Origin of the sequence: Xanthomonas sp. D-99 (genome assembly GCF_017746145.1) — a bacterium.
Lineage (GTDB): Bacteria > Pseudomonadota > Gammaproteobacteria > Xanthomonadales > Xanthomonadaceae > Xanthomonas > Xanthomonas cissicola.
Genome location: NZ_JAGHWU010000041.1, coordinates 57,672 through 115,342 on the forward strand (window position 1 = coordinate 57,672; position 57,671 = coordinate 115,342).

At 65.3% G+C, this 57,671-nt stretch carries 49 protein-coding genes, 2 other RNA genes and 1 pseudogene (1 of these 52 only partly in view); 27 read left to right on the forward strand and 25 right to left on the reverse strand.

Annotation, left to right across the window (positions count from 1 at the left end; translation table 11 throughout):
• A protein-coding gene (locus J7360_RS14405; protein WP_007967699.1) for an ion transporter crosses the window boundary here: on the reverse strand, positions 1-291 show its start. It extends 582 nt beyond the left edge of the window; 291 of the gene's 873 nt are visible here — the first part of the coding sequence; it begins with the start codon at positions 289-291; its stop codon lies beyond the left edge, outside the window.
• Positions 292-363: 72 nt separating this feature from the next.
• On the opposite strand from J7360_RS14405, the gene J7360_RS14410 reads away from it, so the two are divergent.
• A complete protein-coding gene (locus tag J7360_RS14410; protein WP_007974495.1) occupies positions 364-1,590 on the forward strand; it encodes an acetylornithine transaminase in 1,227 nt (408 codons plus the stop codon).
• Between the two features lie 257 nt (positions 1,591-1,847).
• Here J7360_RS14410 and J7360_RS14415 read toward each other — a convergent pair whose 3' ends face one another.
• Positions 1,848-2,465 carry an HAD-IA family hydrolase gene (locus tag J7360_RS14415; protein WP_057661087.1) on the reverse strand — a complete coding sequence of 206 codons (618 nt, stop codon included), beginning with the start codon at positions 2,463-2,465 and terminating at the stop codon, positions 1,848-1,850.
• A gap of 297 nt (positions 2,466-2,762) precedes the next feature.
• Here J7360_RS14415 and J7360_RS14420 point away from each other — a divergent pair, with 297 nt between their 5' ends.
• The 6 genes from J7360_RS14420 to azu all read left to right on the forward strand — a co-directional run bounded on the left by J7360_RS14420 (position 2,763) and on the right by azu (position 9,787).
• Positions 2,763-5,045 carry a TonB-dependent receptor gene (locus tag J7360_RS14420; RefSeq protein ID WP_181259500.1) on the forward strand — a complete coding sequence of 761 codons (2,283 nt, stop codon included), beginning with the start codon at positions 2,763-2,765 and terminating at the stop codon, positions 5,043-5,045.
• A gap of 69 nt (positions 5,046-5,114) precedes the next feature.
• Complete coding sequence (locus J7360_RS14425) at positions 5,115-6,722, forward strand: flavin monoamine oxidase family protein (RefSeq protein ID WP_057661083.1); 1,608 nt, start codon at positions 5,115-5,117, stop codon at positions 6,720-6,722.
• On the forward strand, positions 6,719-7,144 hold the full coding sequence (locus tag J7360_RS14430; protein ID WP_007967691.1) for a cytochrome c: 426 nt from the start codon (positions 6,719-6,721) through the stop codon (positions 7,142-7,144). Before J7360_RS14425 ends, J7360_RS14430 begins: the two co-directional genes overlap by 4 nt.
• 24 nt (positions 7,145-7,168) lie before the next feature.
• Complete coding sequence (locus J7360_RS14435) at positions 7,169-7,672, forward strand: RidA family protein (RefSeq protein ID WP_057661079.1); 504 nt, start codon at positions 7,169-7,171, stop codon at positions 7,670-7,672.
• Between the two features lie 30 nt (positions 7,673-7,702).
• Positions 7,703-8,905 (forward strand): pyridoxal phosphate-dependent aminotransferase, encoded by a 1,203-nt coding sequence (locus J7360_RS14440; RefSeq protein ID WP_057661077.1) that lies wholly within the window; start codon positions 7,703-7,705, stop codon positions 8,903-8,905.
• Between the two features lie 432 nt (positions 8,906-9,337).
• Positions 9,338-9,787: an azurin gene (gene azu / locus J7360_RS14445; protein WP_005921714.1), complete on the forward strand. Its 450-nt coding sequence runs from the start codon at positions 9,338-9,340 to the stop codon at positions 9,785-9,787.
• 83 nt (positions 9,788-9,870) lie between these two features.
• Here the strand turns inward: azu and J7360_RS14450 are convergent, their stop codons facing one another.
• Positions 9,871-12,642 (reverse strand): LuxR C-terminal-related transcriptional regulator, encoded by a 2,772-nt coding sequence (locus J7360_RS14450; RefSeq protein WP_057661595.1) that lies wholly within the window; start codon positions 12,640-12,642, stop codon positions 9,871-9,873.
• A gap of 406 nt (positions 12,643-13,048) precedes the next feature.
• The gene (gene hemL / locus J7360_RS14455; protein ID WP_057661596.1) at positions 13,049-14,338 is read right to left on the reverse strand and encodes a glutamate-1-semialdehyde 2,1-aminomutase; all 1,290 of its coding nucleotides are present in this window, start codon (positions 14,336-14,338) and stop codon (positions 13,049-13,051) included.
• Between the two features lie 301 nt (positions 14,339-14,639).
• Here hemL and J7360_RS14460 point away from each other — a divergent pair, with 301 nt between their 5' ends.
• Positions 14,640-17,819: a TonB-dependent receptor plug domain-containing protein gene (locus J7360_RS14460; RefSeq protein ID WP_007967681.1), complete on the forward strand. Its 3,180-nt coding sequence runs from the start codon at positions 14,640-14,642 to the stop codon at positions 17,817-17,819.
• Positions 17,820-18,025: 206 nt separating this feature from the next.
• Here the strand turns inward: J7360_RS14460 and J7360_RS14465 are convergent.
• Both J7360_RS14465 and thiE read right to left on the reverse strand, forming a co-directional pair.
• Positions 18,026-18,099: non-coding RNA, sX9 sRNA (locus J7360_RS14465), on the reverse strand.
• A 63-nt stretch (positions 18,100-18,162) separates the two neighbouring features.
• A complete protein-coding gene (gene thiE / locus J7360_RS14470; protein ID WP_042676135.1) occupies positions 18,163-18,780 on the reverse strand; it encodes a thiamine phosphate synthase in 618 nt (205 codons plus the stop codon).
• A gap of 23 nt (positions 18,781-18,803) precedes the next feature.
• Here thiE and J7360_RS14475 point away from each other — a divergent pair, with 23 nt between their 5' ends.
• Positions 18,804-19,043, forward strand: coding sequence for a rubredoxin (locus tag J7360_RS14475; RefSeq protein ID WP_008575804.1), 240 nt, complete (start codon positions 18,804-18,806; stop codon positions 19,041-19,043).
• Positions 19,044-19,188: 145 nt separating this feature from the next.
• On the opposite strand, the gene J7360_RS14480 is transcribed toward J7360_RS14475, so the two are convergent.
• The 8 genes from J7360_RS14480 to J7360_RS14515 form a co-directional block, all read right to left on the reverse strand.
• Positions 19,189-20,070, reverse strand: a complete 882-nt coding sequence (locus J7360_RS14480; RefSeq protein ID WP_014090972.1) for a SirB1 family protein — start codon at positions 20,068-20,070, stop codon at positions 19,189-19,191.
• Positions 20,071-20,240: 170 nt separating this feature from the next.
• On the reverse strand, positions 20,241-20,690 hold the full coding sequence (locus tag J7360_RS14485; protein WP_007967674.1) for a DUF192 domain-containing protein: 450 nt from the start codon (positions 20,688-20,690) through the stop codon (positions 20,241-20,243).
• 176 nt (positions 20,691-20,866) lie between these two features.
• On the reverse strand, positions 20,867-21,514 hold the full coding sequence (rpiA, locus tag J7360_RS14490) for a ribose-5-phosphate isomerase RpiA (RefSeq protein ID WP_007967672.1): 648 nt from the start codon (positions 21,512-21,514) through the stop codon (positions 20,867-20,869).
• A gap of 92 nt (positions 21,515-21,606) precedes the next feature.
• A complete protein-coding gene (locus J7360_RS14495) occupies positions 21,607-22,083 on the reverse strand; it encodes an EVE domain-containing protein (protein WP_022558552.1) in 477 nt (158 codons plus the stop codon).
• Positions 22,080-22,670 (reverse strand): 5-formyltetrahydrofolate cyclo-ligase, encoded by a 591-nt coding sequence (locus tag J7360_RS14500; protein ID WP_057661601.1) that lies wholly within the window; start codon positions 22,668-22,670, stop codon positions 22,080-22,082. Before J7360_RS14500 ends, J7360_RS14495 begins: the two co-directional genes overlap by 4 nt.
• 320 nt (positions 22,671-22,990) lie before the next feature.
• Positions 22,991-23,174: non-coding RNA, 6S RNA (ssrS, locus tag J7360_RS14505), on the reverse strand.
• A 95-nt stretch (positions 23,175-23,269) separates the two neighbouring features.
• Positions 23,270-23,569, reverse strand: coding sequence for a cell division protein ZapA (locus J7360_RS14510; protein WP_005911936.1), 300 nt, complete (start codon positions 23,567-23,569; stop codon positions 23,270-23,272).
• A complete protein-coding gene (locus J7360_RS14515; protein ID WP_209034143.1) occupies positions 23,566-23,787 on the reverse strand; it encodes a TIGR02449 family protein in 222 nt (73 codons plus the stop codon). The genes J7360_RS14510 and J7360_RS14515 overlap by 4 nt, the downstream gene beginning before the upstream one ends.
• A 235-nt stretch (positions 23,788-24,022) precedes the next feature.
• Between J7360_RS14515 and J7360_RS14520 the strand changes: the two genes are divergently transcribed.
• Both J7360_RS14520 and J7360_RS14525 read left to right on the forward strand, forming a co-directional pair.
• A complete protein-coding gene (locus tag J7360_RS14520; RefSeq protein ID WP_057661602.1) occupies positions 24,023-24,565 on the forward strand; it encodes a YecA family protein in 543 nt (180 codons plus the stop codon).
• 8 nt (positions 24,566-24,573) lie between these two features.
• Entirely contained in the window at positions 24,574-25,902 is a 1,329-nt protein-coding gene (locus tag J7360_RS14525) for an aminopeptidase P N-terminal domain-containing protein (protein ID WP_057661604.1), read from the forward strand.
• Between the two features lie 162 nt (positions 25,903-26,064).
• On the opposite strand, the gene J7360_RS14530 is transcribed toward J7360_RS14525, so the two are convergent.
• The 8 genes and pseudogenes from J7360_RS14530 to rph all read right to left on the reverse strand — a co-directional run bounded on the left by J7360_RS14530 (position 26,065) and on the right by rph (position 34,098).
• Positions 26,065-26,463: an XVIPCD domain-containing protein gene (locus tag J7360_RS14530; RefSeq protein WP_057661626.1), complete on the reverse strand. Its 399-nt coding sequence runs from the start codon at positions 26,461-26,463 to the stop codon at positions 26,065-26,067.
• 137 nt (positions 26,464-26,600) lie between these two features.
• Positions 26,601-27,926: a Xaa-Pro dipeptidase gene (gene pepQ, locus J7360_RS14535; protein ID WP_057661629.1), complete on the reverse strand. Its 1,326-nt coding sequence runs from the start codon at positions 27,924-27,926 to the stop codon at positions 26,601-26,603.
• Between the two features lie 206 nt (positions 27,927-28,132).
• Positions 28,133-28,480: a PilZ domain-containing protein gene (locus tag J7360_RS14540; protein WP_057661606.1), complete on the reverse strand. Its 348-nt coding sequence runs from the start codon at positions 28,478-28,480 to the stop codon at positions 28,133-28,135.
• Positions 28,477-30,906, reverse strand: a pseudogene (locus J7360_RS14545) (DUF1631 domain-containing protein). The gene J7360_RS14540 and the pseudogene J7360_RS14545 overlap by 4 nt, the downstream one beginning before the upstream one ends.
• 308 nt (positions 30,907-31,214) lie before the next feature.
• The gene (hemW, locus tag J7360_RS14550) at positions 31,215-32,372 is read right to left on the reverse strand and encodes a radical SAM family heme chaperone HemW (RefSeq protein ID WP_057661610.1); all 1,158 of its coding nucleotides are present in this window, start codon (positions 32,370-32,372) and stop codon (positions 31,215-31,217) included.
• Positions 32,373-32,387: 15 nt separating this feature from the next.
• A complete protein-coding gene (gene rdgB, locus J7360_RS14555) occupies positions 32,388-32,987 on the reverse strand; it encodes an RdgB/HAM1 family non-canonical purine NTP pyrophosphatase (RefSeq protein ID WP_007967651.1) in 600 nt (199 codons plus the stop codon).
• The gene (locus J7360_RS14560) at positions 32,984-33,376 is read right to left on the reverse strand and encodes a VOC family protein (RefSeq protein WP_007967650.1); all 393 of its coding nucleotides are present in this window, start codon (positions 33,374-33,376) and stop codon (positions 32,984-32,986) included. Before J7360_RS14560 ends, rdgB begins: the two co-directional genes overlap by 4 nt.
• Positions 33,373-34,098, reverse strand: coding sequence for a ribonuclease PH (gene rph / locus J7360_RS14565; RefSeq protein ID WP_209034130.1), 726 nt, complete (start codon positions 34,096-34,098; stop codon positions 33,373-33,375). The genes J7360_RS14560 and rph overlap by 4 nt, the downstream gene beginning before the upstream one ends.
• A 109-nt stretch (positions 34,099-34,207) precedes the next feature.
• On the opposite strand from rph, the gene J7360_RS14570 reads away from it, so the two are divergent.
• From J7360_RS14570 to J7360_RS14585, 4 genes are all read left to right on the forward strand, one after another.
• Positions 34,208-35,068, forward strand: coding sequence for a YicC/YloC family endoribonuclease (locus J7360_RS14570; RefSeq protein WP_007974457.1), 861 nt, complete (start codon positions 34,208-34,210; stop codon positions 35,066-35,068).
• Between the two features lie 152 nt (positions 35,069-35,220).
• Positions 35,221-35,832: a guanylate kinase gene (gene gmk / locus J7360_RS14575; RefSeq protein WP_005996765.1), complete on the forward strand. Its 612-nt coding sequence runs from the start codon at positions 35,221-35,223 to the stop codon at positions 35,830-35,832.
• A 263-nt stretch (positions 35,833-36,095) separates the two neighbouring features.
• Positions 36,096-36,395, forward strand: a complete 300-nt coding sequence (gene rpoZ / locus J7360_RS14580) for a DNA-directed RNA polymerase subunit omega (protein ID WP_002812428.1) — start codon at positions 36,096-36,098, stop codon at positions 36,393-36,395.
• Between the two features lie 128 nt (positions 36,396-36,523).
• On the forward strand, positions 36,524-38,695 hold the full coding sequence (locus tag J7360_RS14585; protein WP_003486157.1) for a bifunctional (p)ppGpp synthetase/guanosine-3',5'-bis(diphosphate) 3'-pyrophosphohydrolase: 2,172 nt from the start codon (positions 36,524-36,526) through the stop codon (positions 38,693-38,695).
• Between the two features lie 196 nt (positions 38,696-38,891).
• Here J7360_RS14585 and J7360_RS14590 read toward each other — a convergent pair whose 3' ends face one another.
• Positions 38,892-39,761, reverse strand: coding sequence for a LysR family transcriptional regulator (locus J7360_RS14590; RefSeq protein ID WP_007967643.1), 870 nt, complete (start codon positions 39,759-39,761; stop codon positions 38,892-38,894).
• 295 nt (positions 39,762-40,056) lie between these two features.
• Here J7360_RS14590 and kdgD point away from each other — a divergent pair, with 295 nt between their 5' ends.
• The 12 genes from kdgD to J7360_RS14645 all read left to right on the forward strand — a co-directional run bounded on the left by kdgD (position 40,057) and on the right by J7360_RS14645 (position 53,897).
• A complete protein-coding gene (gene kdgD / locus J7360_RS14595; RefSeq protein ID WP_057661612.1) occupies positions 40,057-40,974 on the forward strand; it encodes a 5-dehydro-4-deoxyglucarate dehydratase in 918 nt (305 codons plus the stop codon).
• Complete coding sequence (locus J7360_RS14600; protein WP_244667813.1) at positions 40,974-42,302, forward strand: aldehyde dehydrogenase (NADP(+)); 1,329 nt, start codon at positions 40,974-40,976, stop codon at positions 42,300-42,302. The genes kdgD and J7360_RS14600 overlap by 1 nt, the downstream gene beginning before the upstream one ends.
• A 42-nt stretch (positions 42,303-42,344) precedes the next feature.
• Complete coding sequence (locus J7360_RS21430; RefSeq protein ID WP_244667814.1) at positions 42,345-42,554, forward strand: hypothetical protein; 210 nt, start codon at positions 42,345-42,347, stop codon at positions 42,552-42,554.
• Between the two features lie 116 nt (positions 42,555-42,670).
• Positions 42,671-44,050: an MFS transporter gene (locus tag J7360_RS14605; RefSeq protein ID WP_057661613.1), complete on the forward strand. Its 1,380-nt coding sequence runs from the start codon at positions 42,671-42,673 to the stop codon at positions 44,048-44,050.
• 19 nt (positions 44,051-44,069) lie between these two features.
• Positions 44,070-45,425 carry a glucarate dehydratase gene (gudD, locus tag J7360_RS14610; RefSeq protein ID WP_057661616.1) on the forward strand — a complete coding sequence of 452 codons (1,356 nt, stop codon included), beginning with the start codon at positions 44,070-44,072 and terminating at the stop codon, positions 45,423-45,425.
• A gap of 76 nt (positions 45,426-45,501) precedes the next feature.
• Positions 45,502-46,773 (forward strand): OprD family porin, encoded by a 1,272-nt coding sequence (locus tag J7360_RS14615; RefSeq protein ID WP_057661631.1) that lies wholly within the window; start codon positions 45,502-45,504, stop codon positions 46,771-46,773.
• Positions 46,774-46,809: 36 nt separating this feature from the next.
• A complete protein-coding gene (garD, locus tag J7360_RS14620; protein WP_209034132.1) occupies positions 46,810-48,351 on the forward strand; it encodes a galactarate dehydratase in 1,542 nt (513 codons plus the stop codon).
• A gap of 90 nt (positions 48,352-48,441) precedes the next feature.
• Positions 48,442-48,822, forward strand: coding sequence for a RidA family protein (locus J7360_RS14625; RefSeq protein WP_057661620.1), 381 nt, complete (start codon positions 48,442-48,444; stop codon positions 48,820-48,822).
• A 34-nt stretch (positions 48,823-48,856) separates the two neighbouring features.
• Complete coding sequence (gene recG, locus J7360_RS14630) at positions 48,857-51,010, forward strand: ATP-dependent DNA helicase RecG (protein ID WP_057661622.1); 2,154 nt, start codon at positions 48,857-48,859, stop codon at positions 51,008-51,010.
• Positions 51,011-51,125: 115 nt separating this feature from the next.
• Complete coding sequence (locus J7360_RS14635) at positions 51,126-52,064, forward strand: nucleoside hydrolase (RefSeq protein ID WP_057661624.1); 939 nt, start codon at positions 51,126-51,128, stop codon at positions 52,062-52,064.
• A 71-nt stretch (positions 52,065-52,135) separates the two neighbouring features.
• Complete coding sequence (locus tag J7360_RS14640; RefSeq protein WP_005911911.1) at positions 52,136-52,378, forward strand: type B 50S ribosomal protein L31; 243 nt, start codon at positions 52,136-52,138, stop codon at positions 52,376-52,378.
• 229 nt (positions 52,379-52,607) lie between these two features.
• A complete protein-coding gene (locus J7360_RS14645; protein ID WP_003486167.1) occupies positions 52,608-53,897 on the forward strand; it encodes a citrate synthase in 1,290 nt (429 codons plus the stop codon).
• A gap of 268 nt (positions 53,898-54,165) precedes the next feature.
• Here the strand turns inward: J7360_RS14645 and J7360_RS14650 are convergent, their stop codons facing one another.
• Both J7360_RS14650 and J7360_RS14655 read right to left on the reverse strand, forming a co-directional pair.
• Positions 54,166-54,816 carry a hypothetical protein gene (locus J7360_RS14650; RefSeq protein WP_022558570.1) on the reverse strand — a complete coding sequence of 217 codons (651 nt, stop codon included), beginning with the start codon at positions 54,814-54,816 and terminating at the stop codon, positions 54,166-54,168.
• A gap of 300 nt (positions 54,817-55,116) precedes the next feature.
• Positions 55,117-57,543, reverse strand: a complete 2,427-nt coding sequence (locus J7360_RS14655; RefSeq protein ID WP_007967628.1) for a penicillin-binding protein 1A — start codon at positions 57,541-57,543, stop codon at positions 55,117-55,119.
• Positions 57,544-57,671 lie beyond the last annotated feature (128 nt).

A 57,671-nucleotide genomic window follows, 5' to 3' on the forward strand; every position in this document is an offset into this window, starting at 1 on the left:
GAGCGCGTAATGCAGCGGGCGCCGCACCACGGCCAGACGCAGCGCGTATTCGATGGTGAAGATCACCGTGAACGCCCATTCCAGCGGCACCAGCCAGTCCGCGGCATGCGAATGGATGCGCGGCACGCTGTCGATCATGATCACCACCACGCTCGCCAGGATCGCGACCACCAGCATCAGGTCGAAATTGCGCGAGGGGCGGGTGTCGTGGCGGTAGATGATGTCGAACCACTGCCGGCGCCAGCCATCGTCGGTGGCGGCAGTGAGTTGCGGATCGGAGAAGGGGCGCATGCGCGCATTGTGCCGCAGGCCGGCGAATGCGCGAGAATGCCGCTTCTCCCTCCGCTTCTGCGACCCATCCTCATGAGCACCGCCGCCGATTCGCCCCTGTCCCTCGCGCACTACTACCTGCCGGTGTATCGCCCGCGCCAGGTGGTGCTGGAGCGCGGCCAGGGCAGCCGCGTGTGGGATGATGCGGGGCGTGAGTATCTGGATCTGTCGTCGGGCATCGCGGTGAGCGGGCTCGGCCATAACGACCCCGATCTGGTGGCTGCGCTCACCGAGCAGGCCGGCAAGCTGTGGCACACCAGTAACGTGTTTTTCAGCGCGCCGCCGCTGAAACTGGCCGAAGAACTGGTGAGCGCCTCGCGCTTCGCGGACAAGGTGTTCCTGTGCAATTCCGGCACCGAGGCCAACGAGGCGGCGATCAAGCTGGTGCGCAAGTGGGCCAGCAGCCAGGGCCGTCCGGCCGATAAGCGCGTCATCGTCACCTTCCGCGGCAGTTTCCATGGCCGCACGCTGGCATCGGTCACCGCCACTGCGCAGCCCAAGTACCAGGAAGGCTACGAGCCGCTGCCGGGTGGATTTCGCTATGTGGATTTCAACGACGTCGCGGCGCTGGAAGCGGCGATGGCCAGCGGCGATGTGGCGGCGGTGATGGTCGAGCCGATCCAGGGCGAGGGTGGTGTGATGCCGGCCGCGCCGGGCTTTCTGAGCCGCGTGCGTGCGCTGTGCGACCAGCACGATGCGTTGCTGGTGCTGGACGAAATTCAATGCGGCATGGGCCGCACCGGCACGCTGTTCGCGCATTGGCAGGAACAGGTGACGCCGGACATCGTGACCCTGGCCAAGGCCTTGGGTGGCGGTTTCCCGATCGGTGCGATGCTGGCCGGGCCCAAGGTGGCGCAGACCATGCAGTTCGGCGCGCACGGCACCACCTTCGGCGGCAACCCGCTGGCCGCGGCAGTGGCGCGCGTGGCGCTGCGCAAGCTGGCCTCGCCGCAGATTGCCGACAACGTGGTGCGGCAATCTGCGGCATTGCGTGCAGGTCTGGAAGCGCTCAACGCCGAGTTCGGCCTGTTTGCGCAGATTCGTGGGCGTGGCTTGATGCTGGGCGCGGTGCTGGCCCCAGAACACGCCGGGCAGGCGGGGGCGATCCTGGATCTGGCGGCCAAGCATGGCCTGCTGCTGCTGCAGGCCGGCGCGGATGTGTTGCGCTTCGTACCGGCACTGAATCTGACCGATGCCGAACTGGCCGATGGTCTGGCGCGCTTGCGTCTGGCCATTGCCGAGTATGTCGCGCAGCCGTGATGTCGGGCGGTGCCTGCGCGCCCTCTGGCTGGCACTTTGCCGGCTAGAAGGGTGTTGGAGGATGCGTGGTATGGCATAGAACGCGCTGAGGCAGTGCGCGGTCTTTTGATTTGCTGGGTGGGATGGCTGTCCTCCGCCGTACCCTCACCCCAGCCCCGGTTGCACGCCCCGGCCCGCGCTTGCGACGCGGGCGCTCCAGGGCACGCGCGCCGGTGGCGTGCACCGTGCCTTCTCGCCCCCGGGAGAGCGGCTTTGTTTCATGCGAGCCCATAGCGCTTCAGCACTCGCCGCAACGCGCGGGCGTCGCGCACGGTGTCGGCGTGCAGGCCGGCCGCGCGTGCGCCACGCACGTTGACGAACAGGTCGTCGACAAACAACGTGCGTTCGGCGCGTTGCTCAAGCTGCGCAAGCGCGCGCTGATAGACCGGCACATCCGGTTTGCGGCCGCCCAGTGCACCGCTGCACAGCACGCGGCCCCGCAACAATGGAAATAGCGATGGCACGATCCGCTCGATCGCTTCTGCCATCAGCGGGCCGTTATTGGTGAGCACCGCCACCGCCGTGGTCGTCGATACCGCCAGCACCTGGGTCACCGCCGACGGGTCGGCGCGGCAGGCCGCCACGCGCGCATCGACCCAGGTAGCGCGATCGATCGGCTGCCCCAGCCCTTCGCTCAACTGCGCCAGATACGCCTGCGTGTCGATCGCACCAGCATCGTAGGCGCGCTCCAGACCCTGCGCGAACAACACCTCATGCACGCGCTGCGGTGGGCAATTCGCCGCTGCTGCAAGAGCGGCCATGCGCCGTGGCTGCGCGTAGTGCGCAAGCACGCCGTCGAAATCCAGCAACAGCAGCGATGGTGGTGCGGGCGACATGTGCGTGCTCGTGCGGTGGCTGCGCAGCGTTATCGATTCGGCGCGGCATGGCAAGCGCGCAAGACCTGCAATGCAGGACATTTGCGCAGGTAGGTGGCTGCGCTACCTATTCAGAGTTTTGAATTCGGCAGCGACCTACCCGCCTGCGCCGACCCCACCCGCCACACCGTGGTTGCGAAGCAATCGTGCTGGTTATGGTCACTGCACGCCGCATCCGCGGTATCAGCCGGTCTCGGGGGAGCGCCCGGTCACTCAGCACGCCACACGTCTCCAGGGGTTGATTGCATGCCAAAGTGCTTGAACACCGATCAATTGGCGGCCTCGGTCGCCGACATCCTCGCCACCACCCGCTCGCGCCACGCGCTGGCGTCGATGACCTTGCTGCTGGCCGGCGCGCAGGGCTTGCCTGCGCTGGCGCAAGACGCACGCACGCTGGATGCGGTCAGCGTGGTGGGCACCGGCTCCACGCGCACCACGGCGTCCATCTCGGTGGACGAGATCCAGGCGCAGGTGCCCGGGGTAGCGCCACAGCAGCTGTTGGCCAGCCTGCCCGGCGTGAACGTGCAGACCACCGATCCGTTCGGGCTGTATGAGTTCGGTGATTCGATGACGATCCGCGGGTTTTCCGCCAACCAGATCGGCGTGACGTTGGACGGCATTCCGATCGAAACCTTCGACACCCGCGAAGGCGGGCCGATCACCCGTTACGTGTCCAGCGAGAATCTGCTCGATGTCACGGTGTCGGCTGGTTCGGGTGACGTCACCCAGCCGTCGTATCACGCATTAGGCGGTGCGATCCGTTACACCAGCCTGCCACCGAAGGGCGGCGACAGCTGGAGCGGCAATCTCACCCAGACCATTGGGTCGGACGACCTGGTACGCAGCTTCGTGCGCCTGGACACCCCGGACTGGTGGGAGGGCGGCCCCAGCGCGTATCTGTCCGCCTCGCGCACGCAAGGCGGGGTGTGGGACATGGAGCCGGCCACGCAAAAGAGCGACCACTTCGAAGCCAAGATTCGCCAGGCCTGGGATGCAGGCAGCCTGACATTGGGCTGGATCTACAACAACCGCAAGGACTACGACGTGCAGTCGTACAACTCCGACGGTTCGGTGTCCTGGGATCTGCACGAGCGCATCACCGGCAACCCGGAAGTAGATGCCGAGCATTACAGCGAATGGCAGAACGGGCGACGCGATTCCTTGCTCAGCCTGCACGGCGATTTTCTGTTCAACGATGCGATCGGCTTCACCTTCACCGGCTATTACGAAAACAAGCATGGGTATGGCGTCGGCGGCACCCCGCCGAGCACGGCGACGGGCTTGTACAACGATGCCATCGCCGGCACACCGGGGCGCACCGATATCGCGATCAACGATCCGCAGATCGTCGATGCCAACGGCAATGTCACCCACGTCGGTGCGATGACGCGGCGCGAGGAAATCATGGGCGGCGATCGCTATGGCGTCACCACGTCGGTGTCGTGGGAGACCGAGCACAACAAACTCGAAGTCGGCGCGTGGTACGAAAACTACGATTTCGATCAGGTGCGCCCGCTGTACAACCTGGACCCGGCCACCGGCGCATTGCTCAAAAGCGCGCTGCCGATCGTGATCTACTACGACAACCACTTCTCCACCGAAGTGAAGCAGCTCTACATCAAGGACACGCTACGCCTGCTCGACGACCGGCTCACGATGGAATTCGGCGCCAAGGGGCTGGATGTCAAACGCGACTACAACGGCATCGCCAATCTCGACGACTTCAATGTCGGCATACGCCGCGATGTCACCATCAAGAACAGCGATTGGTTCCAACCGCAGGTCGGCGCCAGCTTCCAGCTTGCCGAGGGTGTGCAGGTGTTCGCCAACTACGCGGAAAACTTCAGCTCGGCGCCGCGGCTGGCGCTGACCTCCGGTGCGTTCAACCCGGATATCGCACCGGAAGAATCCACCAACATCGATATCGGCATTCGTGCCGAATCCACGCAGTGGAGCGGCTATATCGCCGCCTACAAGATCGATTACGAAAACCGCATCATCGCGCTCACAGACCCGGACCCCCTGGTGGTTGCGCCCACCGTCTACGCCAACGTCGGCGACGTGCAGACCTACGGCGCGGAAGTCTCCGGCATGTGGAAGCCGGCCCCGGGCTGGCGGTTGGGCGCATCGCTGACCTGGAACAAGTCCGAATTCCAGGACAACTATTTCGGCCCGGTCAGCGGCAACCTGGTGCAGGTGGAAGGTAACGAAGTGCCGGATGCGCCGAAGGTCATGTTCAGCGTCAACGGCGGTTGGGAAGGCGCGCATTTCTTCGCCAACCTCGATACCAAATACACCGGCAAGCGCTATGGCGACACACTCAATACCGATCAGGTGGATGCCACCTTCATCGTCAACGGCAGCGTCGGGTATCAGGGCGAGGACAGCGGGTTTCTTGCCGGCGGCCGGTTGCAGCTGTCGGTCTACAACCTGTTCGACAAGGACGATGCGATCGGTGCGGTGTTTCCCAACGAAAGCTCCGGTTCGTATCAGTTGATCGCACCGCGCCAGCTGTTCGCCAGTCTGGCGTACACGTTCTGAGGTGCAGCCGCGGCCGGCAAGGTTGCCGGCCGCGTGCGTTAGTCCATGACATGCAGGGGACGTGCGTTGATGCAAGGCAATCACACGGGAGCGATGACGCGGCGGCAATTGCTGGCGCGCATCGGCATGACCGCTGGCGGCGCAATGATGTATCAGGCGATGAGCAGCCTGGGCATGGCGGCCGAGTCCACCTTCAACGGGCCGCTGCAACTGGATGGCGACCCCAAGGGGACGTCGGTCTTGATCCTCGGCGCCGGGCTGGCCGGCATGAGCGCGGCCTTCGAATTACGCAAGGCCGGTTACCGCGTGCAGTTGCTCGAATACAACGACCGCCCGGGCGGACGGAACTGGACCCTGCGCGGCGGTGACCGCTATACCGAGTTGGGCGGTGCCACGCAGCATTGCCAGTTCGACGACGGGCTGTACCTCAATCCAGGGCCATGGCGTATTCCGCATCACCACAAGGCGGTGTTGAGTTACTGCAAGCAGTTTGGCGTGGCGCTGGAAGCGTTCAATCAGGTCAATTACAACGCGCTGCTGCACAGCCAGAAAGGCTTCGGCGGCAAACCGCAGCGCTTTCGCGCCATCGACGCCGACTACAAGGGCCACGTGTCCGAGTTGCTGGCCAAGTGCACGCAGCAGCACGCCCTGGACGCGGCCGTCAGCCGCGAGGATCAGGAGCTGCTGCTGGAATCGCTGCGCACCTGGGGGGCGCTCGACCAGAAGTTCGGGTATGTCAAAGGCAAGGACAGCAGCGAGCGGCGCGGGTTTGCGCGCTATCCCGGTGGCGGCTTGTCGGGCAGGCCGGAATTCTCCGATCCTTTCAGCGTGCAGGACGTGCTGCGCTCACGCCTGTGGACCACACTGGCGGCTGGCAACAACTACGAAATGCAGACCACCATGTTCCAGCCCGTGGGAGGCATGGACCAGATCGGCAAGGCATTCGCGCGTCGCCTGGGCGATGCCATCACCTATAACGCCAAGGTCACCAAGATCGATCAGGACGGCAGCGGCGTGCGTGTGTCCTGGCAGGATGCGACGCGTGGCGGCGAAGAACGTCTCGCCAGTGCGGATTGGTGCATCTGCACCATTCCGTTTTCGGTGCTCAGCCGCATGCCGGTCACTGCCAGCGATGCGATGACCACGGCGATCGGCAAGGTGCCGTACGCGGCATCGGTGAAAGTGGGCCTGCAATTCAAGCGCCGTTTCTGGGAAGAAGACGAAGCGATCTACGGCGGCATCAGTTACACCGATCTGCCGATCACCTTGATCAGTTATCCCAGCACCAACTACCACAGCCCGGGCAAAGGCGTGCTGCTCGGTGCCTATGTATGGGGGTTGGACGCCTACCAGTTCACCGCGATGCCCCCGGAGCAGCGCGTGCGTAAAGCGGTGGAGTACGGCACCCAGCTGCATCGGCAGTATCCGCGCGAATTCGAGAACGGCATTGCGGTCGGCTGGCACCGCGTGCCGTTCACGCATGGCTGCTTCGGCATGTGGAGCGAGCAGGCGCGCGCCGAGCATTACGAACCGCTGTGCCAGATCGACGGCCGCCTTGCGCTGGCCGGCGAGCACGTGTCGTACATCCCGGCCTGGCAGGAGGGTGCCATCCTGTCGGCACACGATGTCGTTGGCCGTCTGCATCGCAAGGTCATTGCCCAGGGAGCGCGCGTATGAGTCTGCTGCCAAGAGCGTGCGGCGCCACGGTTGCGCTCGCCATTCTCGCCTTGTTGCTGCCGCCCAACGTGCGCGATGCGCAGGCGCAGAGTTCCGATGCCACGCAGTTGTTTCCGCAGCAAGGCTTCGCCAAGGCCTCCGGTCAGGACGTTTACCAGGCCATCTGCCAGGGCTGCCATATGCCGGCCGGCGGTGGCGCGCAAGGTGCCGGCGACTATCCTGCGCTTTCCGGCAACCCCAAGCTGGCTGCCGGCCCGTACGTCACCATGATGGTGCTCGACGGCCACGCGGGGATGCCGGGTTTCGCCGACATGCTCGACGACCGCCAGGTGGCCGAAGTGGTGAGCTATGTGCGCACGCACTTCGGTAACGACTATGCCGAGCGCGTGACCATCGACGACGTCAAATCGCTCCGCCGCTGATCTTCTCTTCTACAAGGAATTGCCATGCCACGTTCCATCACGACCGTTCTTAGCGCCGCAGTAATGTGGGCTGCCAGTCTCGGTGCCGCGCACGCCGCCGAGGTGATCCGCCACAAGATTCCCAACAGCGATTTCCCAATTGCTGCTGCGGTGGAAATTCCCGCCGGCAAGGCCACGGTGTATGTCAGCGGCAAGGTGCCGGCGGTGATCGATACCAACGCGCCGAAGGATTCCGCTGCTGCCTATGGCGACACCAAGGCGCAAACGGTGAGCGTGTTGAACCAGATCAAGCAGCAGCTAACCACGCTGGGGTTGGGCATGGGCGATGTGGTGAAGATGCAGGTGTTTCTGGTCGGCGATCCGGCGATGGGCGGCAAGATGGATTTCAACGGCTTCATGGAAGGGTATCGCCAGTTCTTCGGCACCAAGGAGCAACCCAATCTGCCAGCGCGCTCGGCATTTCAGATCGCGGCATTGGGGAACCCGCTGTACCGGGTCGAGATCGAAGTGGTTGCCGTGCGTCCCTGAGTTCGCGTCTTCATCCTGCTGGAGTTTGTCATGAACACTGCTCTTTCGCGCCGCACGTTTCTACGCGACTCCGCGCTGTTCGCCGGCGCCGCCGGTGCCGGCAGCTTGCCGCTGCTGGCCAGCGCCATCGAACGCTCCACTGCCATTGCGCCCACACCGGCAACGGCGCTGACACCGGTAATGATCGATTCCAATGAATTTCCGGATGGACCGTCGGCTGCCGCAGTAAAGGCCATCGCGCAGATCGCACCGCAAGGCGGGAGGTATCTGCGCCAGGTACAGATGGAATTGATGACCACCCTGGCCGCCGAGCTCAAGCTGCCGGTGGATCATCTGATGGCGTACGCCGGGTCCACCGAGCCGCTCGACTACACGATGCTGGCATTCACTTCGCCCAGCGCCGCGTTGGTCACTGCCGATCCCACCTACGAATCCGGCTGGCGTGCGGCAACCCGCAATGGCGCGCGCTTGATCAAGGTGCCGCTGCGCAAGGATTTTTCGCACGATGTACAGGCCATGTGCGCGGCCGATGCCAACGCGGGAGTCATCTACATCTGCAACCCCAACAATCCCACCGGCTCGGTCACCGCACGCAAGGACCTGGACTACGCATTGGCGCACAAGCCCAAAGGCAGCGTGTTGGTGGTGGATGAGGCGTATATCCACTTCGCGCAAAGCACGCGCAGCATGGTCGACATGGTTGCCGCAGGCGAAGACGTGGTGGTGTTGCGCACGTTTTCCAAACTCTATGGCATGGCCGGCATCCGCCTGGGCTATGCGGCCGCGCGCCCGGACCTGCTGGCCAAGCTGAAGTTCTACAGCGTCAACAGCTTGCCGGTCACCGCCGCCGCTGCCGGGCTGGCCAGCCTGCGCGATCCTGCACTGGTGCCGCAACGGCGCGCACGTACCGCCGCTACCCGCATCGATGTGATGGACTTTCTCGCGCGGCAGGGCTATGCATGCACTGCCTCGGAGAGCAATTGCTTTATGGTCGATGTGAAGCGCCCGGCGGCTGGCTTCAAGGACGACATGGCCACCCACGGCGTGTTCATCGGCCGCAGCTGGCCGGTGTGGCCAACCTGGTCGCGCATTACCGTGGGTACCGACACGGAAATGGCGCGCTTCAAACACGCGTTCGTGCAGGTGATTGCCGGTAACCGCGGCCCGCTGCCGGCGCCGGGCGTGGCCACTGCAGCGGCCGATCCGATGGATGCATTTTTCCGTTACGCCTAGAGCGTGTTATGCACGTTGAGATGAGATGCGTTGGCCGTCAGCGGTGCGGAGCGGGTGCTGCGTGGTGCCGGGTTGGCCGGCGCCAAGGCAAGCCGCACGGCGCGCGCTCCGTGCCGCTGGCGGCCAACCCTCCGGGAAGCGCCCTGTGACGCGCCGAGACAAGGCGCACGCCTTGTCTCGGCGCGTCACAGGACGCTTCGCACTCACCTCGAAGTCAGAACACGCTCTGAGCCGGCGTGCGACGGAACGCTCGGTCGCCGACGGCCGAGCGTTCCACAGTCTTGGTCGATGCGCCCGCTGCGCAGCCGATGCGGGCATGATGCGCTGCTGATTGTGCATCGGCTACTCTGGCACTGTCGGCCTATCGCCATCACCGCCGCATCCGTGCACCGCATCCGCTGTGCTGCAACTTCCCAACGCAGGAGTGTTCTCTTGAAGCTGTTTTCCACGATTGCTATGTGTGCGCTGGCGCTGATGGCGCCGACGGCATGGGCACGGACGTGCGCGGTGACCATCACTGGCAACGATCAAATGAAGTTCGACCAGAGCACCATCAAGCTAGCCCCCGAGTGCACGCAGGTGGAGCTCACGCTCAAGCATTCCGGCAAGATGGCTGCCACCGTGATGGGGCACAACTGGGTGTTGACCAAGTCTGCCGATTTCCAGGCGGTGGCCAATGCCGGCGTACGTTCGACCATCGCCGACAGCTATCTGCCCAAGGCCGACGCGCGCGTGATTGCGCACACCAAGGTCATTGGCGGCGGCGACAGCACCACGGTGAGTTTTCCCACCAGCAAGCTGAGCAAGGGCGCAGACTACACGTTCTTCTGCTCGTTCCCCGGCCACTGGGCGATGATGAAGGGCACGCTGACGTTCGGGTGATGCGTGCGGGGCGGCCAACGCTGTCAAGCCTGGCCGCCACACGTGCAAACCTGCGTTGAACGCTGGATGCATGCGGATCTGGGTCAGTCAGGTTGCAGTGGCTGATCTGCATGCGAGTCGCTTGCACGCAACAACCCGCGTTGTAATGCTTGCGCAAGCGCGCCTTCGCGGCTGCGCGCATCGAGCTTGCGGTACAGGTTTTTCAGATGGAATTTGACCGTGTTTTCCGACAGGTGCAGGCAGCGTGCGATCTGTTTGTTGGAATAGCCGCGCGCCAGTTGCGCCAGCACTTCCAGTTCACGCTCGCTGAAGATGTCGCCGGCCGGATCGTCGTCGCCGCTGAGGCGTTCGAGCAACGCCTGGATGGTCAACGCACGCGTGGTGCCGCCCACGGTCTGCGGGTCGTGCTGGCGGAGCGAGCGCAGCATCGCCTTGGCCGGCAGGCCCAGTTCCACGATGGCCTGCCAGCTTTGCGTGAGCGCGACATGGTCCAGCGCGCTGTACAGATACGGCAGGGCGGCGACCAGTTCGCCGCGTTGCTGCAGTACCAGCGCGATGCGTGCACGGGTGCGCGCCAGATGGCAGACATTGTCGTTGGCCAGGCAGGCCCGCTCGATCTGCCCGAGGATGCTCAGCGCTGCGCTGCTGCGCCCGGCCAGGCGATGCCAGCGGGCCAGTGCGAAGCCCATCGCCGCGCGATCATGCCAGCGGTGTGGCGAGCGCAAGGTGTGCGCCAGGCCGGATTCGCCGCCGGTACGTGCGATCAGCACATCGATGGCAGCGTTGCCTGGATGTTCCAGCAACAGCATCAGCCGCCATGCTGCAGCCAGTTCCGACAAGCGCGCCAGCTTGCGTCCGTGAGCAATCTGTTCGATGTGCTCCAGCAACAGCAGCGCACTGCGTCCGCTGTGATCGCGCACGCGTTCCAACCCTAGCGCGGTGCCGTATCCGGCAGCCAGCACGTCCATGCCCCCATCGTGTTGCTCCAGCAATTCCAGCGCCGGGTGCAGCAGGTCGGCTGCGTCGTCGTGGTGGCCGCGTTCGTAGTGCAACTGCGCAAGCAGGCACTGAGCGGCGGCCTCCAGCACCCGATCCAGTTGCGGGGTACGTGCGCACCAGCTCAGTGCTTGTTGATAGCAGGCTTCCGCATCGCTGAGCCGGCCGCGATAGAACAGGCTCTGCCCCAGCGACAACATTGCCTGGCTGGCACCGACGTCGCTGCCGCCGCGCTGCATGGTGTCGCGCGCGTTGCGCGCGTAGCGCTCGGCAACCGCGAACGCGCCTTGCGCAATCGCGGTGGTGGCGCAGATGCAGAGCAACATGCCGCGGCCGAGATGGTCGTCTTCATCCAGTGCGCCGGCCTGGGCGGCAATCTGGGTCAGGCCATGCGGGTTGCCGCAGATTTCATCCAGACGGTCGCGCAGCAGCGCCACAACCACCGTGTAATCGCGCTGGAGCGGCTCGCGTAGCGCAGCCGGAAAATCGCGGAAGCGCTCCAGCAACAGGCGTGCGTGGCTGAACTCGCCCAGCCTGATGTGCAGATGCGCCTGGGTGAGATTGAGCGCGGGCGTGTCGCGAATGGTGCGGTGGTCGAAATGGCGCAGTAGTGCGCGCACTTCATGCGTGCCGTGAGTCAACAGCAGCTGCCAGGTGCCGGCGCGTGCGATGTAGCTGGCGGCAAGATCGCCGCAGTTGCCGCGCCACGCATGCCGCACCGCTTCGGCAAGATGCTGATGATCACCGAACCAGCGCGCTGCGCGTTGATGCAGCTGCACGCTCTGCCCTGGATATTCGCGGTCGAGCAGTTGCTGCAAGAAATCGGCAAACAGTGGGTGATAGCGGAACCATTCGCGCTCGCCATCCAGCGGCACCAGCAGGTCATGAAAATGCTCCAGCCGCGCCAGCAAGCGGCCGCTGTCCTCGCGCTGGCGCACTGCATCGGCGAGCGCGGCGTTGAAGCGTTCCAGCGGGCTGGTGCGTAGCAGGAGCTCGCGGGTGTCCGGGTCCAGATCGTTGACCACCTGTTCGGCCAGATACGCGGCAATCTGCGCGCTGCGCCCCGAAAAACGTGCGGCGACTTCCTGCTGACGTTGGGTATCGCCTTGCAGCCACAGCCGCGCCAGTTGCAGCGCCACTGGCCAGCCTTCTGTGTAGTTGCGTAGTTCGTCCACCACCGGTGTTGGCACGTGCGGGCCTAGCAACGCCTGCGCTTCGGTGTTGTCGAGCGCCAGTTGCGTGTTGCCGATGCGGCTGAGTTGTGCGTGCAGATCCAGCCGCGCCAGCGGCAGATTGGGCACGCGGCGGGTCGCAAGCACGAGATGCAGACGCCCACCACTGTGTTCGATCAGGCGTAGCACCAGTTCATCGACAGGGCTGCTGCCGAGTCGGTCGTAGTCGTCGAGAATCACGCTGATGCGGCGGGGCGCCGCGCGCAGCGCGCGAATCAGCAATGCCGTCGCCTCGCGCGGGTTGTGATCGCGGTTGTGCAGCACGGTGGCGCACAGCGCGTGGTCGGCGCCTGCGTTCTGCAGCGCCAGCGCAAGATGGCCGAGAAAACGGGTAGCGTCGGCATCTTCCTCGTCCAGCGACAGCCATGCCACCGGGCCCTGCTCGCGCATACTCAGGTGCGCATGCCACTGCGCCAGCAGCGTGGTCTTGCCGAATCCGGGTGGGGCGAGCAATAGCGTCAGCGGGCGTGCCTGCGCCTGATCCAGCGCAGCCAGTAGCGCGCCGCGTACCACCGCGGCGGGGCGCGGCAACGCAGGCTCCAGCTTGCCGGCAAGCAGCCAATCGGGAATCGCGGGGTCGCGCGAGGGTGACGGGCGCGGGGTGAGCAGCGCAACAGGCTTGAGCATGAGGCGAGAGCGGCCGTATCAAGCGTCGACAGCGTGCCGGCTCGGCACGCTGCAGATCGGGGTGAAACAGCGGCAATGCAGCGTAATCGCCTGATTCGGCGACGACGGTGCAGCGGCTGCGTCGAGGGTCCCCACCCATGCCCGTCCCTGAGCACCTTTCAGAAACATATGACAGCGACAGGACAAAAGCAAAGTGTGCTGCGCCGAGTCGAGGACTTCACCGCGGCAGATGCGCCTGCTTGTGCGCAGGTGAAGGAACGCTAGAGGTCGCCTGGTACCGGTGGCGCGCGTTCGGAGGCACCGCCACACAGCCTTGCGGGCACGCGGTCACGCGCACCGCAAACCCTCAACGCCCCGCGCTAATTGCGCACCGATTCCCAACTCCCCATTTCCGATTCCCAGCCGATCAGCGCGCCACGTCCGCAAACGCCTCGCGCGCTGCCGCCAGCGTGGCTTCGATCACCGCCTCGTCGTGCGCACTGGACATGAAGCCGGCTTCGTACGCCGAGGGCGCCAGGTAGACGCCCCGCTGCAGCATCGCGTGGAAGAATCGGTTGAAGCTGGTGATGTCGCACGCCGTGGCCTGTGCGTAGCTCTCCACGACGTCGTCGGTGAAGAACAGCCCGAACATGCCGCCAACCTGGTTGGTGGTCACGGCAATGCCGGCTGCGCGCGCGGCATCTTCCAGGCCTTCGCACAGCATGCTGGTGGCCTCGCTCAAGCGCGTGTGGAAGCCCGGCTCCTGCACCAGCTCCAGCATCGCCAGGCCTGCGGCCATGGCCACCGGGTTGCCCGACAAGGTGCCGGCCTGGTAGATCGGCCCGGCCGGAGCAACCTGCTCCATCAAGTCGCGGCGGCCGCCGTAGGCGCCCACCGGCATGCCGCCGCCGATGATCTTGCCGAAGGTGGTCAGGTCCGGGGTCACGCCGTAATGCGCCTGCGCACCACCGAGCGCGACGCGGAAGCCGGTCATCACTTCGTCGAAGATCAGCAACGCGCCGTGCCTAGTGCACAGCGTGCGCAGATGCTGCAGATAGCCGGCCTGCGGCGGAATGCAGTTGGCGTTGCCGACCACCGGCTCGATGATCACCGCCGCCACCTCCGCACCGATCTCGTCGAACAGCGCGGTGGCGCCCTCGAAGTCGTTGAAGCTCAGCGTGGCGGTCAGTTCGCTCAGCCCTGCGGGTACGCCGGGCGAGGTCGGTACGCCCAGGGTCAGCATGCCGCTGCCGGCCTTGACCAGGAACGAATCGCCATGGCCGTGATAACAGCCTTCGAACTTGATGATGCGATTGCGCCCGGTGGCGCCACGCGCCAGGCGTACCGCCGACAGCGTAGCTTCGGTGCCGGAGTTGACCATGCGCACCATCTCGCAGGAGGGCACCAGCCGGGTGATGGTCTGCGCCATCGTCACTTCGGCTGCGCACGGTGCACCGAACGAGAGCCCGTTGCGGATCGACTGCTCGACCGCTTCGCGCACGGCCGGGTGGTTGTGCCCGGCAATCATCGGCCCCCACGAGCCCACATAGTCGATGTAGCGGTTGTCGTCGACATCGAACAGATAGGGGCCATCGGCGCGCGCCACGAAGAACGGCTCGCCGCCGACCGACTTGAACGCCCGTACCGGCGAGTTGACGCCGCCCGGTAGCAAGGTCTGCGCCTGGGCGAACAGGGCGTGGGAGCGGGAATGGTTCATGCGCAGATCCTTGAGGAGTACCGATTGGGGGCATCGACGCCCGGCAGCGGGCATCGCGTCCGCCATTGTCAGGCCTGCGGCCGCGCGCGCCTACCCGTCGGACGCCCGCCTACCCGTCGAAGTGGGCGGGTGGGGGAACTTGGCTGCCTATGATCGAACGCGACGGGATCGACAGTTTGGAATGAGCTGATGGCGCCCAGTCATTGGCATCCGGCTGTAGATGTTCAGAAAGTGTGATTTCGGTGGCCGTTGGCGCCGTTCGTTTGTCGCTTGCCGACAGTTCAAGACCTGGGGAGAGAGCATGAACCGTAGTATCCAGAAGCGTGCCTTGGCATTGGCCTTGGTCGTGGCCATGGGCAGCGTCCACGCGCAGTCCACCACCGGCAGCATCGTCGGTAGCGTGGGGCAGGGCAGTGGCACGAGCGTGCTGGTGGAAAACAACAGCGGCTTCAGTCGCGAGGTGCCGGTGGACGCGCGCGGCCGCTACACCGCCGGCAATCTGCCGCTGGGCACCTACAAAGTGACGGTCAAGCGCGAAGGCGCGGTGGTGGAAACGCGTGAGAACGTCGCCATCACCGTCGGGGCCAATACCGACGTGTCGTTTGCTGCCAGCGCCGCGGGGAGCGGCGTGCAGACCCTGGACAGCGTCACCGTCAGCGCCGCCAGCCTCACCACCATCGACGTCAGCAGCGTGGATACGCGCACCGTCGTCACCGCCGAACAGTTGCAGCAACTGCCGCTGGGCCGCACCGCCGAAGCGATTGCGCTGCTGGCACCGGGGGTGGTGGTCAACAGCGGCGGTTTCGACAACGGCCCGCTCGGCGGCTCGCTTCCCAGCTTCGGCGGCTCGGCCGCCAGCGAAAACGCGTACTACCTCAACGGTTTCAACACCACCACCATCAGCAACAACCTGGGCGGCCTGACCCTGCCTTACGGCGCCATCGACCAGCAGGAAATCTTCACCGGCGGCTACGGCGCGCAGTACGGCCGCGCCAACGGCGGCGTGATCAACCAGATCGGCAAGCGCGGCACCAATGAGTGGAAGTTCGGCGCTGCAGTGATCTGGGAGCCGAATGGCCTCAAGGCCAATCAGCGCGACATCTATTGGCGCCCGGACAGCCAGGGCAGCACCATCAACAACGCTGCCTACCGCTATGCGCGTGCGGCCAATGGCCTGTATCAGCCCGCCAGCGAGGCCGAAGCCAACCAGACCACCTACAGCGCCTATGTCGGCGGACCGATCATCCAGGACAAGCTGTTCTTCTTCCTGGCCGCCGAGCAGGTGAATTCTGACGGCGTACGCGTAGGCACCAATCGCGACACCGACAACGGCCGCACCGGTGGCCTCACCGACTACGACTACAAGCAGAAACGCTGGTACGCCAAGGTGGACTGGAACATCACCGACAACCACCTGATCGAGGTGACCGGTGCCAGCGACGTCGCCGAAACCAACGGCTCGATCTATCGCTACGACTATGTTGCGCGTGAGCGTGGTGCCTACTTCACCGACGAGTCCACCTGGAAAACCGGGCCGACGCTGTTCACCGGCAAGTACACCGGCTATCTGGGCGACAACCTCACCGTGACCGCGCTATACGGCAAGATGAGAACACCGGACGAGCTGACGCCGTTCAACTACAACGCCGCCAATGGCCCGGTGATCAACAGCGCCGCATTGCAGAATCCTGCCTACACCGGCGGCACACCGCGCATCGGCAACCAGCTGGTCACTTCGGTCAGCTCGCCGGACCGCGAGTACAAAAAAGACAACCAGCGCCTGAATCTGGAATGGCGCATCGGCCACCACACGCTCAACTTCGGTATCGATAACCAGAAGTCCGAAGGTATCGATGTGGGCTCGATCCTCTCTGGCCCCGGGTTTGCCTGGACCTACGGACAGACCAACGACCCGTACGGGCTGGCCACCGGTGGTCTGGTCAGCCAATCGGCCAACGAAGCCGGCGGCATCGGTGCGCCAAGCCCGGGTTTGGTGGATCCGGTCAACGGATCCAGTGGCTATTACGTGGTGCGCAACATCAACACCAGCCTGTATTCGTACGAAGCCAAGCAGCGCGCCTACTACATCGAAGACAAGTGGCAGGTCACCGACAATCTGCTGCTGAGCCTGGGCTTGCGCAAGGACGAGTTCACCAACTACACCCCGTTCGGCGATCCCTATATCGAAATCGACAACGCGTGGGCGCCGCGCCTGGGCTTCAGCTGGGACGTCAATGGCGACTCCAGCTTGAAGGTGTTCGGTAACCTTGGCCGTTACTACCTCGGTCTGCCGCTATCGGCGGTGAGTCTGTTCACCCCGGCCACCACCACCGATACCTACTACACCTACAGCGGCATCAATGCCGACGGCACGCCGATCCTCGCGCAGCAGCTGGGCTCGGCGGTGTCGGCCAATTCGCGCTTCGGTCGCATCGCCGATGTACGCACCGCGGTGGCCAAGGACATCGAAGGCGAAAACCAGGACGAACTGATCCTCGGGTTTACCAAGCAACTCGATAGCGGCTGGGTGCTGGGCGTGCGCGGCACGCATCGCCGCCTCAATGCCGGCATCGACGACCAGAACTACGATGTCTCCAACACCGCCTTGATCGATGCGGCAGCGGCGCAAGGCGTGACCATCGATTTTTCCAAGGTGGCGGGCGCATCGTTGATCAATCCGGGCCAGACCAATACCTGGGGGGTGATCGGCACCGATGGCCAGTTCCATGAAGTATCGGTGAGCCGTGAGGCGGCAGGTTTTCCGAAGTTCAAGCGCAATTATTCGGCGGTGGAATTCAATCTGGAGCGTCCGTTCGACGGCAAGTGGTATGCCAAGGTCAACTACGTCTGGTCGCATAGCTACGGCACCACCGAAGGCCAGGTGCGTTCGGATCTATGGCGCACCGGCGGCGCGCTCGGTAGCTATCAGGGCCAGGCCTCGGTCTCGACCACGCAGAGCTGGGATCACGCGGCGTTGATGGAACACTTCAACGGCGATCAATCCAACGATCACCGTCATCAGCTCAAGTTGTTCGGCTTCTACCAGTTCACCCCGCAATGGGGCGCCTCGGCCAATTTCAGCCTGATTTCCGGCGCTCCGCACAACTGCCTGGGCAACTACTACGGAACCGAATACAGCGGCCGCGATCCGGCCGGCTATGGCGGCAGTGCAATTACCGGCGGCCCGTACCACTACTGCTACAACCCGGAGACCGGCACCGGCGTGGCATCGCCTCCCGGCTCGCAGGGGCGCCTGGGCTGGATTGCGCAGCTGGATATGGGCGTGACCTACAAGCCGGCCTTTGCCGACGGCAAGCTTGCAGTGCGCTTTGACGTATTCAACATCACCAACGAGCAGACCGCGACCAACATCTACCCGTTCTCGCAGCTGCCCGACAACACCACCAACCCGCTATGGGACCAGGTCGTCGCCTATCAGGCGCCGCGCTCGGGCCGGGTGACGTTGAGCTACGATTTCTAATCGCGTCATTGATAACTGCAGTCCAGGCAGCGACGCGTGATGGCACGCGTCGCTGTTTTGTTTTTGGGGGTGGCGCTGAAATCGACATCATTCTGATGAGCGAGAACACGCCGCCTGCGCGGTGGCTTGGCTGCGTCAAGTGGACTCAAGGCTGGACGACTAAGCGGCAGACTTCAGCTTCATTGCCTGAAAAGCTGCCGTATCGTGGCCAACAGACGCAGCGAGCAGCCGTCAGGTGGACGCGGACGGCGCGGAGGAACCGGGGCGCACGGGCGGACATCGATTCCAAGCATCGGCCGTGCCCGCCTGGCGGCTGCGCAGAAGTGTCGTGAGCTGCTCTTGATCAAAACCCGTCGCGATACGCCTGCACCGCCGCGACCGGATCAGGCGCCGCGTAAACGCCACTGACCACGGCAATCAAGTCCGCACCCGCACTCGCCAGCGCAGGCACCTGCGCAGGCGCAATGCCGCCAATCGCGACGCGCGGCAGGTCGAGTCCGGCGGCTTGCTGCAGCAATGCAGGCGTCGCGCGCCGGGTGGTCTGCTTGGTGGTGGTCGGGAAAAACGCACCGAAGGCCACATAACTGGCGCCCGCTTTCGCTGCGGCGCGCGCGCGCTCGATGTCGTCGTAGCACGACACCCCAATGATGGCCTGCCTGCCCAGCAGCGCGCGCGCTGCCGCCACGTCCCCATCGTCTTCGCCCAGATGCACGCCTTGCGCACCGACCTGGGCCGCCAGCTGCGCATCGTCGTTGATGATCAACGGCACGCCATGGGCCACGCATGCCTCGCGCAGGGCGCTGGCCTGGCGCAGCCGCAGCGCCGCATCCGCCTGCTTGTTGCGGTATTGCAGCCAGGTGATCGACCCCAGCAACGGCGCCGTGCGCAGGAGCAGGCGCTGCGTGTTGGGCTCGTCGGGGGTGATCAGGTAGACGCCGCGAACGTTAAGACGGTTGGGCATGGCAACGCTTCCGAAAGCGGTGGATGGGATGGGACAATGCAGGCCCACTGTTGCATGACCGCGATTATCCGATGAGCGAGACATCCACGACCACCTACCGTACCTGGATGTGCGTCGTCTGCGGGTTTCTCTACCATGAGGCCGACGGCATCCCCGAAGAAGGCATCGCCCCGGGTACCCGCTGGCAGGACGTCCCCGACACCTGGACCTGCCCCGATTGCGGCGTGACCAAGGAAGACTTTGAAATGGTGGAGATCGACTGAGCTGCCGCCAACGGCGTGCAATCAGGCAGTGTCCTCTACCGTGATGCTGTTGCGATGGGAACAGGCGAATGCGTACGTTGCCGAGAACCACACGGCGATGCCCTGTCTGGGTAGCCTGGCCTACCTAACCAGCGCGTAGACCGGCTCAATGCGCCCGCGCGCGCTGGCTGTTCAATTCCACCAGGTGTTCGTGCAGATGGGCCGCGTCCTGCGCGCCCGGGTTGAGCACCAGGTAGCGCGAGAGATCGTGGCGTGCGCCGTTGCGGTGGCCCAGATGCAGATAGGCCATGCCGCGGTCGCGCAGGGCCTCGGGTTGGTCGGGCACCAGCTTCAGGATGCGGTCGGCGCTGCGGGCGGCGCGGTCCCAGTGCTCGGCATCGGCGTAGACACCGTGCAGGTTGCGCAGGATGCGGATCAAGATCGCGCGGTGCGGGGCGGGGTCGAGAATCTGCGCCAGCGCGCGGTCGTCGGGAATTTCACCGCCCAGATGCGGGCGGGCACGTTCGCGCAGCTCATCCACGCCCAGCGGACGGCCGCCGTTGAACGGGTCCATCACCAGCACGCCGTCATCTACCGGCAGACGCACCAGGAAATGGCCGGGAAACGACACCCCCGCCAACGGGATGCCCAGCCGGCGCGCCACTTCGATCTGCACCATCGCCAGCGAAATCGGATTGCCCAGCCGGCGCTCGAACACCTGGTTGAGGTAGCTGTTGCGCGGGTCGTAATATTCGTCGTGATTGCCCGAATAGCCCAGCTCGTCGAACAGGTAGCGATTGACCGCCGCCATCTTCAGCGGCCAAAGATCGATTGCGTCCACTTCCCGGCGCAGATGCTCGACGTGGCTCTGCACCAGCGTGTCGTACAGCTCGGCATCCAGCTGCGGATACTCGTCGCGCGCGATCAGTAGCGCGGTGGACATCAACGGCACCGCATCGTCGTCCAGGCTGGCGAGCGCGGTCCAATGGGGAAGTGGGAGCATGTCGACCATGCTGCCAAGAGTGTCGGCAAGCGGCGCAGGGTTCAAGTCCGGTACTTCCTGACAGGGACGCGGGCCGCATGAATGCGTCACGCTGACAGGCGGCTCTGCGTCCGACGGCTGCAGGCGCCCGTTCGGGAAGGTGACGCGCAGGTCTCACCCGACGGCAGGCCGCCATGCCCCTGGCTGGCATGGCCCCAGAGCCTGCGCGCAGCCGCTTATTTGAGGGTCGGGATGTCCGGGCTGAAGCGCAGCGTGGCGCCATCCTTGAGACCGAGCTTGGCGGCCTGGCCGGCATTTAGCTCCAGCACGTAGCGCGCGGGCTGCTTGCTGGGGTAGGGCGGACAGGCGTCGCCGGCCGAGCACGGCGGCACATCGCGCTGCTGGGAAACCAGCCGGCGCTGTTCATCGAAATACAGGATATCCAGCGCAATTTTGGTGTTCTTCATCCAGTACGCCATCGGCTCCTGGCGGTCGTGGATGAACAGCATGCCGCGGTCCTGGTCCATGGCATCGCGAAACATCAGCCCCTTGGCGCGATCGGCATCGTTGCGCGCCAGTTCTACCTTGTAGCGCGTGCCTGCCAGTTCCACCCAGCTGTCGCCGCTGCTGGCGCAGCCGCCAAGCAGGACCAGAAGCGCAAGGATCAGAAAACGAACACAACGCATGCGGCATACCAACTGGCAAGGAAGCCGCACCATCTGCCAAGCGGCCGCGTGCGTCAAGCTGCTGCGGTGCGTTGTGCGTTGTGCGTTGTGCGGTTGCTGCAAGCGCGATGTGGGCGATCCGCCATCGCTTCGCGATGCGGGCCGTCACTGCGCATGCGAAGGCCCGCACGCGATCCTTAGATCACCCGCGGTGGCTCGCCGCCCACGATCACCACGTCGGCCGGGCGCCGCGCGAACAAACCCACGCAGACCACGCCAGGAATCTGGTTCAAGCTGCGCTCCAGCCCTACCGGGTCGGTGATCTGCAGGTGATGCACGTCCAGCACCACGTTGCCGTTGTCGGTCACCACGCCATCGCGCCACACCGGCTGGCCGCCGGTCAGCGCCAGGATCTGCCGGGCGACCAGGCTGCGCGCCATCGGAATCACTTCCACTGGCAGCGGGAAGTTGCCCAGCACCGGCACCTGCTTGCTCGGGTCGACGATGCAGATGAAGCGCTCGCTGGCTTCGGCGATGATCTTCTCGCGCGTCAGCGCCGCGCCGCCGCCCTTGATCAGGCAGCGGTTCGGGTCGCACTCGTCGGCACCGTCCACGTACAGCGACAGATTGCCGGTGTGATTGAGGTCCAGCACCTCGATGCCCTGCTGGCGCAGGCGCGCGCTGCTCTGTTCGGAACTGGATACTGCGCCCTTGATGCGATGGCCGATGCGGCCCAGCGCGTCGATGAAGTAAGCCACCGTCGAGCCGGTGCCCACTCCGACGATCATGCCGTCTTCCACGTAATCGATCGCTTTCTCGGCGGCCAGGCGCTTTGCTTCGGACATTGTTGAGGCTCGGGATTGGGGATTGGGGAGTCGGGATTCGTCGGAGCGTTGCACGTCGGGCTGCGGGGATTGAGCGAATCCCCAATCCCGAATCACGGCGATTCCATCGCCAGCAACAATTTCCACTGCGCAGCGGTGACCGGCAGGATCGACAGGCGGTTGCCGCGCGCGATCAGCGGGAAGCCTTCGCCCAGCGCATCGGCCTGTTGCTTGATTTCGTCCAGCGAAATCGTGCGTGCGAGTTTGCGCTCGAACGCCACGTCCACCAGCATCCAGCGCGGGTCTTCGCGCGTGGACTTGGGATCGTGGTAGTCGGAGGACGGGTCGAACTGGGTGTCGTCCGGGTACGCCGCGCTCGCCACCTTGGCGATGCCGACGATGCCGGGCACCTTGCAGTTGGAATGATAGAAAAACACGCCATCGCCCACGTGCATGCCATCGCGCATGAAGTTGCGCGCCTGGTAATTACGCACGCCGTTCCACGGCTCGGTGCCGACACGTTCCAGATCATCGATGGAGAACGTGTCCGGTTCGGACTTCATCAACCAGTAGCGCTTGCGGGCAGTCATTCGGAAACGGTGTCGTCTTTCAGGAAGGTGGCGTGTTCGGTACAAATGGCGTCGACCGCCACATCCCATGCTTCGGAGGGCAGGGCGGGCACCTGCTGCGCAGCGAAGCCGACACCGACCAGCCAGGGAGGCGGCGCCTGGCGATGCCGGAACGCGAAGCTGCGATCATACCAGCCGCCTCCCATCCCCAGCCGACGGCACGCCGCATCGAAACCGGTCAGCGGCGTGACCACCAGTGCCATCTCCTCCGGTGCCAGCGTGTCGGCGGCTGCCACATCCGGCTCCGGAATGCCGTAGCGATTGCTCACCAGCGGCTGGCCCGGCCGCCACGGTGCGAAGCGCAGCACGCGTCCATCCAGTACTGGCAGGCAGTAGCGCAACCCCGCCGGCAGGGTCAGCTGCCAGCGATGCAGCGCAATTTCGCCATCCATCGCCCAGTAGCCGGCCACGGCGCCGCTATGCGGTGCGAACGGCAGCGCCAGCAAACGCCCGGCCAACGCATCGGCTGCGGCCAAGCGCTGCGCCGCCGGCAGGCTGCGGCGGTGTGCGCGCAACTGCTTGCGCAACGCGTCTCGGTCCTCGGTCATCGGTATCTCGCAGCGCAATCGGTGCTGCATTGTCGAATGCGCGCACGCGCCTGCCTAGCGTGGCGTGCGATGCGGGCCGCAGCTGCGCCTGCGTTGCGGGCGTGCCGATGGAGCCATACGGTGTGCGCACTGCCGGGACATGTCCCCTGCATCTGCACGTGCATGGGCGCTGCAGCGTGCGCGTCGCCACATGCGGCAACGCCACCGACACAGCACCAGCACCGCGACCGCAACACACCGGCCGTGCCGCTTCAGCTACCGCATGCCAGATCTTCAGACGCGCAAAAAGAAACGACGCCCGAAGGCGCCGTTTCAGATTTGCATTCTCCGCCGTGACGATGCGGGCTAAACGACCTTGAACCCGGGGTTCAAGTGGGGACGTTGTGAGGCCATCGGGCTTCCCGCTACAAGGCGGACTTGCACACCCGGCTTCGTCGCGCCCCCGTGGTCGTAATTAAGGGACAAGGCGAATGTTTTGCACGCTGTCGTTTACAGCAGAGAACGCAGGCGAATTATAGACCTCTGTGCCGCGATGGCTAGCCCAATCGTCGGTCAGCGGGCTTGAGGATTCATATTTGCGATGGCAGTGCGAATTCCACTCAGCGCGGTGTGTCGGCAACGCTGTCGAGCCGGCGATTCAAGGTGTCCAGCGTATTGGCCAGCTCACGATCGTAGCGCGCCTGCTGTTCGCGCAGTTGCTGCAACTCATGCGCCAGATTGAGCGCAGCCAGCACCGCGACACGATCCACCGCCGCCATGCGATTGCTGCCGCGGATCTCACGCATGCGTAGATCCAGCAGCCGCGCGGCAGCGGTAAGACTTTCGCGCTCGTCCGCCGTCACGCCCACCGTGTATTCACGATCCAGAATACGGACGCTGACCGGTTCGTTGTTGCTCACGTGTGCTGCTCCAATGACTTCAGGCGGGCGATCATCGCTTCCACCCGCGAGCGCGCCTGCTCGTTCTTGGTCAACAGTTGCGAGCGCTCGCCGATGAGCTGCTCCTGTTGATGACGCAAGCTGCGATTCTCGTCGGCAAGCCGTTGGGTACGCTCCACCAACGCCTCCACGCGGGCGGCGAGTGCGCTGATCTGAGCGAGGGCGGCAGCGTTGTCCATGCGCTCACGATAGGGGCGCGTGCGCGGGGTGGTCAAGCGCCCATGCCTGCCCCGATTCCCGGCGTCAGCACAAGCCCTGCAAGGCCTGGCACAGGATCCAGACAGCCGGCATCGCAGGCGCGGAACGCGCGCTGAAACGCGCAGATCGCGGCCCACGCAGGCCGCCTTGGTACACTGGGAAGTCATATCGCCGGCCGTGCGCCGGCACCTTTCGCTCTTCAGCCTGGATGACCCGATGGATCTGCCCGACGTAACCGCTGTGCAACACGAAAGCCGTCAGCTCGCGCTGGCGTCCTCTGCAGCGGAGTTGCATGGTGGGCTGTGCGGGTGGCTCTCCGGCGGCGGCGCCGACAGTGCCGACTGGCTGGCGCGCGTTCTGGCCGACAGCGGTCAGGTGGCACCCAGGCAGGGCGGGGCGCTGGATCAGCTGCGGCAGGCCACCGTGGCGCAACTGGAAGACCGCGATTTCGCCTTCGAGTTGCTGCTGGTCGAAGACGGCGCCCCGTTGCCGGCGCGCACCGATGCGTTGTTCGACTGGTGCCGCGCCTTTCTGGGCGGCTTCGGCCTGGCTGCGCAGCAGCGTCCGGCGCTGAGCGAAGAAGGAGAGGAAGCGCTGCAGGATCTGGCGCGTCTGGCGCAGGCCTCCAGCGACGACTTCGATACGGCCGACGAGGACGACACTGCATTGGCCGAGATCGAAGAATTCGTGCGCGTGGCGGTGCTGTTGCTGCATGGCGACTGCGTGATGGGGCCGCGCTTTCGCCAGCGTCTGAACTGACTGCCGGCATGAAGAAGCTCACCGGGATTGGCGCGGCCGAGTACGCGCGCCGGCGCAAGCAGCTGATGCAAATGGCTGGCGATCAGGCGATTCTGATCTTGCCGGCCGCGCCCGAGCGCGTGCGTAGCCACGACACGCATTACCCGTATCGACAGGATTCGGATTTCTGGTATCTGAGCGGGTTTGCGGAGCCCGAAGCGGTGCTGGTGCTGGTGCCTGGCCGCAGGCATGGCGAAGCGATTCTGTTCTGCCGCGAACGCGATGCCGAGCGCGAAGCCTGGGATGGCCCGCGCGAAGGTCAGGAAGGTGTGGTGGAACGCTACGGCATGGACGATGCGTACCCCATCGACGATGTCGACGAGATCCTGCCCGGCCTGCTGGAAGGGCGTAGCCGCGTGTACTACCACTTCGGGCGCGATGTCGACTTCGATCTGAAATTGATCGGCTGGCTCAAGCGCGTGCGCGAGCAGGTGCGCCACGGGGCGCAGCCGCCGCACGAATTCCTCGAGCTCGGGCATCTGTTGCACGAGCAGCGCCTGTTCAAATCACGCGACGAAATTGCGCTGATGCAGCAGGCTGCCGACATCAGCGTGCGCGCGCACCGTGCAGCGATGCGGCTGGCGCGGCCGGGTGTGCATGAATACGAACTGCAGGCCGAGGTCGAGCGTGAATTCCGCGCTGCCGATGCATGGCCGGCATACGGCAGCATCGTCGGCACCGGCAGCAACGCCTGCGTGCTGCATTATCGCGCCAACAATGCGCGCAGCCGCGATGGCGAGCTGGTGTTGATCGATGCCGGTGCCGAGTATCGCGGCTATGCGGCCGATATCACCCGCACCTTTCCGGTCAACGGTCGCTTCGCGCCAGCGCAGCGTGCATTGCACGATCTGGTCGGCGCTGCGCAGGCGGCTGCGCTTGCACAGGCGCGGCCCGGCGTGGCGTACGAAGCCGGGCATCTGGCGGCGGTGGAAACCTTGACCGAAGGGCTGCTGCGCCTGGGGCTGCTCAAGGGCAAGCTCGAGCGCAACATCGCCGATGGACACTACAAGCGCTTTTATCGGCACAAGACCGGCCACTGGTTGGGCCTGGATGTGCACGATGTGGGCGACTACCGGTTGGCCGGCGATTCGCGGCTGCTCGAGCCCGGTATGGTGTTCACCATCGAGCCGGGGCTTTACGTATCGGCCGACGACACGTCGGTAGAGGCCAAGTGGCGCGGCATCGGCATTCGCACCGAAGACAATGTGCTGATCACCGCCGATGGCCATCGCGTACTGACCGATGCGCTGGCGCGCAGTGCCGACGAGATCGAAGCGGAGATGGCCGGCGGCGCGTGAGCGCCGGCGCGCGGGTAGGTGGCAAGGGCCGACACGACGTGGCGGGCGTCATGACGTAAGCCGCAGGCGCGGCGCAATTGCGGCAGTCGTGCCGTGGTGCACGCCGATTCCGGGCATCGGCTGCACGCGTCTGGCGGCTGCGCAGGCCCATGTTGGCTGCAGTTATTGGCCCAGCTGCGGCGCCTGCGTGCGTTCGGGCTGTTGCGCTGGCTCGCTCGGCCCGCCGAGTTGACGCGCGCGCTCGAACGATTGCTCTTCCGGCGTGGCCAGCGCCTGTTCGGTTTTCATGTGCGCGCGCAGATGCGCCGGGTTGGCCGGATCGCCCTGCACCACGAACACGTTCTCGCCGCCGTGCACGCCGCGATTGTTCGCTTCGCTCATCAGCACATGATCCACGCGTGACAGCCCACCTTCCTTGGCCAGCGGCAACAAGGCGGCGGTGAGGCGTGCGCTGGTCTGGTCGGGGGCGCGGCCGTGCGCCGCATCGATCGCATGCACGCCGCGTTCGATCTGTTGATACATCGGGTGGTCCGGGTGCGAGCTCTGGCGTGGGTCGTTCATGGCGGTGTTCCGTAGCGTGGTGCCCAAACGTTGCGGGGCGTGATCGGGTGGTGGATGGCGTGGCTGAGCGTCCATTTCAAGCGTTCGCCATGCTGGCCCGGGACTCCAGCCGTGGTGTGGTCAGGCGCGGCTGATGTTCATGCGGCGGCGAAGACCGGGCGGGTCAGATTTTCCGCGCTGCCGTCGGTGCACGCCACCTCATCTTCGATGCGAATGCCGCCATAGGGCTTGAACGCTTCCACGCGCTGCCAGTCGACGCTGGCGGCGTGGCCGTTCTTCTTCACTTCGTCCAGCAGCATGTCGATGAAGTACACGCCAGGCTCGATCGTGACCACCATGCCGGGCTCCAGCACGCGGGTCAGGCGCAGATACGGGTGGCCGGGCGGGCGTTCGATGCGGCCGCCGCGGTCGCTGGCGGCAAATCCGGCCACATCGTGTACTTGCAGGCCGATAAGATGGCCCAGGCCGTGCGGGAAGAATGCAGCACTGACGCCGGTGGCCAACGCCGCTTCCGGCGAGACGGTCAGGATGCCGAACTCCTTGAGGATGCCCATCAACGCCAGATGCGCGTCGATATGCAGCTGCTTGTAGTCCACGCCGGCGCGCACGTTCTGGCCCATGCGCAGCTGGGCGGCATCCACTGCATCGATCAGCGCCTGAAAGTCGCTGCCGGGGTCGGCGGCGTAGGTGCGGGTGATGTCGCTGGCGTAGCCGTATGCGGAAGCGCCGGCGTCGATCAGGAAGCTGCGCAGCGGTTGCGGCGGCTGCTGGCCCAGTTCGGTGTAGTGCAGCACCGCGCCGTGTTCGTTGAGCGCGATGATGTTGCCGTACGGCAAGTCATTGGCGTCCTGGCCCACTGCCGCGCAATACGCCATGTGGATGCCAAATTCGCTTTGTCCGGCGCGGAACGCCGCTTCCGCAGCGCGATGGCCGCGCACCGCCAGTTGCTGGGCGATGCGCAGCAATGCCAGCTCGTAGGGCGTCTTGAACGCGCGCTGGTATTCCAGGTAATCGAGCACCGGCTGCGGGTTGTTCGGCACATACGCACCGAGCGTGCTGTGCGGCTCGCCGAGAATCGCGCAGCGCTCGGCGTGTTTGGGCAGCAGCGCCAGCGCCTGCTCCGGGGTGCGGATGATGTGGATGTCGCAGTGGTCGACCCACCAGCCGCTGGGCGCGTCGGGCACCACATGCCAGTAGTCGAACGGCTGATAGAAGATCACCGTCGGGCGCTTGCCCGGCGTGTAGACCAGCCAGCTGTTGGGGACCCGCGTCAGCGGTACCCAAGCCTTGAACTGCGGGTTTACCGCGTAGGGGTAATCGCGGTCGTCGAACAGCTGGTAATGCGTGCTGCCGCTGGGAACCACCAGATGCTCGAAACCGCCGCGTTGCAGCGCTTCGTCGGCGCGCGCGGCGAGGGTGCGCAGGTGGTCGGAGTACAGGCTGCTCAGGGAGGGCTGGGGCATGCGGGGCTCGATCGGCAATACAAAGGCGATGCGCAGTTTGCCGCAATCCCTGCAATGGCGCTGTGTCCTTGCATGGCCGACAACCAAGGTGCAATCGTCCATGGGCGACGGTTGGCGCGAAGGAGCAACCGTGGACGCATCGTGCCTGCTGCCACGCACATAGGCAGCGCCCGCTTGGCCATTGCGCCGCCGTGTGCCGGCCGCGCTTACCCGGCCAGATGTTCTTCGGCGATCCAGGCGCGCAGGCGCTGCCGGTGCGGCTCGGACATGGTCAGGAAGCGGAAGCCCGCCCAGGCCTGCCCGGGGGCGTGTGCGGCTTCGGACCACAGCAGATGCACGCCGACATCGATCTCGGTCGCGCGGCCAACCCGCTCGGGCAGCAAAAAGCGCAACTGGTACAAGGCATCGTCGTGCAGCGGCACCGAGGCCAACAACAGCATGCCGGTTTCGGACACATTGCCGACCCGGCCGATCTGCGCCTCGCTGAGCGTGTCGATGACCGGCAGCAGGTCGGTCGGCTGGCGGCGCGGTGCGCGGCGGGTGTCCTGAATCATGGCTGGGCCTCGGCGACAGGCGACTGGCCGGCCAGGCTGCGCAGCGTGCGCACGGTGGCATGCCAGGCGCGATCGATCAGACGCGATTTTTCTTCCACCACCAAACGTGCCTGCCCACCGGCCATCAGCCGTGCCAGGCTGTCCAGCGAGTGCTCGCCCACCTTCTGCCCACGCTGATTCACGAACAGCGCGTTGCCGGTCATCGGGCTGTACCAGGACAGGCGTTGCCGGCGCAGGTCACCTTGCTGGTTGACCACGAATTCGAACCAGGTGCCGAACGGCAAGCTGCGCACCTGCAGGTAGCACTCCTCTTCGGCAGGCGTGCGCGGCGTGGCCGCCTGCTTGCGCGCAGCGCTGTCGCCCTGCTCGCCAAGCCGCGCGCGTGCCTTGAGTTTGGCGGCAAGCTCGGTGCGCGAGGTCACCTCGTCCTCGCCACCGGGCGTGGACAAACGCCGTGCGATCGCCGCTGCTTCATCGTGGTGATACCCCACCTGCAGCAATGCGGTTTCCACCTCGGTGCCCAGTGCGATGTCGATGGGTTGGCCCTTGCTGCGGCAGGTCACCTCGCCAATGCGTGCGGTCAGCGCCTGGCGTTCGTCCCATTCGGGCGACTGCTCGCCCTGCCGCAGCAAGGTCAGCGTGAGCACGTCCGACCAGGCCTGGCGCAGTAGCGATTGCACGAAGCGCGGCGGCGCGCTTTGTTCGCACAGCTGCTCGATGCGCGCTTCGGCCTGCTGCTTGGCAGATTCCAGCCGCTCCTTTCCGCGCGCAGCATCCACATGCCGCCGCTCGGCCACCTCGGCCTTGCGCGCGAGGGTGCGCAGATGCGTCTGGATGTCGTCGTTGGCCGCGGCGAAAACAGCCTCGTCGCCTTGGTAGTCGTTGACGATCTTGTCGACCGCGCTGCCCAGCTTGTGCAGCAGGTGCGGGTCGGCATCGTCCTCGCCCAGCCACATGGCCCCGGACTCGGCGACGGTGTTGAGCAATTCGCGCACCGGGTGCTGGTCGCGCACGAAAAAATGCGCGTCGGTCAGCGCCGCGCGCACCACCGGCACCTGCAACTTGGCCAGCAACGCCTGGGCGGGAGCTTGCTCGCGCACTTCGCGCTGCATTTGCGCATAGAGCAGGCCGAGCAGATCGAAGGTGTCGTTGTCCTGCGGCGATAGCGCGGCATCGGGGCCGTGCTGGCGACGCAGCACCTCCAGCACCTGCCGTTGCACCGCATCGATGCCGGATGCGTGTGGCGTTGCTGCCGCCTGCGTGGCCAGCGCACCTTGCAGGCTGGCCAAGGCATCGCCAAGCGCCGCCTTGGGCACCGCAGCGGCGGCGCTGTGCTGCGATGCCTGGGCGACAGCGGCAAGCGAGGTGGGAGAGGGCGCCACGACCTAGTGATGGACGGGCGCCCTCGTGCCTGCGTGGCTTGCGTGCACCGCTGCCTGCGACTGCCGTGCCGATGCCATCAAGCCGCCCAGCGCCTGCACTGCATCGCTGAGCGCCGGCGACAGCGCCTGCGCGGGTGGAGCGATTGCCGTTGCTGGTGGCGCGGCAGCGGGATCCAGCAAGGCGCTCTGCCACGCCGTCGGTGCGGCTTGGCCTGCCCAGCCGGTGGCCGGCCGCGGCGTGCGCGGGCCGGCACCAGGCTTGTTCATTGCGGCAGCATCTTTCGACCCGGGCGCCGCTGCCGGTGGCGCACGCCGCGCCTGCACCTGCGTGGGCTTGATCAGATACGGGTGATAGACCAGCCCCGGCAGGATGCCTTCCTGGGCCAGCGCGCTGTTTGCACTTTCGAACAGATCGCCCAGTCGGTCCATCACCTGGCGCTCGAACACCTTGTACAGCGTCAGCTGTCCATCCAGGCTCAGCCCCAGCGTTTCCCCGCACTGACGCACGATGCGGCATAGCGCGTACGGGCCAAGCGGCAATTCTTCCAGCTCGAATTCGGGTACCGTACCGATCACCGCCAGGCGCTGCGCCAGCAAGAGCAGTGCATCGGCGCGCCGCGATGTCTCGCGACGTGCGATGTCGCTCAGCACGATGTCGCGGTCGATATCGGTGTCTTCGACCAGGGTCAGCATCTGTGTTTGCGCAGGCGTATCGGTCGATGGTGTCAGTACCGGGCGTTCGCGCAGGCTGGCCAGCGCTTGCGCCAATTCCTGCAGGAATGCCTGCGGGAAGCGATCGATGTGATCGCGCAGGCCGCGCATCTGCGCGTAGGTCTCAGCCTGGATCTGGCTATTGCGTGCATGCTCGGCCTGATGCAATAGCTCGCGTTCCAGCTCGACCACGGTCAGCCGCAGCGGTCCGCTCAGCGCCTGCACGCACTGCGCGTGCAGCATGCCGAGCAATCGCCGGCCGCGCGCGGACACCGGCGCATCGGCAATCGGGCCGCTAACTGCAGGTTGTAGGGGAGACACGTGCATGGACATCCGGGGGGAGGAGGCTGGCTCGGTTCAAAGCGTGAGCTATGTAGCATGTTTTTTCGCTGACCGCGCGGCATCGGCGCGCGCTGGCGCATCCTGCCCGCGATGTCCCAGCCGGCGGTCATGCGGGTATGCGCCCCGGTCGTACAGCCGATCCACCGGTGATGCCGGGGCGCCCAGACCCGCTCATACGTCGCGCACGGTCGTGAGCCAGGCATGGATGGCGCACTGGACGCAGTGTGCGCAGGCGGTACATGCCGATGCCAAGCGTCCTGCCGCGCCAGCCTGGCAGTGAGCGTAGTCGCTCGCTGCGCCTAGACCAGGAACAACTCGACCACATCATTGGTGAAACGCCGTCCCAGCTCGGTCGGCACCACGCGCCCGTCTTGCTGCCTCATCCAGCCCTGTGCCACTGCGCGAGCCAGCGGCGCCTCGATGGCACAGGCCGCAAGGCCAGTCGACGCCTCGAAATCGCTTAGCCAGAAGCCCTCGTGCAGGCGCAGCAGGTTGAGCATGTATTCGAACGGCAGCCGTTCGCCCGGCACGATTTCGTCCCCGCCGATCGATGCAGCGGTGCCGGCGCTGGCCAGATAGCTCTGCGGATGCTTGTGCTTCCAGCGCCGCAGCACGTGCTCTTCGGCACCGGAGCTGATCTTGCCGTGCGCGCCCGCGCCGATGCCCAGGTAATCGCCGAAACGCCAGTAGTTGAGGTTGTGCGCGCACTGCCGCCCCGGCTTGGCGTATGCGCTGACTTCGTACTGGGCGTAGCCGGCGTCGGCCAGCAGGCCTTGGCAGTGTTCCTGGATATCCCAGGCGGCATCGTCGTCGGGAATGCCCTTGGGCGGCCGCGCGAAGAACACCGTGTTCGGCTCCAGCGTAAGCTGGTAATGCGACAGGTGCGCCGGCTGCAGCGCGAAGGCGCGCTCCAGATCGTGCTCGGCCTGCATCGGCGTCTGCTCGGGCAGCGCATACATCAGGTCGATATTGAAATTATCGTAGCCGGCGTCCTGCGCCAGTTTGATCGCGCGCTCGGCTTCGGCGCTGTCGTGAATGCGGCCGAGTCGCTGCAGCGCCACATCGTCGAAGGTCTGCACGCCGAAGCTCAGGCGGTTCACGCCAGCAGCGCGGTAATGCTCGAAACGGCCATGCTCGGCGGTACCGGGATTGGTTTCCAGGGTGATTTCAAGATTCGGGGCAAAACGCAGCCGCGCCGCCGCTGCCTGCAGGAAGCGGTCGATCGCCTGCGGCGGAAACAGGCTGGGCGTGCCGCCGCCGAAGAACACCGAATGCACCACGCGGCCCCAGACCAATGGCAGGTCCGCATCCAGGTCGCGGATCAGCGCGTCCACGTACTCCTCGAACGGCAATGCGCCCTTGGCCGCATGCGAGTTGAAATCGCAGTACGGGCACTTGCGCACGCACCAGGGCAGGTGCACGTAGAGCGACAGCGGCGGTGGAATCAGCTGGGGCATTGCGCGAGGTGTGCCTTACAGCGACATCGCATGCAGCTTGTGCTGCAGCGTGGCCAGGGCGACCGCACGATGGCTCAGGCGGTTCTTCAACGCGGTGTCCATCTCCGCCGCGGTCAGGCCATACACCGGGTCCAGGAACACCGGGTTGTAGCCGAAGCCGCCAGCGCCGCGCGGTTGCGTGGTGATCACCCCTTCCCAGCTGCCTTCGGCAATCAGCGGCTGCGGATCTTCCGGATGCCGCAGCAACACGATCACCGCATAAAACCGTGCGCTGCGGCGATCGCTCGGAACCTCGCGCATCGCATCGAGCAACTTGGCGTTGTTGGCCAGCGCATTGGTCGGGGTGCCGGCATAGCGCGCGCTGTACAGACCGGGTGCGCCATCCAATGCATCCACGATCAGCCCCGAATCATCGGCCAGGGCCGGCAAACCGGTGACCGCGCTGGCATGGCGCGCCTTGATCAGCGCGTTCTCGACGAAGGTCAGGCCGGTTTCCGGGACATCTTCCACGCCGAGCTCGCCTTGCGCGACGATGCGCAGCGGCAGGCCGGCCAGCATGGCGCGCAGTTCTTCCAGCTTGCCGGCGTTGCCGCTGGCCAGGACCAGGTGTTTCATTGTTTAGGCTCCAGCAGATCCCACTTGGTGCCGTACAGATCGCGAAAGACCACGACCGTGCCGTACGGCTCGTCGCGCGGGGTTTCCAGAAATTCCACGCCGAACGCCTGCATGGCCGCGTGGTCGCGCCAGAAGTTGTCGGTGTAGAGGAAATGATCCACCCGTCCACCGGTCTGGTCGCCGATGCGCGCGCGCTGCGCGTCGTCGGCCGGCTGCGCCAGCAGCAGGGCGGCATCGTCTGCGCCGCCCGGGCCGATCACGACCCAGCGCTTGCCGTCATCGAGCGGGCGATCCTGCAGCACGCCGAAACCCAGCGCGCCGGTGTACCAGGCAATGGCCGCATCGTAATCGGCAACCAGCAAGGTGGTCAGGGCGATACGACGGCTCATCCGGCCAGCGCAGCGCGTTGCAGTGCGAACAACTCGCCCATGCCTTTTTCGGCCAGGGCAAGCAGCGCGTTGAGTTCGTCGCGACGGAAGGCGTGGCCTTCGGCCGTGCCCTGCAGTTCGATGAAGCCGCCGCCATCGTTCATCACCACATTCATGTCGGTATCGCAGTCGCTGTCTTCCGGGTAATCCAGATCCAGCACCGGCTCACCACGATAGATGCCGACCGACACCGCAGCCACCGCGCCGATCAGCGGGTGCTTCTTGATGTCGCCGCGCTTGAGCAGCAGGTTCACCGCATCGGCCAGCGCCACGTACGCGCCGGTGATGGCCGCGGTGCGGGTGCCGCCATCGGCCTGCAGCACGTCGCAGTCCAGTGTGATGGTGCGCTCGCCAAGTGCATTGCGGTCCACGCAGGCGCGCAGCGCGCGGCCGATCAGACGCTGGATTTCCAGCGTTCGGCCGCCCTGCTTGCCGCGCGCGGCTTCGCGGTCGGAACGGGTGTGGGTGGAGCGCGGCAACATGCCGTATTCGGCGGTGACCCAGCCTTCGCCCTTGCCGCGCAGGAAACCTGGCACGCGGTTTTCCACGCTGGCGGTGCACAGCACGCTGGTGTCGCCGAAGCTGACCAGCACCGAGCCTTCGGCATGGCGGGTGAAGGCGCGTTCGATGCGCACCGGGCGCAGCTGGTCGGCCGTGCGGCCGCTGGGACGGGAAAAGGTCATGCGATGAGTCCGGAAGTCGGGAGGTAGGTCTGGCGCCACTGCGCAGCGTGCAGGCAGCCGGCGAGGGCGGCTAGGGTACCATTCGCGCTTTGACGGCACGGGATTGACGATGATCCGAAGCATGACTGCGTTTGCTGGCAGCGAACGCATCACACCCTGGGGCACGCTCGGTTGCGAGCTGCGCTCGGTCAACCACCGCTTTCTGGAAGTGGGTGTGCGTCTGCCCGAGGAATTGCGTGCGCTGGAACCGCTGCTGCGCGAGCGCGTGGCAGCAAAGAACAGCCGTGGCAAGCTGGATCTGACCCTGCGCCTGCGCGCGCCCGACAATGCGCAGACGCTGGCGGTCAACGAATCGCTGCTACAGCAACTGGGTGCGCTGGCCACGCGCCTGGATGGCGTGTTCCCCAAATTGCAGGTCGGCTTCACCGACCTGCTGCAGCTGCCCGGCGTGCTGCAGGTGCAGGACGTGGACGCCCCCGCGCTGCAGGCGCAGGCGCTGGCGTTGCTGGAGGAAGTGGTGAGCAGTTTCGTGATCGCGCGCGAGCGCGAGGGCACCAAGCTGGCCGAGGCGATCAGCGAACGGGTGGATGCCATCGAACGCATCGCCGCGGAGGTGCGCATCCTGATTCCGGTGATTCGCGAAGGTCAGCGCGCCAAGCTGGCCGCGCGCCTGGCCGACCTGCCGCATCCGGTCGATCCGGGCCGTGCCGAGCAGGAACTGGTGCTGTGGCTGCAGAAGCTCGACGTGGACGAGGAGCTGGACCGCCTGTCCAGCCACATCGCCGAAATCCGCCGCGTGCTCAAGCAGCGCGAGCCGGTCGGTCGCCGCCTGGACTTCCTGCTGCAGGAGTTCAACCGCGAAGCCAATACGCTGGGCTCCAAGTCGGTGGACAGCCGCACCTCCAATGCCGCCGTGGATCTGAAGGTGTTGATCGATCAAATCCGCGAGCAGGTGCAGAACATCGAGTAGCCGGGATTTGTGATTGGGGATTCGGGATTGGTCGATGGCAAATCCCGTGCCTCTGCGGACCGCGTTCAATCCCGGTAGCATGTCGACCCCGGTGGCACCGGTCCGCAGTCCGTTCGCGAATCCCGACTCCCCAATCCCGAATCCCTGATCCTATGCGCGGCACCCTCTATATCGTTGCGGCCCCCTCCGGCGCCGGCAAGAGCAGCATCGTCAACGCCACCCTGGCACGCGACCCGAAGATCGCCCTGTCGATCTCGTTCACCTCGCGCGCGCCGCGGCCGGGCGAACGCCATGCCGAGCACTACCATTTCGTCTCCGCCGACGAGTTCCAGGGCATGATCGAAGCGGGCGATTTCTTCGAATACGCGCTGGTGCACGGCGACTGGAAGGGCACTGCGCGGCAGTCGGTGGAGCCGCAGCTGGCTGCCGGTCATGACGTCTTGCTGGAAATCGATTGGCAGGGCGCACGCCAGGTGCGCCAGAAGGTGCCCGATGCGGTCAGCGTCTTCATCCTGCCGCCCTCGCGCCAGGCGCTGGACGAGCGCATGCGCAAGCGCGGGCAGGACAGCGAGGACGTCATGGCGCAACGCCTGGCCGCCGCCCGCGAAGAGATGCTGCATTTCGAAGAGTTCGATTACGTGATCATCAACGAGACCTTCGATACGGCGGTTTCGGAGATGTGCGCGATCTTCACCGCCAGCCGGTTGCGTCGGCAGGCGCAACAGCAGCGGCACGCCGGATTGATCCAGGCGCTGCTGGACTAAGCGCCGCTGGCAAGGCTGCGCTGATCGCCGACGGGCGCAGCCGCCGCGCGAGGCGGCATTCCATCCGCTTGCACTGCGTTCAGAACGCGCCGGCCGCGCCAGCGACGGCTCAGGACGGTTTCCTGCTCGCTCCAAGCGGCTCAAACTGCTGATTCCAAAGGAAACTGAATGGGTGGCGGTTGCTGCGACGCCGGCCGGGGCGTACACTCCGCCCCCCTTTCCCTCATTCGATGCGCGGCCGTTGCCGGTCGCCGGGAGCCCGCATGGCCCGCATTACCGTAGAAGATTGCCTGGAAGTCGTGAACAACCGTTTTGAGCTGGTCATGATGGCCTCCAAGCGCGCCCGTCAGCTCGCCAACGGCGTGCAGCCGCTGATCGAGAATGCCGATGCCAGCGACAAGCCCACCGTGATGGCACTGCGCGAGATCGCCGCACGCCGGATCGACAACGCGCTGATCGATGAAGTCGAGAAGGCCGAACGCGAGCGTGCCGAGCGCGAAGCGCTGGAATGGGCCGCCGCCGAAGTGGTCGCCGACGAAGACATGTCCAAGAACGACGATTGATTTCCAGCATCGCTGCGATCGATCAGAACAGCCCGCCTCGATGCGGGCTGTTTTCGTTTTCGGTCCCGGCAATACGCCTGCGTGTGCAAATGTTTGCCGAGACTGCACGGCTGGCATAGTCTTCCGGCATGAACCCAGGCCCCACTGCCCAGGCGACCGTCGTGACGTCTCCGTCTTCCGACCAGGCCATCCCCGACTACGTCCTGCATCTCGAACGCGCGGCCAGCTACCTGCCCAAGGAGCAGCTGCCGATCCTGCGGCGTGCCTGGGAAGTGGGGGCCACCGCGCATGCCGGGCAGACCCGCAAGTCGGGCGAGCCGTACATCACCCACCCGGTGGCAGTGGCTGGCGTGCTGGCCGAGCTGGGCCTGGACATGGAATCGCTGATCGCCGCAATCCTGCACGACACCATTGAAGATACGCCGCTGACGCGCGAAGAACTGGCGTCCGAGTTCGGCGAAGCGGTGGCCGAGCTGGTCGATGGCGTCACCAAGCTGGACAAGCTCAAGTTCCGCGACCGCCAGGAAGCGGCGGCGGAAAGTTTCCGCAAGATGCTGCTGGCGATGTCGCGCGATCTGCGCGTGATCATGATCAAGCTGGCCGACCGCCTGCACAACATGCGCACGCTCGGCGCGCAGAGCACCGAAGCGCGCGGCCGCATCGCACGCGAGACGCTGGAGATCTACGCACCCATCGCGCAGCGCTTGGGCATGAGCCTGATCAAGTCCGAATTGCAGAATCTGGGCTTTCGCGCGTTGTATCCGTGGCGCCACGCCATCATCGAAAAACACATCCGCAGCCAGCCGGTGGTGCGGCGCGAATCGATGGCGCAGGTGGAAGTGCAGTTGAGCCAGCGGCTGGCCAAGGAAGGTCTGGAGCATCGGCTGGTCAGCCGCATCAAGACGCCCTGGAGCATCTATTCCAAGATGCACGAAGAGAACAAGTCCTTCGACCAGGTGATGGATGTGTTCGGTTTCCGGCTGGTGGTGCGTTCGGTGGCCGATTGCTATCACGCGCTGGGTGCAGTGCATGCCAGCTTCAAGCCGCTGGATGGGCGCTTCCGCGATTTCATCGCGATCCCCAAGGCCAATGGCTACCAGTCGCTGCACACCGTGTTGTTCGGACCGTACGGCTCGCCGATCGAAGTACAGATCCGCACCGAAGAGATGGACCTGATCGCCGAGCGCGGCGTGGCGGCGCACTGGACCTACAAGGTCGGCTCGGCCTCGCCCAACAGCGCGCAGAGTCGTGCGCACGACTGGATCGTGGAACTGATCGATTCGCAGCGCGCCGCCGGTTCGTCGCTGGAGTTCCTGGACAACGTCAAGGTCGACCTGTTTCCGGACGAGGTCTATCTGTTCACGCCCAAGGGCAAGATCCTGGCGTTGCCGCGCAATTCCACCGCACTGGATTTTGCCTACGCGGTGCATACCGACGTGGGCAATCGCGCCGTGGCCTCGCGCGTGGACAAGAAGCTGGTGCCGCTGCGCACCAAGCTGGTCAGCGGGCAGGCGGTGGAGATCATCACCGCACGCTCGGCCACGCCCAAACCGCAGTGGCTGGAATTTGTGGTCAGCAGCAAGGCGCGCACGGCGATCCGGCATCAGCTCAAGCAACTCGAGCACGAAGATGCCGTGCAGCTGGGCCACCGCATGCTGGACCGCGCGCTGGAAGCGATGGACTCCTCGCTGGAACGGCTGCCCAAGGGGCGCCTGGACGCGTTCCTCAACGAGCACCGCTACCCGCGTCTGGAAGCGCTGCTGGCCGATGTGGCGCTTGGCAACTGGATGCCCAATCAGGCCGCGCAGGCGCTGATGGCTTATGCGGAATTGCGTGGGGGCGGCCTGTCCAAGCATTCGCACGAAAAGATCCTGATCGACGGCAGCGAGCGCGGCGTGATCAGTTTCGCCAATTGCTGCCAGCCGATTCCCGGCGATGAGATCATGGGCTACCACACCGCCGGCAAGGGCATCGTGGTGCACCGCCTGGACTGCCCGAACCTGGCGGAACTGCGCAAATCGCCCGAGCGTTGGGTGCCGATCGACTGGGACTCCAACGTGACCGGCGACTACGACACCGCGCTGGTGGTCGAAGTGGAAAATCGCACCGGCGTGCTGGCGCAGTTGGCGGCAGCCATCGCGCAGAGTCAGTCCAATATCGAGCGCGTGGACTATCTGGACCGCGACTTCAACGCAGCCGTGCTGCGCTTCAACATCCAGGTGCGCGACCGCCGCCACCTGGCTGAAGTGATGCGCCGGCTGCGGCGTCTGCACGTGGTGCAGAGCGTGGGGCGGCAGTAAGCGCGACTGCTGCCTGCGCGTTGGCAGCAGCAGGCGGCTTCGCCACAGCTCGACGCCTTGATCGTGTGCGGAGCAACTGCTGCGCATACGTGGCACCTGCTGCAGCAAGCAGCGCCCGCGCCAGCCTGTCGAGGAGGGCAGTCGTTTCGTCAGCCGCTCAGAGTTGCTGGCAATGAACTGACGCGTCGATCGACGCTCAGGCAATCAACCGTTGTAGCGCGGGGTTGTCGTTGTCCTGCTTCCATACCAGATGCAGCTCCACCGGCGTAGCAGGCGTTTCATCGCGCAGCGGCAGGTAGACGATGCCGGCGTAGCGCAGGCCGCTGGCGCCTTCCGGCACCAAGGCCATGCCCATGCCGCCGCGCACCAGCGCCAGCACCGAATGGATCTGGCTGACGTATTGCACCGAGCGCGGTGCGATGCTGCGCGCACCGAACAACTGTGCAAGCAGATCATAGAAATAGCGCGCTTCGTCCGGTGCGTAATTGACCAAAGGCCGGCCGTCGAAATCCTGCAGGCACAGGCTGTCGCGCTGCGCCAGTGGCGAGTCTTCGGGCAGTGCGGCGATCAGCGGTTCGCGTGCAACGCAGCGGCTGTGCAGGCCCTGGCGCTGGATCGGCGGACGCAGCAGGCCGATATCCAGCCGCCCTGCATCCAGTGCATCCAGTTGCGCCAGGCTGACCATCTCCTTGAGTTGCAGGTCCACATCCGGCGCCTCGTTGCGCCAGCGCGCAATGGCCTCGGGCAGGAAGCGATAACTGGCCCCTGCGGTAAAACCCACCGACACGCTGCCGGCATCGCCGGTGCCGATCCGGCGCGCGCGCAGGCCGGCGTTTTCGGCCATGCGCAGGATCGCGCGCGCTTCGGCCAGCAGGCTGCGCCCGGCCTGGGTCAGCCGCACGTGGCGGCTATTGCGCTCCAGCAATGCGGTGCCGACGCTGTGCTCCAACAGTTGAATCTGCCGGCTGAGTGGCGGCTGGGTCATGTTCAGGCGCTCGGCCGCGCGCCGGAAGTGCAGTTCGTCGGCAACGGCGACGAAGCAACGAAGTTGCTGCAGATCGAACATGGTGAAGGTCTCGCAGGAAAAAACCGCACAAGTAATGCTGCACCCGCAACATCTATAGCTGGCGTGCGCTGATGAATAGGCGCGTGCCGCGTTGCCGGGCGACTGACGGGCGCAACCATTGATAATTACAAAGGATCGAAAAAAGCGTTGCAAAGCAGTCATTTGCGATGCATTAACGCGACGCGTGACGCGGTTGATCCAATTGATGTATCAAACAATACGTCCTTTGGTTTGGACTAGCAACGATCTGCCGCCCCAGGATCAATCGCATCCCCCGCCCAGGAGCGTTTGCCCGATGAGCAGCAGATACACACCGACCGAAATGGCCCAGGCGCTTGGCTCCGGTCTGTTGTCGTTTCCGGTTACCCATTTCGATGCCGACCTGGCCTTCGATGAGCCCGCATACCGCAGCAATCTGGACTGGCTGTCTTCGCATCCGGCGGCCGGCCTGTTTGCCGCCGGCGGCACCGGTGAGCTGTTTTCGCTGACGCTGGACGAAGTGAACCGCGCGGTGCGCGCGGCAGTGACCCAGACTGCCGGCCGCATGCCGGTGATCGCGCCGGCCGGCTACGGCACTGCCATTGCGATCGAGATGGCGCAGGCCGCCGAGCGCAACGATGCCGACGGCATTCTGCTGTTTCCGCCCTACCTGACCGAGTGCGATGCCGACGGCGTGGCCGACCATGTCGAGCGCGTCTGCAAGGCGACCTCGCTGGGCGTGATCGTCTACGGTCGCGCCAACGCAAAACTGGACGATGTGACGCTGGCGCGCCTGGCCGAACGCTGCCCGAATCTGGTCGGCTACAAGGATGGCATCGGCGATGTGGATCGCATGACCCGCATCTATGCGCGGCTGGGCGACCGGCTGCTGTACGTGGGCGGCCTGCCCACCGCCGAAACCTTCGCGCTGCCGTATCTGGAAATGGGCGTTACCACGTATTCGTCGGCCATCTTCAATTTCCTCCCGGAATGGGCGCTGGCGTTTTACGCCGCCGTGCGCGCACGCGACCACACCACCATCTACCGCGAGCTCAACGACTTCGTGTTGCCGTATACGGTGTTGCGCAATCGTCGCGCAGGCTACGCGGTGTCCATCGTCAAGGCCGGCATGCGTGCGGTCGGCCGCCCGGCGGGGCCGGTGCGCACGCCGCTGGCCGATCTGACCGAGGCCGAATCCGCACACCTCAAGCAACTGATCGGAGGACGCCGCTGATGCATGCCATCCAGGGTGAATCGTTGATCGGGCAGCGCTGCGTGCAAGGCGCCGGTGCGCAATTTCATGCGGTGGATGCGGCCAGTGGCGAGTCGCTGCAGCCGGTGTTCGGCTCGGTGAGTGCGCAGGATCTGGAGCAAGCCTGCGCATTGGCGCATGCAGCTTTCGATCTCTATCGTGAAACCTCGCTGGAAGTGCGTGCGAAATTTCTGGAGACCATTGCCGAGCAGATCCTGGCGCTGGGCGATGCCTTGATCGAACGCGCCATGCGCGAAAGCGGCCTGCCGCGCGCGCGCCTGGAAGGCGAGCGCGGTCGCACCGTGGGCCAACTGCGTCTGTTCGCCAACGTGGTGCGCGAAGGCAGCTGGCTGCGGCCGCGCATCGATCCCGCGCTGCCGCAGCGCACGCCATTGCCGCGTGCGGATCTGCGCCAGCGGCATATCGCACTGGGTCCGGTGGCAGTATTCGGCGCGAGTAACTTCCCGCTGGCGTTTTCGGTGGCCGGCGGCGACACGGTGTCGGCATTGGCGGCCGGCTGCCCGGTGGTGGTGAAGGCGCATGGCGCACATCCCGGCACTTCGGAACTGGTGGGCCGCGCGATCCAGGCGGCGGTGGCGCAGTGCGGCTTGCCCGAGGGCGTGTTCTCGCTGCTGTTCGATGCAGGGATCGAAATCGGTGCGCAATTGGTGGCCGATGCACGCATCAAGGCGGTGGGCTTCACCGGGTCGCGTGGCGGCGGCATGGCATTGGTCAGGATCGCTGCCGCCCGCCGCGAGCCGATTCCTGTGTATGCGGAAATGAGTGCGATCAATCCGGTGTACTTGTTGCCGCATGCGCTGCAGGCGCGCGCGCCCGCACTGGGCAAGGCCTTCGTTGGTTCGTTGACCCTGGGCGCGGGCCAGTTCTGCACCAATCCCGGCTTGCTGCTGGCGATCGATTCGCCTGCGCTGGATGCGTTTATCGCCTCCGTCACGCACACGCTGCAGGAGGTGTCTCCGGCCGCCATGCTGACGGCAGGCATCGGCCAGGCCTATGCGCAAGGCGTGCAACGCCTGGCCGCACATCCGCAGGTCGCCACGCTGGCGCGCGGCGCAGCCTCGGCGACGGAGCGCTGCCCGGCTGCGTTGTTCGGTACCGACGCCGACGCATTTTTGGCCGATGAGGCGCTGCAGGCCGAAGTCTTCGGTGCGTCGTCGTTGCTGGTCCGTTGCAGGGATATCGAGCAGCTGCGCGCGCTGAGCGAGCACCTGGAAGGCCAGCTCACCGCCACCTTGCATATGGACGCAGCCGACACCGAGTTGGCCGCCGCGCTGCTGCCGGTGCTGTAGCGCAAGGCCGGCCGCATCCTGGTCAACGATTGGCCCACCGGCGTGGAGGTCTGCCACGCGATGGTGCACGGCGGCCCGTTCCCGGCCACGTCCGACAGCCGCAGTACCTCGGTCGGCACGTTGGCGATCGATCGCTTCCTGCGCCCGGTCTGTTACCAGGATCTGCCGGCGGCGCTGCTGCCTGCGGCGGTGGCCAACGGAAATCCCCTCGGACTATGGCGACGCATCGACGGCGCGCTGGGGCACGACTGACAACCGCAGCGGCAACCATGCCTGAGGCGTGCCGGAGGAGGGTCTGGTACGCCATCTGCAGGCGCCATTTGGAGTAGCGAAGCGCACTGCGCTTCCATCGTCATAGGTGAGGAACGATGATGGCTATCGATTCAAAGACGGTCGGTTCAACGACGGTTCCGCGCAGGCGTTACTTGATCCTGCTGATGTTGTTCGTGGTGACCACGATCAACTATGCCGATCGCGCCACCTTGTCCATTGCCGGTTCCGCGGTCCAGGATGCGCTGGGCATCGACGCGCTGCAGATGGGCGTCATCTTCTCCGCGTTCGGCTGGGCGTATGTCGTCGGGCAGATCCCCGGTGGCTGGTTGCTCGATCGGTTCGGGTCGCGGCGTGTGTACGGGTTGTCGTTGCTGGTCTGGTCGTTGTTCACCGCCCTGCAGGGGTTCATCGGCTGGGTGCCGGTGACCTGGGCAGTGACCACGTTGTTCGTGCTGCGCTTTCTGGTGGGTATTGCCGAAGCGCCGTCGTTCCCGGGCAACAGCCGCATCGTGGCGGCATGGTTTCCCACCGCCGAGCGCGGACTGGCTGCCTCCATCTTCAATTCCGCACAGTACTTCGCCACCGTGGCGTTCGCCCCGTTGATGGGCTGGCTGGTGCATGCCTGGGGCTGGGAACACGTGTTCCTGGTGATGGGTGGAGTAGGCGTATTGCTGGCGCTACTGTGGCGCAAGACCATCTACGCACCGCGCGAACATCCGCGTTTGAGCGCGCAGGAGCTGGACTATATCCAGCGCAACGGCGCACTGGTGGATATGGAGCAGGGCAACACGCCCGGCAGCCAGCCCAATGGCACGCAATGGCATTACGCCAAGCAGCTGTTGTGCAATCGCATGTTGCTCGGCGTGTACATCGGACAGTACTGCATCACCACGCTGACCTATTTCTTCCTGACCTGGTTTCCGGTGTATCTGGTCAGGGAACGCGGCATGTCGATCCTCGAGGCAGGCTTCGTGGCGTCGTTGCCGGCGGTCTGCGGATTCATCGGTGGCGTCTTGGGTGGCTACGTGTCCGACCGTATGGTGCGGCGCGGCTATTCGCTCACCGTCTCGCGCAAGACACCCATCGTGATCGGCATGCTGATGTCGGTGACGATGATCGGCTGCAACTACGTGCAGGCCGAATGGATGGTGGTTGGGCTGATGGCGCTGGCGTTCTTCGGCAAGGGCATCGGCGCGCTGGGCTGGGCCGTGGTGGCCGATACCTCGCCCAAGGAAATCGCCGGCCTGTCCGGTGGCCTGTTCAATACCTTCGGCAACATCGCCGGCATCACCACGCCGATTGTCATCGGCTACATCGTGTCCACCACCGGCACCTTCGAATGGGCTTTGGTGTTCGTTGGGCTCAACGCACTGCTGGCGGTGGTGTCCTATCTGGTGATCGTGGGCGAAATCAAGCGGGTGGAACTCAAGGCGCCGCCCGGCGGCCCGACGTTGCCCGTGCCCGCACTGCGTTGAACGTCTTCGGAGAATTCTCATGAATAGCCATACATCATCTGCAGGCATGGGCACCACGCCACGCGTTACCGACGTGCGCGTGGTGCCAGTGGCCGGCCAGGACAGCATGCTGCTCAACCTCAGCGGCGCGCACGCACCGTACTTCACCCGCAACGTGCTGGTGTTGCGCGATTCGTCCGGGCGCACCGGTGTCGGCGAAGTACCGGGCGGCGCTGCCATCGCCGGATTGTTGAACGAAGCGGCCGCCCTCATTCGCAACCGCTCCATCGCCGATTACCAGCGCATCCTCAACCAGGTGCGCACCGCCTTCGCCGATCGCGATAGCGCCGGACGCGGGCTGCAGACCTTCGATCTGCGCATCACCATCCATGCGGTCACCGCCATCGAAGCGGCGTTGCTGGATCTGCTGGGGCAATTTCTCGATCAACCGGTCGCCGCGCTGCTCGGCGAAGGCCAGCAGCGCGATGCGGTCGATGTGCTGGGCTATCTGTTCTTCATCGGTGACCGCCGCAAGACCGGGCTCGATTACCGCGACGGCAGCGCTGTAAGCGATGCCTGGGAAGCGGTGCGCGACCAGGAAGCCCTGACCCCTGCGGCGGTGGTGCGGCTGGCCGAAGCGGCGTACGAAAAATACGGCTTTCGCGATTTCAAGCTCAAGGGCGGCGTGCTGCGCGGCGAAGACGAGATCGAGGCCATCCACGCGCTGCATGCACGCTTTCCGCAGGCGCGCATCACCCTCGACCCCAACGGTGCGTGGTCGTTGGCGCAGGCCATCGCGCTGTGCCGCGACATGCACGGCGTGATGGCGTATGCCGAGGATCCGTGCGGGGCCGAGCAAGGTTACTCCGGCCGCGAAGTGATGGCCGAATTCCGTCGCGCCACCGGCCTGCCCACCGCGACCAACATGATCGCCACCGACTGGCGTCAGATGGGCCACGCCATCCAGTTGCAGTCGGTGGATATTCCGCTGGCGGATCCGCATTTCTGGACGCTGCAGGGCTCGGTGCGGGTGGCGCAACTGTGCCGCGACTGGGGCCTGACCTGGGGCTCGCATTCCAACAACCATTTCGATATCTCGCTGGCGATGTTCACCCACGTGGCGGCCGCAGCGCCGGGACAGGTGACGGCGATCGATACGCACTGGATCTGGCAGGACGGCCAACGTCTGACCCGCAACCCGTTGCAGATCGCCGGCGGTCGGATAACGGTGCCGGCCAAACCCGGCCTGGGCGTGGAGTTGGACATGGATGCACTCGACGCGGCGCATCGCACCTATCAAAGCCTGAGCCTGGGCGCACGCGATGACGCGGCCGCCATGCAGGCGCTGATTCCCAACTGGACCTTCGACAACAAGCGGCCGTGCCTGGTGCGCTGATGCGCACCGCTGCCTGCTGCCGGAGCGCCGGCAGCGGCACATGGCCGCGAGTTCGCCGCAGGTGGAGGACCGAGCAATGAAAACCATGATGGCAATCAGCGGCGCCGCGCTGCTGGCGGTCGGTGCGGCCGGGCGTGCGCGTGCGCAGCAGCCGGACGAAGGATTCTGGAATGGCGCATCGGCGGAGGTCACCGCGCTCAACTTCTACTACAACCGCGATTTTCGCAGTGGCGCAGGGCAGGGCAAGCGTGCCGAATGGGCGCAGGGCTTCGTGGTGGATGCCAAGAGCGGTTACACGCGTGGGCCGGTGGGGGCCGGGCTGGATCTGCTCGGCATCGGCGATTTCAAGCTCGACGGCGTGCGTGCAGAAGCCGGCACCGGTCTGCTTCCCAACAACGCCGACGGCACAGCGCAGCATGCATTGGTGCGTGTTGCGCCCACGCTCAAACTGCGCGCCTCGCAGACCGAACTGAAATGGGGCAGCTTCATTCCAAACGAGCCGTTGGTGCGCGCCAGCATCACCCGCATCATGCCGGAGACGTTCCAAGGCGTGACGCTGGAATCCAAGGACGTGCCCAAGCTCGACCTGCTGCTCGCACGCTTTACCAGCGCCTGGTATCGCGACGGCGATTCGCGCGTGCCGATCACCTTGACCAACAAGAACCGGCGCTTTCTGGGGACGCCGGATTCGGATGCGCTCGATCTGGTATCGGCGACCTACGCCCTGGCACCCGGCACGCAGCTGCGCTATCAAGGTGCCTTGATGGAAGACATCTACCGCCAGCAGCTGTACAACCTGATCCAGACGCGGAAATTCGGCAAGGACCAACTGCGCGTAGATGTGCGCTATTTCCGCACCGACGATATCGGCCAGTCGCGTGCCGGCCCGATCGACAACCGCATGGTCAGCAGCATGGTGTCCTGGCGCAGCGGTGACCACGAAGTCGGCGCCGGCTATCAGAAGTTATCCGGGCCCAGCGCCATGCCATGGCCGGGCGGCACCGATGGCAATGTCTTCAACTGGACCTTCATCAACGACTTTCTCGAACGTGGCGAACGCAGTTGGCAGCTGCGCTACAGCATCGACGGCAAGAGCATCGGCATCCCCGGTCTCAGCGTCATGGCGCGCTATATCAGTGGCGACAGCGCACGCCCGGCCACCTTTGCCGGCGAAGGCCGCGAATGGGCGCGCGATGTGTTGACCACCTACCAGTTCCAGAGCGAGCGCTTCAAGCACCTGAGCCTGATCTGGTTCAACGGCACCTTCCGCTCCAACTATCAGCGCAATGTCGATGAAAACCGCTTGATCCTGCAGTACCGGCGTCAGTTCGACAGCCCCGACCGCTGATGCCTTCCATCCCCCGTTTTGCAAGGTAGCCCCCCGATGTCCGCAACCCAGCAACCCACGCATTGGTTCAGCATCCGTGCCCATGCCCGCGACAACGTCGCCATCGTCGTCAATGATGATAGTGCGCCAGCCGGTGCCATCTTCCCGGACGGTCTGACCGCCATCGAGCACATTCCGCAGGGCCACAAGATGGCCCTGGTGGATCTGCCCGCAGGCGCGGCGGTGATCCGCCTGGGCGCGGTCATTGGCACGGCCAATGCCGCGATCGCGCGCGGCGCCTGGGTGAGCGAGCCGCTGCTGGACATGCCCGAGGCGCCCGAGCTGGCCACGCTGGACCTGTCGCTGCATCCGGCGCATGAATCCGAACCGCTGGAGGGCTACACCTTTCAGGGCTACCGCAATCGCGACGGGAGTGTGGGCACGCGCAACATCCTGGGCATCATGACCAGCGTGCAGTGCGTGGTTGGCGTGCTCGGGCATGCGGTGGAACGCATCCGGGCCGAGTTGCTGCCCAGGTATCCCAATGTCGATGACGTGGTGGCGGTCAATCATGTCTACGGTTGCGGCGTGGCGATCACCGCGCCGGAGGCGATCATTCCCATCCGCACGCTGCGCAATATCGCGCGTAGCCCCAACTTCGGCGGACAGGCGTTGATCGTCGGCCTGGGCTGCGAAAAGCTCGCACCGGAACGCTTGCTCCCCGACGATGCCGGTGCCGACGACAGCGCTGTCTACCGTCTGCAGGAAGCCAGCCTGGGCTTTGCCGACATGGTCGGCTCGATCATGGCCATGGCCGAAGAGCGGCTGCGCCATCTGGACCTGCGCCGCCGCGAAACCGTCCCGGCCAGCGAACTGGTGGTGGGCATGCAATGCGGCGGCAGCGATGCGTTTTCCGGCGTCACCGCCAACCCGGGCCTGGGTGTGGCCGCCGACCTGCTGGTGCGTGCCGGGGCCACGGTGATGTTCTCCGAAAACACCGAAGTGCGCGACGGCATCCATCTGCTGGTGCCACGCGCGGCCAACGCCGACGTGGCCAAGGCGCTGCTGCGCGAAATGGCCTGGTACGACACCTATCTGGCACGCGGGCAGGCCGACCGCAGTGCCAACACCACGCCGGGCAACAAGAAGGGCGGGCTGGCCAATATCGTGGAGAAGGCGATGGGCTCGATCGCCAAGTCCGGTTCCTCGGTCATCAATGGCGTGGTGCCGCCCGGCGAGCGGGTCAAAGGCCGTGGATTGCAGTACTGCGCCACCCCGGCCAGCGATTTCGTCTGCGGCACGCTACAGGTGGCTGCCGGCATGAACCTGCATGTGTTCACCACCGGGCGCGGCACTCCCTATGGCCTGGGCATGGTGCCGGTGATCAAGGTCGCCACCCGCAGCGAACTGGCGCAACGCTGGTCCGACCTGATGGACATCGATGCCGGCGGCGTGGCCACCGGCGCCAAGACGCTGGAAGAACTGGGTTGGGAGTTGTTCCAGCGCTATCTGGATGTGGCCAGCGGCCAGCGCACCTGGACTGAGCAGCATCGCCTGCACAACGACCTGGCGTTGTTCAATCCGGCGCCGATTACCTGAGTTGCCATACCCTGCGCCTTCACTGCGTTCGCTCAGCCGTCGCATGCGCCGATACAATGCGCGTTCGTTTTCAGTGTTGACGGAGTTGCCATGTCCCAGATCATCCATACCGACCAGGCGCCTGCCGCCATCGGCCCGTATTCGCAGGCCGTGCGTGCCGGCAACACCGTGTATTTCTCCGGCCAGATCCCGTTGGACCCGGCCACCGGCGAGATCGTGCCAGGCGACATCGGCGCGCAGGCGCGGCGTGCGTTCGACAACCTCAAGGCGGTGGCCGAAGCGGCCGGCGGCTCGCTCGACAAGATCGTGCGCCTGGGCCTGTATCTCACCGACCTGGGGCAGTTTGCTGCCGTCAACGCGGTGATGCAGGAGTATTTCCAGGCACCGTTCCCGGCGCGTTCGACCATCGAAGTCTCCGGCCTGCCCAAGGGTGCCGGCTTCGAAGTCGATGCGATGATGGTGCTTGAGTGATGGTGCTCGCGTGATCCTGCGCCGCTGATCGGCCGTGTCGCGCACGCGTGTCGTCACACCGGGCCTGGCCGTGGCCGGCCAGGCCCGGCTGTCCAGCCTACCCGGTGTCGGCCCGAAAGTGGCCGACAGGTTCGCTGCGCGCGGCATCCTGAGCGTGCAGGACCTGTGGCTGCATCTGCCGCTGCGTTACGAAGACCGCACGCGCTTGACCACCATCGCGCAGCTGCAAGGTGGCGTGCCGGCGCAGATCGAAGGGCGCGTGGAGGCGGTGGAGCGCGGCTTCCGCTTCCGGCCGGTGCTGCGCGTGGCAGTGTCCGACGCGTCGCATGGCACGCTGGTGCTGCGCTTCTTTCATTTTCGTGCGGCGCAGGTGGCGCAGTTCGCCGTCGGCACGCGGGTGCGCGTGTTCGGCACACCCAAGCCCGGGCAGTACGGCTGGGAGATCGTGCACCCCAGTTACCGCGTGCTCGCGCCGGACGAAGATGCCGGGTTGGGCGACAGTCTGGATCCGGTGTATCCGGTGCTCGAAGGCGTTGGCCCGGCCACGTTGCGCAAGCTCATCGGTCAGGCGCTGGAGCGTCTGCCGCCCGAAAGTGCGCTGGAATTGTTGCCGCCGCACTGGCTGCAGGACGAGCGATTGCCCTCATTGCGCGCGGCGTTGCTCACCATGCATCGCCCGCCGGTCGGCACTGATCCACAGCAACTGCTCGCCGGAGGCCATCCGGCCCAGCAGCGCCTGGCGATCGAGGAATTGCTGGCCCACCAACTCAGCCTGCGCCGGCAACGCATCGCATTGCAGCGTTTGCACGCGCCCAGCCTGCCCGGCAACGGCACATTGGTGCAGCAATTGCGCAAGGCGCTGCCGTTCCAGCTGACCGGCGCGCAACAACGCGTGTTCGAGCAGATTGCGCATGACCTTGCGCAACCCTCGCCGATGCTGCGGCTGGTACAGGGCGATGTCGGCAGCGGCAAGACTGTGGTCGCCGCACTGGCGGCAATGTTGGCGGTGGAGCAGGGCAAACAGGTCGCACTTGCCGCGCCCACCGAATTGCTGGCCGAGCAGCACCTCGCCAATCTGCGTAGCTGGTTGGAACCATTGGGCATCCGCATCGTCTGGCTGGCCGGCAAGGTCACCGGCAAGGCGCGCGCTGCAGCGATGGCCGAGGTCGCCTCTGGTCAGGCGCAGGTCGTGGTCGGCACGCATGCGCTGATGCAGGAAGCGGTAGTCTTCCACGATCTGGCGTTGGCCATCATCGACGAGCAACACCGCTTCGGCGTGCATCAGCGCCTTGCGCTGCGCGACAAGGGGGCGGCGGCGGGAAGCGTGCCGCATCAACTGGTGATGACCGCCACGCCCATCCCGCGCACATTGGCGATGTCTGCTTACGCAGATCTGGATGTTTCGGCCATCGACCAATTGCCGCCTGGCCGCACGCCGGTGCAGACGATCGTACTGAGCGCGGAGCGCCGGCCCGAGTTGGTCGAACGTATCCGCGCCGCCTGTGCCGAAGGGCGTCAGGCGTATTGGGTGTGCACGCTGATCGAAGAAAGCGAAGAACCCGGGAAAGGCGCGCAAGTCCAGCAAGGCGGGCCGCCACGCATCGAAGCGCAGGCGGCCGAAGTTACCTTCGAGGCCTTGTCGGCGCAGTTGCCGGGCGTGCGGGTGGCGCTGGTGCACGGCCGCATGAAGCCAGCCGAAAAGCAGAAGGCCATGCTGGATTTCAAGCAAGGCCGCAGCGACCTGCTGGTGGCCACCACCGTGATCGAAGTCGGCGTGGACGTGCCCAATGCATCGTTGATGATCATCGAAAATGCCGAGCGGCTTGGCCTGGCCCAGTTGCACCAGTTGCGCGGCCGGGTCGGTCGCGGTGCGGCCGCTTCCAGTTGCGTGTTGCTGTACCAGGCACCGTTGTCGATGATGGCGCGTCAGCGTCTGGAGACCATGCGCCAGACCAACGACGGTTTCGTGATCGCGGAGAAGGATCTCCAATTGCGTGGCCCGGGCGAATTGCTTGGCACCCGGCAAACCGGTCTGGCCAGTTTCCGCATCGCCGATCTGGCGCGCGACGCCGGCCTGCTGCCGCGCGTGCAGGTGCTGGCCGAACGTCTGCTGGCCGAAGCGCCAGACATTGCCGACCGCGTGGTCGAACGCTGGATCGGCGGGGCGGTGCGGTATGCGGCCGCTTGAGCGGCCGGGATTCGGGATTCGTAACAGCGCGGCGGCTGCGCGCTGCTGATTCGCGTGACTGGCCGATCCTTGCGAAGATGCCGCAACGAATCCCGAATGCCCAATCCCGAATCCCATGACTGACAAGATACCGCTGCTGATCGATACCGACCCCGGCGTGGACGACGCCTTGGCGCTGCTGATGGCCTTTAACGACAGCCGCCATGAGGTCGTCGGCCTGACCATCGCCGCCGGCAATGTCGGCCTGCAGTACACGGTGCGCAACGCCTTGAAGGTCTGCGAGATCGCTGGCCGCGCCGATGTGCCGGTCTACGCCGGCTGCCCGCAGCCGTTGCTGCACCCGTCGGTGGATGCGGCGCACGTGCACGGTCTCGACGGCTTCGGCGATATCGGTCTGGCACCGTCCAAGCGCACTGCCGAAGCCGAGCATGCCGCGCTCGCCATTCTGCGTCTGTCGCATCAACACGCCGGCAAGCTGTTGCTGGTCGCACTCGGCCCGCTGACCAACCTCGCGCTGGCACTCACGCTGGATCCGACCCTGCCGCAGCGCGTGGCGCGCCTGGTCGTCATGGGCGGGGCATTGACCGGGCATGGCAACATCACCGCCGCGGCCGAGTTCAATATCGGTTTCGACCCGGAAGCGGCGCATATCGTGTTCCGCGGTTTTCCGCAGTTCGACGTGGCCGACTGGGAAGCCACCATCGCGCACGGCCTGCTGCACCGGGACGTGGAACAGTGGCTGGCGGCCGATTCCGCCCGCGCCCGGTTCTACGAGGAGATCTCGCGCAAGACCCGGCTGTGGTCCGAAGACAGCCGCGGCGAGTACTGGTATGCCGCCGACGCGCTGGCGATGGCTTTCGCCCTGCACCCGGAAGGCGCGCAGCGGCTGGAGCAGCGCCCGGTACACATCGAACTGTCCGGTGCGCATACCCGTGGCATGACCCTGGTGGACTGGAACCGGCAGGGCGGGACGCCCGACAATGCCAATCTGCTGCTGGCCTATGACATCCAGCAGTTCTACGGGCTGGTAGGGGCGGCCCTGGCGGCGAACTGAGGCGACCTTGCACCGGCTGCCTGGGCGCAGCTATAATGCCCGGCTTATCCAGGCAGCCCGGCGCCAAGTCCATGAAAGATAACGTTCATCCCAACTACAAAGACGTCGTCTTTCACGACGTGACGTCCGATTTCAAGATTCTGACCCGTTCCACCATGACCTCGAAAGAGACCGTGAAGTGGGAAGACGGCCAGGAATATCCGCTGATCAAGGTGGAAATTTCCTCGTCCTCGCACCCGTTCTATACCGGCAAGCACAAGGTGATCGACACCGGCGGCCGTATCGACAAGTTCCAGAAGCGCTACGCGCGCTGAACTTGCAGGACGGGCTGTACCGGCAGCGGCCGCGCATTGCGCGGCCGTTGTTTTTTTGGGCGCTGAACGCTTCGCCTGTATGCCTGGCGCGACGCGTCTACGACTTCTGTCCAAGCGACGGCCAAAATGCTGCTGTGCGATAATGGCCTGATCCGAGGCGATGCCTTGGACTTCCATCACGTGCCTGCCCATGTGGGATCAGGCGCCTTCCACTGAAGGAGCGTACACAGTGTCCGATCTTGATCAGGTCACGCTCAACGCCGGCGACAAGTCGGTCGTTCTGCCGGTTCTCAAGCCCACGCTTGGCAATGATTGCGTCGATATCTCCAAGCTGACCAAAGAAACCGGTCTGTTCACCTACGACTCGGGCTTCACCGCCACCGCCAGCTGCAAGTCGGCCATCACCTACATCGATGGCGACAATGGCGTGTTGCTGTATCGCGGCTACCCGATCGAACAGCTGGCCGAAAAGTCCAGCTTCCTCGAGGTCTCGTACCTGCTGATGAACGGCGAACTGCCGACGGCGGACGAATTCAAGAAGTTCGACCACGAAGTGACGCATCACACGATGATGCACGAGTCGCTGAAGAACTTCCTCGGTGGTTTCCGTCATGACGCGCACCCGATGGCCATGCTGGCCGGCTCGGTCGCCTCGCTGTCTGCGTTCTACCATGACACCCTGGACCTCAACGATCCGGAGCAGCGCCGTCAGGCCGCCATCCGTCTGATCGCCAAGGTGCCGACCCTGGCGGCTGCCGCGTACCGTTATTCGATCGGCTGGCCGATCCGCTACCCGCGCAACAACCTGAACTACGTCGATCGCTTCCTGCACATGATGTTCGAAGTGCCGAGCGAGCCGCTGGAGATCAATCCGGTCGTTGCCAAGGCCCTGGATCTGCTGTTCATCCTGCACGCCGACCACGAGCAGAACGCCTCGACCTCGACCGTGCGTCTGGTCGGCTCGACCGGTGCCAACCCGTACGCCTCGGTCGCAGCGGGCATCACCGCGCTGTGGGGCCCGGCACACGGTGGCGCCAACGAAGCCGTGCTGAAGATGCTGGAAGAGATCGGCACCGCCGACAACGTCGAGTCCGCCGTGGCCAAGGCCAAGGACAAGAATTCCTCGTTCCGTCTGATGGGCTTCGGTCACCGCGTCTACAAGAACTTCGACCCGCGCGCCAAGATCATCCGTGAGATGACCCACAAGGTGCTGGGCGAGCTGGGCGTGAACGACCCGCTGCTGGAAGTGGCGCTGAAGCTGGAAGAGGCCGCGCTGAAGGACGACTACTTCGTGCAGCGCAAGCTGTATCCGAACGTCGACTTCTACTCGGGCATCATCTACAAGGCGCTCAATATCCCGGTGGAAATGTTCACCGTGATGTTCGCCATCGCACGCACCGCAGGCTGGGTGTCGCATTGGCTGGAACAGCAGGTCGACCCGGAAATGAAGATCGGCCGTCCGCGCCAGATCTACACCGGCTACGACAAGCGCGATTACACCGACAGCGCCAAGCGCTGATCGGCCCACGCGTACCTGCGTAAACGAACGCCCCGCCTTGCGGGGCGTTTGCATTTGGACGGTTGCGTGGCGGTGGATCTTCCAACAAAGCGGGACGCTGTGGTGGCGAGTGGCGAGTGCCAACCGGCGACCGGCGGCGCATGGCGCGACGGTTCGTCCAGTAGTGGCGAGTCCCGAATAAAACGAGCGCTGCCGCAGTGGCGTTGCGACGCCGGCTTAGAGAGGTGCGGAGCTCGTCCGCGTCGGCAAGCCGCGTCATATGGTCGACTCAGCGCAGCGGTGGTGAGCCGCCGGAACCGTCGCCGTCTGTCAGTAACTGTCGCACCTGCGCGGCCGACGCACGCGGCATCGGCTTTTCGTCCAGCTGCGAGAGTGGCGCCTGCCGCAGCGCGTCGTAGGGCAGCACGGTGAGATCGAAGGTCAGGTCTTCGGCGCTGAACAGCCACACCGGAAACTCGCCGTTGCGCTCGCGATCCAGGCGCAGCCGGCGCGTGCGCGACTCGGCCGGAATGCGGTGTTCTTCCAGAAACCGCTGCACGGCATCGGCATCGTCGCTGTGCAACTGCAATTGCACCGGCGCATTGGCATCGGCGGTGCCGTCCAGCACCGGGCCGGTCAGCCGTGGCTGGAAGGGGCTGAGAAATTCAAGCGCCCGCAACGCGGCTTCGCGACGTTGGCGCAGACGCGCACCGTGCGCAGGTCCGGCGAATAGGCGTTGGTACTCGCGCAACGCATCTTCGATCTCGCGATTGCGTGGCAGCGAAGCATCGTCATGGATGCCGAGCCGGCTGGCAGCCTTGAGCTTGGCTTGATGGAAATCGCGGATGCCGCCTTCGGCCATCAGGCGTGCGGCTTCGTGCGCCAGGCGATGGCGACGTTCCCGGGTTCGTGTATCGGCGTGCGCGCGTGCGTGATGCATGACCGGGCTCCCCTAATGAACCTGATCTGGACTCTACAACAGCTGCATGAAGACATGGCGAATGCGTCATGCCATGGCAAAAGAACGATCACGCAGCGGTGACCGGGCGAGGGTCCGGGTACGGCTATGCACGGGCAAGGCGCGTGCAATATCAGTGGCGGGCAAGTGAGCGCTGCGCCGAACCGGCAACGATCCCGCCCGCGATCCACCAGGTTGGCAACGGCCGGCGCTTATTCAATCGGGGCCAAGAAATTGGGGAACCGAACAGCCACGCCGTTCCGATTCCCCAACCCCGGCTCCTCAGAAAATATCGAACGCCTTCTCGTCCTGCTGTTCCTGCAGGCCGTAGTCGTAATCCTGCAGGCGGTCCAGATCTTCGTTCTTGACCCATTCGACGGCGCCATTGATGGTGGCCTGGGTCATGCCATCGGGCGGGTCGTTGGCGGCGATCGGCTTGTCCTTGAGCGCTACGCGCATGTAGTCGATCCAGATCGGCAGCGCCGCCTTGCCGCCGTATTCGCGATAGCCGAGCGAGCGGAAGTCGTCGCGGCCCACCCATACGGTGGTGACATAGGGGCCGCCAAAGCCGGAGAACCAGGCATCGCGGTGCTCGTTGGTGGAGCCGGTCTTGCCGCCCACGTCCTCGCGGCCGAGTACCTTGGCCGCGGTGCCGGTGCCGCGCTGGACGACGTCGCGCATCATCGACACCAGCTGGTAGGCGGTGCGCTCGTCGATCGCGCGCGGCGCGATTTTGGTCTCTGCAGTTGCCGCAGGGGCGGTCTGTGCCGGCACCGGCGTGGCCGTGGCAGGCGCAGCGGGCGGGGTTTCAGGTGCCTGGGCGCCGAAGTTGAAGCCATCCACGACCTGGCTCACGGGCGCGGCGGTGCCGCCCTGCAGGGCGCAGGTGCGGCAGGCCACGGCCGGCACTTCCTTGAAGATGACATTGCCCTCGCGGTCTTTGACCTCGTCCACGATCCAGGTGTCCACCCGTGAGCCGCCATTGGCGAACACCGCATAACCGCGTGCCACAGACAGCGGCGTCAGCGAAGCGGTGCCCAGCGACATCGACAGGTTAGGCGGCAACTCGGCCTCCTGGAAACCGAACTGGCTGATGTATTTGCGTGCGAAATCGACGCTGATCGCGTCCAGCAGACGCACCGACACCAGGTTGCGCGACTGCACCAGCGCTTCGCGCAGGCGCATCGGCCCGCGGAAGCCGCCTCCATCGTTCTGCGGCGACCAGGTCTTGCCACGCCGGTCGCGGAACACCACCGGCGCGTCCAGCACGATCGATGCCGGATTGAAGCCCTTTTCAAACGCGGCTGCGTAGACGAACGGCTTGAAGCTCGACCCCGGCTGGCGCCGTGCCTGGGTGGCGCGGTTGAACTTGTTCCCCGCAAAGCTGAAGCCGCCGACCAGCGCACGCAGCGCGCCGCTATTGGCGTCCAGCGAGACCAACGCTGCCTGGCCGCGCGGCAACTGGTCGATGATCCACTCGCCGTCCTTCTCGCCGGCGCGGATGCGGGTCAGGTCGCCGCGGGTCAGCAGCTTGGCCGGGGTCTTGCCGGTCCAGCGGCTAGCGGTGGCGGGCAGGGTCAGTTCGGTCTTGTCGCTCTGCACGACCGTGACCCCGCCATCGGGATTGGTGCGCGCCACGATCACCGCACGCAGTCCGCCCTGGGTGAACGCCCCTGCCAGGTGCTTGGCCAGTGCGGGCGCATCCGCATCGGCGGCCACGTCGAAGTGCTGCTCTACGCCGTGCCAGCCATGGCGATGATCGTAGACCCGCAAGCCGTCGGCGATCGCCACATCCGCACCGGTCTGCAGGGTCGCATCGATGGTCGTGGTGACGTGGTAGCCCTTGTTGAGCACATCGCCGCCGTACTTGGCGATCATTTCCTGACGCACCAGCTCGGCCACGTAGGGGGCGTACACCTCCACCGGCGGCTCATGCGGCTTGGCATGCATCGGCACGGCCTTGGCGGCGTCGGCTTCGGCCTGGCTGACAAAGCCCAGGTCGGCCATGCGCTGCAGGACGTAATAGTCGCGACGCTCCTGCGCACGCTCAGGATTGCTGATCGGGTTGCCGCTGGATGGGAACTTGGGGATGCCGGCCAGCGAGGCCATCTCGTCCAGGCTCAATTCGCTCATCCTCTTGCCGTAGTAGTACTCGGCAGCGGCCCCGACGCCGTAGGCGCGGTTGCCGAAGAAACTCTTGTTGAGATACAGCTCGAAGATCTCGTCCTTGCTCAACTCACTTTCGATCTTGCGCGCCAGCAGGATCTCCGCCAGCTTGCGGGTGTAGCTATATTCCGAACTCAGGAAGAACTGCCGCGCCACCTGCTGGGTGATGGTCGAACCACCCGGCACGCGCTTGGCATCGGTGGTTGTCAGCAACCAGACCGCGCGAGCGATGCCCTTGTAGTCCACGCCGCCGTGCTCGTAGAAACGCGCGTCCTCGGTGGCCAGGAAGGCCTGCTTCAGGCGCAGCGGCACGTCCTTCATCTGGATGGGATAGCGCCGGGTCTCGCCATAAACGGCCATGAGCCGGCCATCGCTGGAATAGACGTACATCGGCTCCTGCAGTTCTACCTGCTTGAGCGACTGAACGTCTGGCAACTTCGAGGAAATGGCGTAATACAGGCCGCCGGCAGCAATAGCGCCAAGCAGTGCGAGCACGACGATCGTGGCCAGGATCCAGCCCAGCCAACGGCGAATACGGGGCATGTAAGAGAGATTCCGATTGCAGATTTCTTGGTCACAGAGTATAGGTGACGCTGAGTTTGGCTGGGGCCGAACTCTGGGGATCGCAGAAGACGGCACTGGGGTCGCGTCGCCGGGTCATTGCCTAGCGC

Excerpts from the sequence above, each read along its gene's own strand:
- J7360_RS14410 (WP_007974495.1), top strand. The coding sequence starts at position 364 with ATGAGCACCGCCGCCGATTCGCCCCTGTCCCTCGCGCACTACTACCTG.
- J7360_RS14415 (WP_057661087.1), bottom strand. The coding sequence starts at position 2,465 with ATGTCGCCCGCACCACCATCGCTGCTGTTGCTGGATTTCGACGGCGTG.
- J7360_RS14425 (WP_057661083.1), top strand. The coding sequence starts at position 5,115 with ATGCAAGGCAATCACACGGGAGCGATGACGCGGCGGCAATTGCTGGCG.
- J7360_RS14430 (WP_007967691.1), top strand. The coding sequence starts at position 6,719 with ATGAGTCTGCTGCCAAGAGCGTGCGGCGCCACGGTTGCGCTCGCCATT.
- J7360_RS14435 (WP_057661079.1), top strand. The coding sequence starts at position 7,169 with ATGCCACGTTCCATCACGACCGTTCTTAGCGCCGCAGTAATGTGGGCT.
- J7360_RS14440 (WP_057661077.1), top strand. The coding sequence starts at position 7,703 with ATGAACACTGCTCTTTCGCGCCGCACGTTTCTACGCGACTCCGCGCTG.
- J7360_RS14450 (WP_057661595.1), bottom strand. The coding sequence starts at position 12,642 with ATGCTCAAGCCTGTTGCGCTGCTCACCCCGCGCCCGTCACCCTCGCGC.
- hemL (WP_057661596.1), bottom strand. The coding sequence starts at position 14,338 with ATGAACCATTCCCGCTCCCACGCCCTGTTCGCCCAGGCGCAGACCTTG.
- J7360_RS14460 (WP_007967681.1), top strand. The coding sequence starts at position 14,640 with ATGAACCGTAGTATCCAGAAGCGTGCCTTGGCATTGGCCTTGGTCGTG.
- thiE (WP_042676135.1), bottom strand. The coding sequence starts at position 18,780 with ATGCCCAACCGTCTTAACGTTCGCGGCGTCTACCTGATCACCCCCGAC.
- J7360_RS14475 (WP_008575804.1), top strand. The coding sequence starts at position 18,804 with ATGGGATGGGACAATGCAGGCCCACTGTTGCATGACCGCGATTATCCG.
- J7360_RS14485 (WP_007967674.1), bottom strand. The coding sequence starts at position 20,690 with ATGCGTTGTGTTCGTTTTCTGATCCTTGCGCTTCTGGTCCTGCTTGGC.
- rpiA (WP_007967672.1), bottom strand. The coding sequence starts at position 21,514 with ATGTCCGAAGCAAAGCGCCTGGCCGCCGAGAAAGCGATCGATTACGTG.
- J7360_RS14495 (WP_022558552.1), bottom strand. The coding sequence starts at position 22,083 with ATGACTGCCCGCAAGCGCTACTGGTTGATGAAGTCCGAACCGGACACG.
- J7360_RS14500 (WP_057661601.1), bottom strand. The coding sequence starts at position 22,670 with ATGACCGAGGACCGAGACGCGTTGCGCAAGCAGTTGCGCGCACACCGC.
- J7360_RS14515 (WP_209034143.1), bottom strand. The coding sequence starts at position 23,787 with ATGGACAACGCTGCCGCCCTCGCTCAGATCAGCGCACTCGCCGCCCGC.
- J7360_RS14520 (WP_057661602.1), top strand. The coding sequence starts at position 24,023 with ATGGATCTGCCCGACGTAACCGCTGTGCAACACGAAAGCCGTCAGCTC.
- J7360_RS14525 (WP_057661604.1), top strand. The coding sequence starts at position 24,574 with ATGAAGAAGCTCACCGGGATTGGCGCGGCCGAGTACGCGCGCCGGCGC.
- J7360_RS14530 (WP_057661626.1), bottom strand. The coding sequence starts at position 26,463 with ATGAACGACCCACGCCAGAGCTCGCACCCGGACCACCCGATGTATCAA.
- pepQ (WP_057661629.1), bottom strand. The coding sequence starts at position 27,926 with ATGCCCCAGCCCTCCCTGAGCAGCCTGTACTCCGACCACCTGCGCACC.
- J7360_RS14540 (WP_057661606.1), bottom strand. The coding sequence starts at position 28,480 with ATGATTCAGGACACCCGCCGCGCACCGCGCCGCCAGCCGACCGACCTG.
- hemW (WP_057661610.1), bottom strand. The coding sequence starts at position 32,372 with ATGCCCCAGCTGATTCCACCGCCGCTGTCGCTCTACGTGCACCTGCCC.
- rdgB (WP_007967651.1), bottom strand. The coding sequence starts at position 32,987 with ATGAAACACCTGGTCCTGGCCAGCGGCAACGCCGGCAAGCTGGAAGAA.
- J7360_RS14560 (WP_007967650.1), bottom strand. The coding sequence starts at position 33,376 with ATGAGCCGTCGTATCGCCCTGACCACCTTGCTGGTTGCCGATTACGAT.
- rph (WP_209034130.1), bottom strand. The coding sequence starts at position 34,098 with ATGACCTTTTCCCGTCCCAGCGGCCGCACGGCCGACCAGCTGCGCCCG.
- J7360_RS14570 (WP_007974457.1), top strand. The coding sequence starts at position 34,208 with ATGATCCGAAGCATGACTGCGTTTGCTGGCAGCGAACGCATCACACCC.
- gmk (WP_005996765.1), top strand. The coding sequence starts at position 35,221 with ATGCGCGGCACCCTCTATATCGTTGCGGCCCCCTCCGGCGCCGGCAAG.
- rpoZ (WP_002812428.1), top strand. The coding sequence starts at position 36,096 with ATGGCCCGCATTACCGTAGAAGATTGCCTGGAAGTCGTGAACAACCGT.
- J7360_RS14585 (WP_003486157.1), top strand. The coding sequence starts at position 36,524 with ATGAACCCAGGCCCCACTGCCCAGGCGACCGTCGTGACGTCTCCGTCT.
- J7360_RS14590 (WP_007967643.1), bottom strand. The coding sequence starts at position 39,761 with ATGTTCGATCTGCAGCAACTTCGTTGCTTCGTCGCCGTTGCCGACGAA.
- kdgD (WP_057661612.1), top strand. The coding sequence starts at position 40,057 with ATGAGCAGCAGATACACACCGACCGAAATGGCCCAGGCGCTTGGCTCC.
- J7360_RS14600 (WP_244667813.1), top strand. The coding sequence starts at position 40,974 with ATGCATGCCATCCAGGGTGAATCGTTGATCGGGCAGCGCTGCGTGCAA.
- J7360_RS14605 (WP_057661613.1), top strand. The coding sequence starts at position 42,671 with ATGATGGCTATCGATTCAAAGACGGTCGGTTCAACGACGGTTCCGCGC.
- gudD (WP_057661616.1), top strand. The coding sequence starts at position 44,070 with ATGAATAGCCATACATCATCTGCAGGCATGGGCACCACGCCACGCGTT.
- J7360_RS14615 (WP_057661631.1), top strand. The coding sequence starts at position 45,502 with ATGAAAACCATGATGGCAATCAGCGGCGCCGCGCTGCTGGCGGTCGGT.
- garD (WP_209034132.1), top strand. The coding sequence starts at position 46,810 with ATGTCCGCAACCCAGCAACCCACGCATTGGTTCAGCATCCGTGCCCAT.
- J7360_RS14625 (WP_057661620.1), top strand. The coding sequence starts at position 48,442 with ATGTCCCAGATCATCCATACCGACCAGGCGCCTGCCGCCATCGGCCCG.
- J7360_RS14635 (WP_057661624.1), top strand. The coding sequence starts at position 51,126 with ATGACTGACAAGATACCGCTGCTGATCGATACCGACCCCGGCGTGGAC.
- J7360_RS14640 (WP_005911911.1), top strand. The coding sequence starts at position 52,136 with ATGAAAGATAACGTTCATCCCAACTACAAAGACGTCGTCTTTCACGAC.
- J7360_RS14650 (WP_022558570.1), bottom strand. The coding sequence starts at position 54,816 with ATGCATCACGCACGCGCGCACGCCGATACACGAACCCGGGAACGTCGC.
- J7360_RS14655 (WP_007967628.1), bottom strand. The coding sequence starts at position 57,543 with ATGCCCCGTATTCGCCGTTGGCTGGGCTGGATCCTGGCCACGATCGTC.